Here is a 55,949-nt window from a genome sequence, read left to right as displayed (position 1 = left end):
CAATCTCGCTGAAGACCTGCAGTTCCCTCGGTCCGCATACATATTTGAAATCGACCCGTCCCTGAATCTCGATAATTTGCAATCTGATATCTCAGCAGGACTTGAGGCGGAAGATCGGTTCGAACATCTTGTCGCCTCGGTGGCCGGAGGCAGTTGCCGCTATCATGTAACCTTGCGTCTCAACCAATCGCCGTTCCTCTCGAAGTCTCTGTTCCAGGCTGCATCACTGGAGGTGACAATCTATGCGAGATGCGGCAACAGGCTCTTTTTCTATGACAGTGCTGGTCTTTGGATCGATGAACTCAATGGCGTAGGCGCAAGAGTAAATCCTAAGTCGCTGCGATCTCTGATGCCAGCAGGCCCCGACAACGTTGTCTCTTTCATCAGTGTCAAGAATACGGACCTCGGACCTCTAGCGCTGCGTTCGCGCAGCCTCGCCGCACGATCGCTCGAGCGATCAGGCGTTTTCATGGGCGAACACATGAATGTCGTCACCCGTGCCGGCGGTCGCGTCGAGAACACACGGCGATCTGTCGGCTTTGCGAGGAGCAGAGTGCGTGACGGGGAGGGTGCGGACTTCTCGGCCGATGAGTTCGCAGCATGGTGCGACGAAGTTAACAAGGAGCTTGATGCCGCAAAGGCGGGCGCGCCCGTCTTGTCTCGATTTGCGATACCGACTGACATCCCATCGAACACGGAGCCAACGAATATCCTCATTGATATGCTTGAGTTGATGGGAGAATTCAGGATCGGCAGGGAGTCTGCACATTTCGACAATGACGCACTTTGCGTAGATGTTGTTCCTGATTTTTCGGCCAAAGCGCCGGCTCCATTTCGATTCGAACTCACCGTGGATGGAAATAAGGCGAACGTTTGGATCTCTTGGAATCCTAAGAAGCAGAAGTATTGGATCACTTCACCTGTTCTGAGCAAATACAAATCCAAGGACAACGAGAAGATTTCTCTGACGAAGCGTCTCAATCAAATTCAGCCGTTCCGGCTCATCACGGCCGGGCTGGAGCATGTATATGTCCACGGGTCGTTCTATGCGCTTGATCTCAACCTTGCCAATCTGAGCGGCGCTGCGCGCCTTGTTCTGGACTTGATCACGCCGGTTGCAGAGCTAGCTGCCGTAAAATCTGAAAAGGGGATTCCGAGTGGAGGCAGCTTCGATACGTGGAAGCCAGGCTCGCTATTCCGGATGCTCGATGACACACTTGTCGAGGGCAAGGAGCGGCCATTATTCGGGCCAACATTCCCAGCCCTTGTGTGTGATGACCTCGCAACCGAAGTTGGCGACTTTATTGGAGTAGACGACAGTGCGGCCACTCCACGCGTGACTTTCGTCGTTGCCAAATGGCACAAGGGCGATGCTGGTGTGTCCGCATCGGCATTTTATGACGTTTGTGCCCAAGCTGTGAAGAATCTTGCCTATCTGAAGAGCGATGGAACTGAACTCCCTGGCGCGGCAACAAAGTTCGATAACGACTGGCGCATGAGCGCGGGGGAGGGTGTTGCCAAGGTAACTGACACAGTGCCGCGGCGACGCGCTGGCCCTGGTTCGATTGCGTTCCGACGTCTTCTGCAACGGGTACGAACTGCGCCGGGATCCGACAGAACGATCTGGCTTGTTTGCTCCGGAGGAATGCTATCAAAAAGCGCTCTGGAAGCGGAGTTTCGTCGCCCAAGGCCGCAGCCACACGTGTTGCAGTTCTACCACCTCGTCATCTCGGCCTATTCGGCCTGCCAATCAGTTGGCGTCAACATGCGAATATTCTGTCCAGCGTAGGTGATTGCCTGCTCTGAGGCTTTCGGATCCGAACCTGACCACCGATATATGAGGGATGCGTGACGGCAAATGATCGGCTACGGTGCTGATCCGGGCTTTGAAAGTTGGATTTGATGTTCCTACGACGCTTAAGACTCGAAAATATTCGCTCGATTGCCACGCTCGATATGAGCTTCGAGCAGGGCGACGGCAAGACAAGACCGTGGACCTTTCTGCTCGGCGAGAACGGGTCAGGCAAAAGCACTGTTTTGCGCTGTATCGCGCTGGTGCTCTCCGGCAGTGAGGCATTGCCCGAGATTTTGGGTGACCACGACTGGTGGATACGTGAAGGCCAGCCCAGAGCCTTCATCGAGGTTGATATCGTCACGGCTAAGAACGAGCCGAGGACAGCGCGCCTTGAATTCAACCGCGGAGCGGGAACTTTTAAATTCCTCACCGACAACAAGCAGACATTGGAAGAACTTGACGCCGCGCTTAGCCATGCGTCACGCAACTATTTTGTCGTTGGCTATGGTGTCAATCGCCGCGCGGCGCCAGAAGGCAGCAACTTCAATATTACGAGTTCGATGTACCGCACCACTCGATCGCAAGCCGTCGCTACATTGTTCTCAGCTTCCGCAGCTCTTGTCTCACTTGAACAGTGGGCGATCGATCTGGACTATCGCCGCGGTGAGCAGGGGCTAGGGGTTGTGCGTCAAGCGCTCGATTCACTGCTACCTGGTGTCACCTTCACGGGAGTGGATAAGGAGCGTCGAAAGCTACGCTTCAACACACCCGATGGCGTCTTGCCCTTAGACTTGCTGAGCGATGGCTATCAGGCGATGGCTGCATGGTGCGGGGATCTTCTCTTTCGCATCACAGAGACCTTCAAAGACTATGACAGGGCGCTAGCTGCGCGCGGACTGCTGCTCATTGACGAGTTGGATTTGCATTTACACCCGCTCTGGCAAAGACACCTGGTTGATTTCCTCAAGACAACCCTACCGAAATTTCAATTTGTGACTACTACCCATTCACCGCTAACAGTGCATCAAGCCGGAGAGGGGGAGTTGTTTGTGCTACGGCGGCAACCGGAGAATACCGGCCCGTCGGCCCTCCAAGCATTTTCAGGTGCACCAAATCGGTTGATGCTTCATCAGCTCATTCAAAGCCCGATTTTCGGGCTGGATACACTTGATTCACCCCAAGTCGCACAAGTACGGCGCGAAATTCGTGTGCTGAAGGGGCTGCCTGCGAGCGACAGCAGCAGGGAAATGAAAACCGACGTTCAACCTGCAAAGACCGCGGCGGGACGCGCCAGCCAAATCCGCGCTCGCGAGGCGCAGCTCTCAACTCTCGCAGATCGCTCTACCGTCCCAGGCTATTTGCAGCCAACGAACAAGCTCCTTGAGCGCATTGCCGCTGAACTTGAATCCTCGGGAAATGCGGAGGGATCGAGGGCCAAAGCGCTGCAACAAGTGGTCAAGAACACCCGGTCCGCGAAGAACAAATGATCCGGCTCTTGCGAAAACGGGGAGCGGCATCTTTCCCGACAGACTTTGTCGGTGCCAAGCTCAGGGAGAAGCACGTCGATCTCGTCGAGCGCTATTTTGTAGGCGTCGTCGCGGATAAACCGATGGCGTTCATCTCCGCAAAATGGAAGTCGGCCAAGACGAAGGTGCGGGCGGATACGGCTGGTAAATGTGCATATTGTGAAGCTGCGACGTCGACGGTCGCACATGGTGACGTCGAACATTTTCGCCCTAAGGGCATCTATTGGTGGCTGGCCTATGACTTCGACAATTATCTGTTTGCCTGCCAGATTTGTAATCAAATCTACAAGAGTGATTCTTTCCCTGTAACACCCGACATTCGTCTGGTCGCGCCGGCAATGCCGGCAGCGATCCCCAACGAAGCCGCCGCCTTAGCCGCGCTCGCTACGACGCTCATGGTTGATGCATCACTAGCCACGGATGACGACGTCCGTGGACGATGGGAGGGCGAAGACGCTGACTTGGTCCATCCCTACCTGGAGGATCCGGAAATCCTCTTCATCTATGAAGCCGACCCTAGCAACGAAGAGGTCTGGCTCCGGCCCGGCAACCACGCACGCTCGGCTCGGGCTTACGCGGCATCAGAAAAATTCCTTGGGCTTAACCGCGAAGAGCTTCGGCGCGATCGGTATGGATTTTATTCGACGTTAGCGGTCTTCAGGACCGTGATCGACAACGGAGCCGTCCCTCCGGGAACTCTCAAGGCCATCGACAAAGAGCTCACTCGACTGACGCTGCCAAAAGCCCCGTTTGCCGGAATGTCTCGCTATTTTCTTCGTACGTGGGGATTACTATAGTCTGGCGGCTTTACCGCTTTCGTTCGGTCACGAAACGATGATCTGCAATTCATAGGTGGCTCGCTCAACTGGCTGGCACGGTGGGCTACATTGCTGAACCGAGTAGATGGCTTTGAATCGGGGAGAGATGGTCTTGGCCATCTCTCCCCCGCGAATGCCGCCTGCGCAGAGCGGGGTCGCCCGCTCGCAAGGCGGTGAATGATTCTCACCGCCTGACCGGATCCGATCCGCCCCGCTCGACGCGCAGCCCAGCTCCGCTCGCCGGCATTCGCCCCCCTCTCTGCCGCGCGCTCACGCGCCCCCGGAAGGCATGCCGAGGGGCATGCCTTCGGCATGTTAAGGGAAAGGAACCCAAACCATGACGACCAATGCAAACAACACGAGGACCGGAACTGCCAGCGAGAGCGGCACCGAGGTTTTCATTCCGCTGAACAAGCTGAAGAAGTCGCCCCGCAATGCGCGCAAGACGCCGCATAGCGAAGCGATCATCGAAGCCTATGCGGCCAGCATCGCCGCCAAGGGCATCCTGCAAAACCTTGTGGTTGAGCCGGAGTTTGACGGTGAGGGGGCAGAAACCGGCTTCTATCTCGTCAGCATCGGCGAAGGTCGCAGGCTAGCGCAGCTGCTTCGCGTCAAGCTTAAGCAGATCAAAAAAACCGAGCTTGTCCGCTGCGTCATCGACACCGTGAATGATGCGCATGAGATCAGCCTGGACGAGAATGTCACCCGCGAGGCGATGCACCCCGCTGACCAGTTCGAGGCGTTCCGGCGTCTCAATGAAGAACGCGGCTGGGGCGCGGAAGAAATCGCCGCCCGCTTTGGTGTGACCGCGCACGTGGTGCGGCAGCGTCTGCGGCTTGGTTCTGTCAGCCCCAAGCTGATGCAGGTCTATCGCGATGGCGATCTGACCCTCGACCAGTTGATGGCCTTCGCCATCACCGAGGATCATGCAAGGCAGGAGCAGGTTTTTGACAACCTCACCTACAATCGCGATGCCTACATCATCCGCCGTGAACTGACGCGAACCCATGTCGCGGCTAGCGATCGCCGTGCCGTCTTCATCGGCGCGGAAGCCTACATGGAGGCAGGCGGCGCCATCCTGCGCGACCTGTTCACCGAGGATCGCGGCGGCTTCTATGACGATACGGCCTTGCTCGACCAGATGGTGATCGAGAAGCTGCAAGGTATCGCAGAAACCATCAAGGAGGCTGAAAGCTGGAAATGGGCGGATGTCCATATCGACTATCCGCATGCGCACGGTCTGCGCCGTACCTATCCGCAACCGGTGGCTTTGTCTGAGGAGGACGAAGCTGCCTATGCGGAGGCGTTGAACACGTTCAACCTGCTGACGGAAGAATGGAGCAGCGCCGAGGAACTGCCTGACGATGTCGATAAGCGTTTTGGCAGGCTTGAGGCTGAGATCGAGCGCATCGATGCTTTGCGACACGCTTACGCCCCGAATGTCATTGCGCACGGTGGTGTGTTCGTCGTGCTTTCTCATGAGGGGACGGCTCGCATCGAACGCGGTTTCGTCAGGGTGGAAGACGATCAGCTGGAAACGGAAGTGCAGGATGGCAGCGATGGCTACACCATCAACGGTGAAGGTGAGATCATCGAGGACGATATCGGGCCGGACCGTGATGGCGATAGCGACGACGAAGCGGAGGATGCCGGCAAGCCGCTGTCCGATCTTCTCGTCCGCGACCTGACCGCGCACCGGACGCTCGGCCTTCGCCTTGCACTCGGCGAACACCCGGACGTTGCACTGATCGCCGTCACGCACACGCTTGCAGCACAGGCTTTCTATCAGGGCGCGGAAGTCCATTGTCTCGAAATCCGGCCGACCAGCACTTACCTTGCCGGCCACGCGGATGGCATCGAGGACACGGCAGCGGCCAAGGCGCTGGCGGATCGTCATGCGGGATGGGCGGTGGACATGCCGGTCGATGTGGCCGACTTATGGGGCTTCATTGCTTCGCTCGACCATGCCAGCGTCATGGCGCTGTTTGGGCATTGCGCCTCGCTCACCGTTAACGCCGTCAAGCAACCTTGGGAGCGCAAGCCGCGCGCCCACGAAACGGCGGACAGGTTGGCAACGGCGGTCGAGCTCGACATGACGGCACATTGGAGGCCGACCGTACGCACCTATCTCGGGCGGATCACGAAAGCGCATATCCTCGCAGCAGTGTGCGAGGCGGTGAGCGATGAGGCAGCGGACAGGCTGTCGTCAATGAAGAAGCAACCGATGGCCGAAGCCGCCGAACAGTTGCTGGCTGGAACCGGCTGGCTCCCGGTACTCATGCGCACAACGGAGGCCGCCACGCTTCGGGAGGCGGATGCCGTTAGCGGTGAGGGAGCGGTCGAAGCAAACGAGCCACCAGCGGCAGACCTTGCTTCTCCGCATGAGATGGACCTGGCTGCAGACGATAGTGGCAGCGGCGCCGAAGCGGGCGATCCTCTCCATATCGCAGCCGAGTGATACCGAAAAGGCCGGAGCCGCTTTGGGCGGCTCCGGCCACCTCTTTGAACCGGCAAGAGAATTTTCCGGCCGCGCGGAAGCGCGGCCGGGGACCTCGACAGCACGACAACGTCAGTCGTAGCTAAGAGAAGCCACTTCGAACGCGATACGCTTCAGCCCGACGACGCGACGGTGGCGGACTTTCTCGGCGAAACTCTAGCACGGCATCCAGGGTTCACTGTTGGTTGATCACGCGGCAACGCTGCGGAGGATCAGATGCAGATGCATCGTCCGCGCGGTGATCTCGACCAGCCTCGCATAGATCGGAGCGGGGAGGCGCGGATCATCTGCTTGATGGGGCGGTAGTCGCTGCCCTGGCGCAGATATGAATTTCCATGCCGCATCGAATGCAAACGGGGTCAGGGCGAAGAACGGCGAGAGCCTGGACCTTCCATTGTCACCATCATATTTCCGCGGGAAAGTGATAACTGCCTTGCCGAGTGTAAGCGTCCGCACTGATCCAAGAGCCTTTTGCGCTGTGAATCCCGTTGACCGCCATTGCGGCGGTTCCTCTTCGTCTGGCAAGCCACGCCCACGGCGTCCTCGAATGGATTGGGTCTGACCGAAGACCGGCTTCGCCTCGATCGCTTCCCGCAACAGCGGCGCTGCGTTTTCTTCCCCTGTCCGCTGCGCGGCCATTCCTCGCGGTCCAGGAAAGCCTCGCGCCGCCGTCTTACACTTCGTTTCAGCCCCTTCGGGATGCGGACCGATCGTCTCCGGTCTCACGACCACCATCGAGGCCGCGATGGGCGCGGCTCGATCAACAGAAGGAACCACCGCAATGGCTACGATCGGCATCTTCACCAGCACCGCAAAGGGCTTCAAGGGCTCCGTCAAGACCCTCAACCTCAACGTCAAGACCGTGGATTTCGTCCCCGCCGAAGGCGACAACGAGAAGGGTCCGGACTACCGCATCTTCGCCGGCGCCACCGAATTCGGTGCGGCCTGGAAGAAGACATCGCGCGAGGGCCGTGATTATCACTCCGTCAAGCTCGACGATCCGAGCTTCCCCGCTCCGATCTATGCGAGCCTGGTCGAGACCGAAACCCAGGGCGAGTTTTCGCTCATCTGGTCTCGCCGCACCGCCGAGTGAAATCGGGACCGCTAAAAAGAAACCCCGGCGCGCCGCGCCGGGGTTTCGCCATGCTCAGTCCGCCACCGCCCGATCGTAACCAGTCCGATGAAGGAGGCTAGGCCTTGGCAGTAACTTTACGCGTTTTCTTGACTGGCGACTTTGCGGCCACCGTCGCGACTGTCGCTGCAGCAGCGCGAGGCATCCGTTTCGGTTTCTGCACCTTGGCTGCTTCGGGTGCCGCCGGCTTGCGCCCGAGCCCGGCTGCCTTCGCCAGCGCCGAGCGGGCGGCGGCGTAGTTCGGTGCCACCATCGGATAATCGGCAGGCAGGCTCCACTTCTGCCGGTATTCCTCAGGGCTCAGATTGTAATGCGTGGCGAGGTGCCGTTTCAGCGATTTGAACTTCTTTCCGTCTTCCAGACAGATGATGTAGTCCGGCGTCACCGACTTCCTGATCGATACGGCTGGCTCCAGTTTCACCACAGGTTCGGCCACCGGTGTGCCGACGTTATGCAGAGCGGCATGGATATCGCCAATCAGTTTCGGCAGCTCTGCCACCGGCACCGGGTTGTTCGACACATAGGCGGCGACGATATCGGCGGTGATCGATACGAGATCTGTCTTGCTCTGCTGGTCATCGGACATGGTCATGAAGTCTTCCTCTTGGTTCTCTCGGGCAACAACAAAAATGTGTGTGGCCGTCTATCTGATCAATCAGGCAAATAATCCGTTATCTTCCCGATGATCTCACTCGCGGCGGACATCAAGCCGGCAGGCACCACTACCATGATCTGATCGCCGCCGACCAACTCTGGCGATCGTTTTTAGGGAAGCGAGGAGAACTTTCCCCTCGCTTCCCCGCCATTGCCGCCTGTGCAGAGCAGGGCCGCCGGCTCGCAAAGCGGCCGACTGGCACAACCATCAACATCAAATTCATTCGCTCCGCTCGACCGTGCAGCCCGGCCCCGCGCGCCGGCAATGGCCCCCATCACTCCCGCGCGCTCACGCGCCCCCGGAAGGCATGCCGCAGGGACATGCCTTCGGCATTGACGGAAAAGGAGTGACCACAATGAACATGACCACGAACACCAATTGCGTCCACAACAACCAACACCAGCCGGTTTCGGGCGCCTTTGGCGTCGACATTTCACGCGGCGAGCGCATCGGGCGCGTTTCCTCGGAATGGTTCTCGCGCCCCGACGATGAGCGCTATCTGTCGCTGACTGAGCTCTATGATGCGGTGCGCACGCGCGCGGATCGTGCCACGGCCCGAACCGTTGAGAGCCGCGCGGTTCGCGTCGAGGCAAGCCGGGACAATGCCGAGCGGCTTTCGCTCATCGTTCCTGGACAGGAGCAGACGATCGCACCCACACATTGGAGCTTCGGTCAGCTATGCAGCCTTGTCGGCGCGCCTGCCACCTACATGCGCCAGCTTCCCGCTCCGCTTGCAGGCATTAACCTGCAGCACGGCCTGCTCAATCATCGCGCCGAGCTTGTCAAAACCTTGGAAGCGGAAGATGGGCGCATCGAGCTTCGCGCCGTCACCGGCCCCGATTACGGCCGCATCTGGGATCACGAGCTTGTTGCCGCCGTCATGAAGATCGCCGGCAACGGTACCGGAGACACCATGTGGAAAGTACCGGGCGTTCTGGATTGGGCGACCATGACGCATAACCCATTCGTGGATATCACCAGGGAAACGACTACGCTATACGCCAGTGACCGCGACGTGTTCCTGTTTCTGGTGGACGACACCCACCCCATTGAAGCCGGACGCCTGCCGAACGGAGAGCCGGATTTGTATTTCCGGGGATTTTATTGCTGGAATTCGGAAGTCGGCAGCAAGACGCTCGGCATCGCGTCCTTCTATCTCCGCGCCGTTTGTATGAACCGCAATCTTTGGGGCGTCGAGGGCTTCGAGGAAATCAGCATCCGGCATTCGAAATTCGCAGCGAAGCGGTTTGCCCATGAGGCAGCGCCTGCCTTGACCAGTTTCGCCAACTCTTCGCCGGCGCCGTTTATCGCCGGTATCAAGGCCGCTCGCGAGAAGATCGTCGCCCGCAGCGACGACGAGCGCGAAACCTTCCTGCGCAAGCGCGGGTTCTCCAAGGCTGAAACCGGCAAGGTCATTGAGGCTGTCTTGCAGCAAGAGGGCAAGCCACCCGAAAGCATTTTTGATTTCGTGCAGGGCATGACTGCACACGCCCGCAGCAAGGCGCATCAGGATAGCCGGCTTGAGCTGGAAGGCAGGGCGAAAGCGTTGCTCGAAAAGGCCGCGTGATAGTGACGACGCCGCGCGGCCGGACATCCGGCCGCGCGACTAATCGTGGAACCTTTGATCGATCAGTGAAGCACACCGGTTGCGGCCATACCAGGTTGCGGCCGCGGCTCGCCGGGCTCCGCCCGGCTCGCGAAATCACACACAGACGGTTTCCAAAAGACGAATACCTAGTATATTGGGTGGCAGTATATTAGGTGGCCGGCGACTCCTCCCGAATGATCTTGCGGGAGAGAGTAGCGAAGAATCTACGCCGGCTGAGACATGCCACTGGCTTGTCGCAGGAGGAGCTCGCGGATCGTGCCGACGTCAATCGCAACTATGTCGGTATGCTTGAGCGCGAGGAGCACGCAGCCACTATCGATATGCTCGAAAAGCTCGCCGCAGTTCTGGACGTCGACCCCATCGAATTCTTCCGCACAGACGGCTGATCAGCCACGAAGCGCCTCAAAGGGATTCGACCCTGGTCGCTGTCCGATTTCCGATGAGCAACGAAATACCAGCAGGGCATCTCGACTTGATCCCATGGCGGATCATGTGCGCCATGCTTAAGCCGCTGCTCGATCCCGATGTCGCCGACGTCGCGCCGAATGCCCCGATCCTGACCGGCTATGACGAGGAGCGGCTGCTCACGTATATCCGCCTACTCGACGCGGCGGCGGAAGATGCGGATTGGCGCGAGGTGGCCAGGATCGTCCTCCATATAGACCCTGACCAGGACTCGGAGCGGGCATTCCGGTCGTGGGAGACGCATCTTGCCCGCGCCCGCTGGATGACCACGAACGGCTACCGATATCTTCTGGCCGGCGGTGCGCCACACTGAAACCCACCGGCTCGATGGTTTGCTGATTCAGCAAAGCGGTTTGCCGACTCTCTGACTACCCAAAGGAACTGGCACTTCGGAAGCTGATTGCCAGGCTCGCGACCAAACGCGGGCTCCGATGGGGACCGTTGCCATGTCGCGAAGCGATTGGACCGATCCGGCGGCATACGAGCACATGCGCGGCTACGAAGCCGCCGAGTTCGCCGCCGAATATCTGATCCGGAACGCTGACTTCGCCGTCGAATGCGACCGGCAGGCTTCTGTTGCAGCGACACGAGGAGAACTCATCGGCTCGCCGGACTTCGCCTTCCGTTGGGGCGCGCGATTTCGCGATCGATGGTGATGAGCCTCTAGCACCTGAACACATCGTCTGGACGGAAGAGGCCTCACCAAGGGTTCTTCGCGCTACGGGGTTGCGGGGCACTGGATCCTCGCAGCCGGCCCTTCAACCTACCCAACTCAGAACGGCTCACAGCTGGACCGAAGACGAGCAAGTTCATGTTCTCTGGCCGTCCGCATCGACGACGCATCACATCGTCTCTAGTGAATCTGACGGTCTGCTCGACATCAACGCCATTATCCTGCCGCTCGACGATAACTTCGAAATACGACTCGACGCCGCGCGCCGGTTCTGGCGTGCGGCGAACGGCCGTCCGCCTGGCGCTCGCTATGGTGCCCTACCTCAACAAACCAGGCTGAGGCACATTCTCAATCTGCGCGCCCATGACGGAAGGGGCGCTCAGGCTCCCTATCGCCGACTCGCGGAGGAGCTGCTGTCCCGCGAGCCCATCGCCCCGCGCGACTGGCGCGACCATCATCTTCGCCACAAGGTGAGGGCGATCCTGCGACGGGCCGACAGCCTGGTAGCCGGCGGCTATCGCGACCTTCTCCTCTACCCCGAAAGCCGCAGCCGCAAATCCGGCCGCTGAGATTTTCCGCCGGGGGTAGCAAAAACGCGCCCGCGATCTTTGCCCTCCCTCCCATTTTCTCAATTCGGCCATCGTCCGTTTCGCGCGTCCCGGCAGGCCAGGGCGACAGCAGAACCGAATGGAGATCGAGCGATGTCGAAGGGTCCCGCGGACGCGCCCCAAAAATATCTTCGGACCAAGGAGGCCGCCCCTATCGTTGGCCTCTGCGCCCGGACACTGGAAAAACACCGGACCTACGGGACCGGCCCCAAATATCGCAAGGTCGGCGGGCGCGTGCTCTACGACATCGATGACCTGCGTGCCTGGATCGAGCTCGGCGCGCGCACCTCCACCAGCGACACAAATGCCACCTACGTTCCGCCGGCAAAGCCGCATGCGGCGCGCGCGCCAGCCTACGCCGGCAAGTCACGCTGAAACTTCCAGCTCTGTGGGATTTGGACATGCGACCACCACCGACTGACCTGGAGCCGATTGCGCTGTTTCATGCGCGTCCCGGCAAGATGGCCTTGCGCGATGCGCAGGACCTGATGGCCTGGCCATTCTTCTCGCTCGCCAAATCGCGCCGCATAACACCGATCGTTTTCCGCATGGGTGAAGTTGCCATCCATGTCGAGGCGACCGTCGAGCACGGCATGGCGACGATCTGGGATGCCGATATCCTGATCTGGGCAGCCTCGCAGATCGTCGATGCCCGTGACAACGGATTGCGGACCTCGCGCATGATGGCGGCGACGCCGCACGAAATCTTGACATTCATCGGTCGCGGCACGTCTGCCCACGAATATTTTCTGCTCAAGGCAGCGCTCGACCGGCTGCAGTCCACCACCGTCGCCACCTCGATCCGGCAACCCACGGAGCAGCGCATGCACCGCTTCTCCTGGATCAACGAATGGAAGGAACGGGCCGACCATCGCGCTCGACCGCTTGGTATCGAGCTTGTCCTACCCGACTGGTTCTATGCCGGCATCATGGTCGACGCCTTTGTGCTCACCATCGACCGTGCCTATTTCGATCTGACCGGCGGCATCGAGCGTTGGCTCTATCGCCTGGTCCGCAAGCATGGCGGCCGACAGGCGCAGGGTTGGTCGTTCGACCTGCGCCATCTGCACGTCAAATCCGGCAGCTTGTCTGCCTATAAGCGGTTCGCGTTCGAGGTTCGCGGCATCGTTCGCCGGCAATCCTTGCCGGGCTATCGGCTTGCGCTGGGTGTAACGCAGGCCGGCGAACCTCTGCTCACTTTCAAGGCTTGCCATCCCGACCCTTTCAACCGCTTCGGCAAGGTCAGGGCGGCGGAGGACAAGCTGTGAATCAACTCGTCACTTCAGGAACCCCCAGACACGGGATTTCAGGAACCCGATCCTCGTCATTTCGGGAACCCAAACCGCAATCAACCCATGGAACCGAAAGACGAATTCACGCCTCTAACTTATCTAACTTCGAATCCTTCGGATTCTTTCTAACGGAGCGTTCGGCGCCGACAAGCTGTGAACGACCGTCGGAACGAGATCGCCCGTTCACATGCGGAGAAATCGAGATCCGCTCACATGGCGGTCAGCTACGTCCTACGCACGCCGTTGCAACTGCCCACCTACTGCAGTGGAGGACGCAATGAGCGACCTCACGCATGTAGAACTGCTCTGGCTCAAGAAGCGGATCGAGAACTACATCCGCTTCGGCAAAACCGTCGAGAACAGGATCATCGACAAAAGCCGACGCGTCGTCGCTTTCGCGCCTGGCGGTATCTTTGCCTTTGTCCGATGGATGGCAAACGACTTTGGGACCGTCGCCTCACGCATCGATATTCTGCGCGCTGTCAGTGCCGGCAAGCGCTGTTCGACGATCGCCTATGTGCGGCCCGGCGCCGACATTCTGCTGACCAGCGTTGGGTGGCCAAATGTCGAGAGAGTGCTCGAGATCATCGATGCCATCGAAGCGCTCGGCATCGACGCCATAGACGTTCCGCCGGAATATTGGCGGCACGTCCACAGCCGGCTCGTCGCGCGCGAAAGCCCCAGGCCCTACACGCGGCAGCGCCACGAAGCGTGGCTGCTGCGCCGCCGGATTTTGCCGTGACCGCCCGCCACAAGATCATCGCGGCAATGTTCATAGGCGCGACGCTTGCCGTCGCCCCGGCCTTGAGCAGACTTACGCCCTGGTTGATCTGGAACGCATCGGCGAGCGTTCCGATCGGCCTCTATCGCATTGCGCCGGATAACGTGGTTGAAGTCGGCGACATCGCCGTCGTCATGCCGCCCGAACCGCTGGCCGGCTTCCTCGCCGAACGCACATATCTGCCGCACGGCGTGCCGCTCTTGAAACATGTCCTGGCGCTGGGCGGACAAACCGTTTGTCGTAGTGGCGCGGCCATCACAGCGCACGGCACGATCTACGGAACCGCGCTCGACCACGACAGCAAGGGTCGGCCATTGCCTGCCTGGCAGGGCTGTCATGTGCTTGCCGATGGCGAAGTGTTCTTCATGAACTGGCGAGTGGCCGACAGTTTTGACAGTCGGTATTTCGGCCCAGTCCCCATCACCAACATCATTGGTCGCGCGGTCCCCATCTGGACCACCGACCGCACATCTCCGGCGCAGGATGCTTCCGGCGAACCGGCTCCCGGCGAGCCATGACGGCTCGTTCTCTCACCACGAAAGGACAAGTGACATGAGTCAGATCGGCACCTTCACTCGCAACGATGACGGCTTCTTCGGCAGCATCTGTACTCTGACGATTGACGCCAAGCTCGCCATCCTGCCTGTCGAGAAATCGGATGCGGAAAATGCACCGGAACACCGTATCTATTGCGACGGCGTCGAGGTCGGCGCGGCGTGGGATCGCACCGGGGAGAAGGCTGGCGCCTATCTCTCGGTGCTCATCGACGATCCGTCCTTCACGCAGCCGATCCGCGCCAACCTGTTCCAGGTCCCCACGGAAAAGGACGTCTGGAACCTGCACTGGAGCCGACCTTCGAAACGCGAAGAGCGAGCCTGAGTCCGATGGTTCGATCGCGCGTCATCGATCTTACCCAGGCAAACCCTTTGATCGATCGGGCGGCGGTCAAACCCTTCGACCCGATCGCCGGTCAGGCGGCCGTCGCGCGCAGCGGAGGTCAAGGGCGGCCGGACGCTTGTCCATCGATTGAGGCGTTGTTTGCGCTGCCACGCATAGGACGCAGGTCCGGTCGGCGGAGCCTTGCCCTTGACGGAAGCAAGCACGGCGGCAGGCTGTCGGCGTGTCGGCACGATGGTGCGCGCGCCACCATTCACCGATGCATTGCGATGCTCTCGGCATGCGCTTTCTTCGCGCTTGGTTCTGCGGTCGGCGCAGCGGAGGCACCGTCATCATCTGTGCAGAAATCCTGCGCCGCAAGTGCGGTCGGGACGAGTGGCGAGTGGTCCGCTTACGTCTGTGAGGGCGCCAAGCTTTTCGATCTGCCCGAGCGATGGATACGCGCCGTGATGTATGTCGAAAGCGGCGGGGATGTCCGCGCCGTCTCGTCCGAAGGCGCAATGGGACTCATGCAGATCATGCCGGCGACATGGGAAGAACTGCGCATCAAACACAATCTCGGGAAGGATCCATTCGCGCCCCGTGACAACATCCTGGCCGGGGCGGCCTATCTGCGCGAGATGCTCGATCGGTTCGGTCCGAATGGTTTTCTCGCCGCCTACAATGCCGGGCCGCAACGCTATCAGGAACATCTTTCCAAGGGTCGACCGCTGCCTCGTGAGACGATCGACTACGTTGCGAAGCTTATTCCGCTGATCAAGGGACCTGTTAAGGTTCCGCCCAACTCGCGAGGATTGGGCACCAGGTCGAGCGCAGATCGTTCGCAGCTTTTTGAGCGGGGCGCTGCTGCGACAAATGGCACCGTTTCGCATGGCAGCGAACACGTCGATCGCGTCGACCAAACGATGTTCACGCAGATCCGTTCAGCCGATATGCCGCTGCAGATCGACACTGCGGTGAACGATCTGACGGCGCTCGAACCGCCGCCGGACACCGCATCCGAGGCTGCTCGTACCACACTGATGCCGGATGCAAACAACCTCTTCATCATGCGATCGCGCGGTGCATCCCGATGAGTGCCAGGTTTGTCGTGTTTCGCGCTGTGGCCTGTTCCGTCGCAGGACTGGCGGCGGAAGGGAGTGTGATCAGAGAAGTCAGGGAGGGATGGCAAGATAAAAGGCCGCGATGTGCGGCCCGGTCGGTTGGTTGCGTTGATTGGCGTTTTTCAAACATTTTGCACATCGCGCATAATCGGCGCACCTCGCGGTTTCGAATTTTCTTCAACCATTTCAACGTCAGCTACACATCGCTAGCGAGTTCTCCGTGAGCCGGGACGAGGATTTCCGCGTCCGGCCCGGCCGTATTCGTTCCGGACAAAGTCAGCGGGCGAGGCCCTTTGTCGCCCAGGCTCTTGCTGCCGCCCAGAAAGCTGGCGGACGCATCGCGCGCGATGGCAGGATCACGGCCGGGCGGGGTTCGCATTTCGGGCGTGGTCGCGTGGCAAGCGTACGGGCCAACCGCCTTATCGCGAACCACTCTCGTTTCGTGACCGTCAAGGCGCTGGTGGTTCGGCACAAGGGGCAAACAGCATCGCTTGCCCGGCACCTCAATTACCTGCGCCGCGACGGCGTCACGCGCGACGGCGAGAAGGCTCGCATGTTCGGTGCTGAAACTGATGGCGCCAACGCGAGGGAGTTCACCGAGCGGTGCAAAGACGACCGGCACCACTTCCGCTTTATCGTTTCTCCAGAAGACGCCGTCGAAGTGGTTGACTTGAAATCCTTCACCCGCGATCTGATGACCCGGATGGAAAAGGACCTTGGGACAAGTCTCGACTGGCTGGCAGTCGATCATTGGAACACCGACAACCCGCATATCCATATCATCCTGCGCGGCCGGACCGATGACGGTCAGGATCTGGTCATTTCCCGGGACTATATCAAGCAGGGAATGCGCAGCCGCGCCGAGGATCTGATCACGCAGGAACTCGGGCCCCGCAGCGATCTCGATATCCGTCGGTCATTGGCGAGACATATCGATGCCGAACGCTGGACACCGCTCGACCGGCAACTGGTGCGCGATGCCGATAGACAGGGCGTCATCGACGTTGCCGCTTTGCCGGGTCGGAAGACTGACGAGTATCTGACCCTGAAGGTTGGTCGCCTGCGCAAGTTGGAAAGCCTTGGCCTCGCGCACTCGATCGACCCTTTCCAATGGACAATATCCGATGAAGCAGAGGCCACCCTGCGTGCACTTGGCGAGCGAGATGACCTCATCAAGCGTATGCACCGAAGCCTCGCCGCCCATGGTCTCGACCGAGGCGCGGTTGACTACGCCCTTGCTGGCGAGGCGAGCGGCGTGCCGATTGTCGGAAGGCTGCTCGATCGAGGCATCGATGATGAGTTGCGTGGTTCCGCCTACGCGATTGTCGACGGCATCGATGGCCGGACCCATCACATTCGCTTCCACGATCTGGACGCCACCGGAGATTCGGCGCCGAGCTCCATCGTTGAGCTTCGGCGCTATGACGATGCGAAAGGCCGTAGCCGCGTCGCCCTTGCAGTCCGCTCCGATCTGCCAGTCGCTGAGCAAATTACTGCCGACGGGGCAACCTGGCTGGACCGAAAACTCATCGCACGCGAGTCTTCAAAGCTGGGCGAGGGTGGCTTCGGTCACGAGGTGAGGAAAGCGCTCAATGCACGCACCGAGCATCTGATCGAGCAAGGTCTCGCCCATCGAACCAATCAGCGCGTAACGCTAGCCCGCAACCTGATCGGCACTCTACGTGATCGGGAAGTTGATGCACTCGGTCAGCGGCTCGCATCCGAAACCGGGCTTCCATTCATGAGGCCTAAGGATGGCGACAACGTCTCGGGCATCTACAGCCGGCGTTTCTCACTCGCCTCGGGCCGGTTCGCGATGATCGAAGATGGGCTTGGCTTCCGGCTGGTGCCCTGGTCGCCGTCTATCGAGAAGCAGTTCGAGCAACATGTCGTGGGCATCGTACGAGGCGATGGCGGCATCGACTGGTCGTTCGCTCGAAAGCGCGGACTTGGACTTTGATGGAGTGGCGCAGGCAGAACGAGCCCGAGCCTTGGCGATGCTATTAAGTACGATTTAATCCCGCCAGCGCTCTCGAGTGGAGTGTATTACTCTCGATTGCGAATTTCGCCCCAGACGGCTACGGCCTGTCCCATTGTCGCATCGCGCTATGGCTGGAGAAGTGCACCACCGTATTGAGCCCAAATGCGTTCGCAGTCCCACTTCCTCAAGCTTGGCGTTCCTGGTTCCCCATATAGGACCATTGCACCGCGAACGTCGTATCCCAGCACGGACGCATTGGCGACGAACTGGATGGCGCGTCCTAAGCTGATGGCGCCGATCCTGACTTCAATTTTGCTGGTGAGATCAATCACTCCAAAAATCTCCGCGCCTGCGTCTCTGCCGGCCAAAACCGCCATTGACATCGCATCGTCCAAGGCAAGGAGCATTGCAGGAGTTCCCCGTAGCAGCGCTAGCTAACTTGGATGCGGGGATTTTGTTCCGCGTCCCGCAAAGAATCTGAGATCAACCACCAGTTAAAGCAGCGTAGGGGTCTGGCCGTTCATGCCAAATGATTCGCAGGAGAACGCAACGGTCGACCGCCGCCGACCATTCGCGTCTCTTCGCATGGGAGCTCGCTATACCGCGAGGCGGAGACCGCGACGGCACGACTTCCAAGTACCATGTTTTGAACAGCAGCTTCGCGCCTCATTTCGGCCGTCGAGGTCCAACTTTGCGTCTGCCTGAAAGCAGACATCCCCGACGACTATGGGCTTGGCTAGGTTGAGGTCCTCACGCTGCCGGCTTTCCTCCGGTCTCGCGGCCTTGTCATACGGCCTCGGAGAGGAGGAGGTTTGGACCGCTCCCCCACAAGGGAACGGTCCCGCCATTCTATACCGCCTGAACGGTGCCTCGACCGACGAGGCTGATGTCGTCCGGATTGATGAGGTCTGAACTCGTCCAGCCGGAAAGATCATACTCGCTCATGCAGTCCTTCACGATCGATTGCATCGAGGCCAGATCTCCGGTCGCGGTGGCGGCGTTCAGGGTTTCGATCCTCAGGTTCTCGTAGTTGCCGGCATAGTTTCGTTCATACAGTTCGTGGCGTCCGCCGAATTCGGTTCCGATGGCGTCCCAAAGCAGTTTCAGCAGTTTGACGCGATCGAGCGCTGCATAACCGTTCGAACCGCGCACGAAGCGGTCGAGATAGGGCCGGATCGCCTCGCTCTCGAAATCGGCCGAACTCGACGGCAGGTAGATCAGGCCGCTGGCGACGTGCCGTTCGATGAGTTCCTTGATCCTGGGGTAAGCCATCGGTGCCAGCACGCGGTAGGCAAGGCCGGCATTGAGGTTGGGGAGGTTGTAGCCGTCGGTACCGTCCCATGGAACCGGCGATTTGACCATGGCGTCGCCGAGCGCATGGAAGGTGTTGCGCCATGCGATGACTTCGCCGACGCCTGCCTGGACGCCGCGGAAGTCCTTTGATCCCGTCGCCTCAACAGCCATCGAAAACAATCCGGCGATGAAGTCCAATTTTACCGACAGGCGCGTCAGGCCATGCAGGGTGAAGCGCGGGACGAAGCCGGATGCCGGGAAGAACTGGTTGATCTTGTCGACGTCGCCATAGACGAAGATGTTCTCCCACGGAACCAGAACCTTGTCGAAGACCAGGATGGAGTCATTCTCGTCCAGACGGCTGGAGAGCGGATAGTCGAAGGGCGATCCGGTTGCCGCCGCGTTGAACTCGTAGGACGAGCGCGCGATCAGCTTGATGCCGGGCGAGTCCATGGGCGCGGTGAAAATCAGCGCGAAGGACTTGTCCTTGATCGGGATGCCGTAATGGGCGATGAAATTGTAGTGGGTCAGCGCCGAGCCGGTCGCCACGACTTTCGCGCCCGACACCACCACCCCCTTGTCCGTTTCCTTGTCCACATGCATGAACACGTCGCGGACTTCCTCGATCGGACGGTCCCGGTCGATCGGAGGGTTGACGATGGCGTGGTTCCAGTAGTCGAGACGTTCCTGGGTGCGGGCATACCAGTTGCGGGCGTTCCCGGCATAGTCTCCGTAGAAGGCCGAATTGGCGCCGAGCGTGCCGAGGAAAGAAGCCTTGTAGTCGGGCGAACGTCCCATCCAACCGTAGGAAACCTTCTGCAATTCGGCGATCGCATCGCGCGACCTGACCAGATCTTCGGTGGTCTTGGAGCCGAGGAAAAAGGGGTGTGTCAGCTTCCCTGAACCGGTGTCCGTCAACACGCCGATCTCGTTCTGCTTTTCGTGGAAGCGGTCATACCAGCGCGCAACCATGCGGGCCGAGTTGCGGAACGCCGGATGTCGGGTGACATTCTTGACGCGCTCGCCATAGATGTAGATTTCACGGCCGTCCTGGATGCTCTCCAGGAATTCGGAACCGGTGTAGGCATCGGTGCCTGGTGCTTGGGTATCAAGCACCGGCTTGGCAGCCAGATTATGCATATCCTGTACTCCTCCATTGGGCCGGACCAGGCATTCGCTAGCCGGAGTCGGGCTTAAAAAAGGGTTCCTCGTCCCTTTCGAGACCGGAGGCTACGCGCCGATGAAGTGCTAATGATAGGTATCATGCGATACCGGATCGAGCATCGCTGGCGTCGCCACCTAGCGTTAGATTTCGTTCGTCGACTGTGCCGAGAGGAAGGCGCCCCCGGTCGCGAACATGGGAGGAGACCATGGTTCACCGCAGAGAAATCGAGACGTCCGTTCATCGTGAGGACGTGCTCAGGCTTTCCGCCAGCGTCCTGACGATCGGGTCGTTCGACGGCGTGCATCGCGGGCATCAGGAACTGATCGAAACGGCGGTCATCACGGCCCGCAAGCTCGGTATCGCGTCGGTGGTCTACACGTTCGACCCGCCTCCCAAGGCGCTGCTGTGCGGCGTCCGGCCGCTGACGTCGATCGAGGACAAGGTGGCGAGGATCAGCCTGCTGGGACCGGACCACATCATCGTCGCTCGCTTCGATGCGGCGTATCGGGCCCGCACGGCAGGTGAGTTCGTCGGCGAGATCGGCGCACTGACGCCGCGGGTCATCTGGGTCGGGGCAGACTTCCGGTTCGGTTCCTGCAAGAGCGGCGATCCACTGCTCCTCGCTCGCTACTTCGACACCTGCATCCTTCCGGCCGTGCGTTGCGAGGCCGGAGAGATCGTGTCGAGCTCGCGTATCCGCGCCCTGAGGGCCGCGGGACGTTCTATCGAGGCCGAGATACTCGAAGGCTGGTCCGGCCGGCCATACGCGCGTGCTGTTCATGCAAGCGGAGGATCACATGTCACAGCTTGAGCAACGCACGTTCCGCGACGCATGCGGACTTTTCGCCACGGGGGTCAACGTCATCACCACCCATTGGGATGGACACGACCACGGGATGACCGCCAATGCATTCATGTCGATCTCGCTCGACCCGCCGCTAATTGCGATCTCGATCGCCGAGAAGGCGCGCATGCTTGGAAAGATACAGGCCTCGGGCCGATTTGCGGTCAGTGTTCTGGCGTCCGGCAAGGACAAGATCGCCTGGCATTTTGCAGGCAAGCCCAATCCCGAGCTTCACAGTCTGTTCGATTCACTCGACGGGCTGCCGGTGGTCCGCGGCGCGCTCGCCACCTTTTCGGCGGAGGTTCGCGACGAGATCCTTGCAGGCGATCACACGATCTTCGTCGGCCACGTCCGGGCGCTCAACTGGGACAGCAATGCCGATCCGCTGCTGTTCTTCAAAGGCAAGTTCGGCCCGCCCGAAGACACCCGCAAGGCCCCTGCAAGCATGCCGCAGATCGAAACTGAACTCATGTGGTGACCCCAAAAAGAAACCCACGCTGCCATTCAAGGAGGAAAATATGCGCAATGTGACCCAGCAAAACATCTCGGACGTTGTGATTGCAGCCTTGTCTTCGGACATCCCGGCGCGCAATCGCCAGATTCTCGAGAGCCTGATCCGGCACATCCATGCGTTTTGTATCGAAACCAAGGTGACCCATGCCGAACTGATCCAGGCCTGCCAGTTCCTCGTTCGCGCCGGCCACATCTCGGATGACGCCCGCAACGAATTCATCCTGCTTTCCGACATCCTCGGAATAGAGGTCCTCGTCGACATGCTCGACCACACCGTCACGGACGGCGAAAGCGAGTCGACCGTGCTTGGGCCATTCTATCGCGAGAATCCGCCGGTGCTGCCGAAAGGCGCCTCGATCGTCCAGAAGAGCTTCGAAGGCTGTCAGAGCGTGCGCGTCAGCGGCGCAATCAGCGACACGTCTGGGCGGCCCATTCCGGGCGTCATAATCGATGTGTGGGAAGACGCTCCGAACGGCCTCTACGAACAGCAGGATCCTGACCAGCCCGACTATAATTTGCGGGGCCGTTTCCTGACCGATGAAGAGGGCCGGTACGAATTCGTCGGTATCCGCCCGGCGCCGTATCCAATTCCCTACGATGGGGCGGCCGGCGAGTTGCTGAACTATATGGGCCACCATCCGTGGCGGCCGGGGCATATCCACTTCATGATCCAGAAGGACGGTTACCAAAGCCTGGTCTCGCAGATCTACGACGCCGACACGAAGTACCTCGACAACGATGCGGTCTTCGCCGTCAAGGAAAGCCTGATCGGCAAGTTGCACAAAGCGCCTGCCGGCTCGGACACGGACCTGGTCATGGAATTCGACTTCAAGCTCAAGCCAAAGGCTGCCGCAATCGCCGTCGCGGCCGAATAACAGTCAGCAATCGACCCGCCTGGTGCTTGCCCAGGCGGGTTCTCCCGAGGGCAGTCGGTATGTCGATCATCGTCACCGAAAACATTCCACCCCGCGCCGCTCCCATCGAGCTTGGGCGCGACACGCGGATCAGATCGATTGCCGCGACCATCATCGAGGCGCCTACAGTTCGGCGCCACAAGCTTTCGAATACCGAGATAGCGCACCAAGGGTTCGTCCTCGTACGCGTCCAGCTTGAAAACGGCGTTACCGGGATTGGTGAGGCCTCCACGCTCGGAGGACCGCGTTGGGCCGAAGAAAGCGTGGAATCTATCTGGGCCGCCATAGCGATCTACCTCGAACCTGCGCTCGTTGGTCAGAACGCCATGCTCTTCGAAGCCAATGCCGTGCGCATGGCCAAGGCGGCAACGCGCAATTTCGCGGCAAAAGCAGCGGTGGAGTCGGCGCTCTTCGACGCCGTCGGCCATACGCTCGGCCTGCCCGTCAGTGCCTTGCTTGGCGGACAGGTCAGAGATCGGATGGGTGTCATCTGGGCTCTTGCTTCGGGTGATGCCGGGCAGGAACTCGAGGAGGCGAGGGAAAAGCTCCGGCTGCGCCACCACAAGGATTTCAAGATCAAGCTCGGCTTCAACTCGCCTGAGGCCGACATCGTGCGCTTGCAACATCTTCGTGCCGGCCTGGGTGACGACGTGAAGCTGATCGTCGATGTCAATCAGGCGTGGACCGAGGCGCTTTGCATTCGGCTTTTTCCTGCGCTTGAGGAACTCAATGTCGCGTTGATCGAACAGCCCGTTCAAGCAAGCCAGCGCGAAGCGATGGCGCGCGTCGCGGCCCGCACGCACATTCCGCTTCTCATCGACGAGGCTGCGTTCACCAATTCGGAGCTTGCCAGCGTGGCGACGCAGGCCTGCGGCAGCGTCTATTCGCTGAAGCTGGTCAAGAGCGGCGGCCTCCTGGAACTCAAGCGGGCCGCCGGCATCGCCCAGGCGTTCGGAATCGAACTCTACGGCGGCTGCCTGCTGGAGAGCAGCATCGGCGCCGCGGCCCACATGGCCGTCTTCTCGACACTGCCTCGCCTCGAATGGGGAAGCGAACATTTCGGTCCGCGAATACTGGTCGAGGATCTTGTCGCTACGCCGCTGGTGTTCGAGGAGTTCGAAATACGCGTGCCAGCCGGGCCGGGGCTCGGTGTGACGCTAGACGAGGACAAGGTGCGCATGATGGCGCGTAAGATGTGAGACCGACCATGCCGCGCGTTCGAAACTTACGCCAGCGACTCGACGACATGGCGGCCGCCCTCGAGCGGAGACCTCATTTGCTGCGGCTTGGCCGCCTCTTCAACGAAACCATCCTGATCGAGGTCGACCAGGACGAATTCTACCTGACCTTCGAGAAGGGAAGGGTTGTCGAGATCAAGGAAGGTCCGAGCAAGAAGCTTCCTTGGCGGTTTGCGCTGCGAGCGAAGGGCGATGCATTGCGCGAATTCTGGCAACCTCTGCCAAAGCCGGGTTTCCATGACATTTTCGGACTGGTGAAATACGGAAACGGCAGCATCGACGGCGATATCCTGACGCTGGTCAAGAACTTGCGGTACTTCAAGGAATTCATGGCGTTGGGACGCAAGGAGGGTTTCTCATGAAATCTTCGATCGAGCCGATCGTGGGCCGCTATGTCAATCTCACGGTGGGAAATGCCCGGCAGCGCATCTACTTCGAGGAAGCCGGCCAGGGCCGTCCGGTCGTGTGTCTTCACACGGCGGGCGCCGACACGCGGCAGTGGCGGTCCGTCCTGAACGACGAGGCGTTCACCAGATCCCACCGGTTCATCGCCTTCGACATGCCCTGGCACGGAAAGTCGCTGCCGCCGGAGGGGTTCGAGACCGAGGAGTATCTGCTCTCGACCGAGACCTACATGGAGACGGTGCTGGCATTCTGCCGTTCGGCAGGGCTGGAAACGCCTTTGCTGGCCGGATGTTCGATGGGTGGGAGGATTGCGCTGCAACTGGCAGCCCTCCATCCTGAATCCTTTTCGGGTTTCATCGCGATCGAGGCGTCCGATTTCCAGCCGGCATGGTATGATATCGATTGGTTTCACCGGCCCGATGCGCATGGCGGTGAAATGGGCGCCGCCCTGGTCTCGGCTAACATCGCGCCGCAGGCGCCCGACGCAGAGCGTTGGACCACACTGTGGATGTTCATGCAGTCCGGGCCAGGCATTTTTCGGGGAGACCTCAGCTTTTACACGTCCGATGACAGCCTCGTCGGCCGGCTCGCGTCCATCGACACGCGGCGCACGCCCGTCCATATCATGTGCGGTGAGTACGATATGACCTGCACTCCTGAAGACGCGCAACGCACGGCAGGCGCGATCAAGGGTGCCACTCTTGCGATCATGAAGGATCTTGGTCATTTTCCGATGAGCGAGAACCCCGCTGCCTTCAGGGCCTATTTCAAGGAGGCACTGGAAAGGGTCACGCGGGTGCCTGCGCGGCTGATGGATGCCTGACGGACGGCGATGGACTTCAAACGGCTGAGCTATTTCCTGGCAGTGGCCGAAGAACTTCATTTCGGGCGCGCCTCGGCGCGGCTCGGAATTGCTCAGCCTCCATTAAGCCGACAGATCGCCCAGTTCGAAAGGGAGATCGGCGCGGCCCTGTTCGACCGCAGCCGCAGCCAGATTCGGCTCACCCAGGCAGGCGAATTGCTGCTGGAGCGGGCAAGGGAAATCCTCGAACGCGTCGACCAGACGGAACGTGAAGTGATGCGTATCGGGCAGGGCGTCGCGGGACGCCTGCGGATCGCGTTCGTCGGAACGGCAACCTTCGGTGTTCTGCCAAACATCATCAGGGCTTTCCGCGCCGCGCATCCGGATATCGAACTGGCGCTTTCGGCCATGAACAATGCCGAGTTGCGACGAGCCCTGATCCAGCGGGAAATCGACATTGCGGTGGCGCGCCCGTCGATCGATGACGCGGAGGTCAAATCCGAAACGCTCGTGAAGGAACCGCTCGTGCTGGCGCTTCCCGACAGCTATGCCAATCGTGAGCAACCATTCCATCTCGCAGATTTCAAGAATGCTACTTTCGTCCTCTTTCCGCGGCGCCCGCGGCCAAGTTACGCGGACTATGTGCTCGACGTATGCAAGGTTGACGGCTTTGTTCCCGCCTTGCAGGTCATGGCACAGGACTATCTTACGGCGATGAGCCTTGTTTCGGTTGGCGTTGGCATCTCGGTCGTGCCAGCATCGGTTAGCGAAAATCAGCGGCCCGGCATTATTTATCGGAAATACGAAGGCCACAATCCGGGAACCGAGCTTTCACTCAACTATCGACGAGACAACCGCTCGCCGCATTTGTTCGGTTTTCTAGAATTGGCTCGGAAAATGGCGCGAGCTCCGCACTCGGGCCCGCCGGTCTGAATACGTCGCGTTGGCAATGCGATGATCGCGGACATGACCGAAGTGAAACTGGTTTAGCTCAGGGCGTCGCCGCTTTCGCCACCCGCGGGGTCTTGCGGTGGAGTTTGAGCAGGCGCTCGACGCCCCCTCAAGCGAGGGCTTTCGGGCAGCCATTGGCGAGGCAGGAAACGGCGTCGATGAGTTGATACCAGAATGGCAGCTCAGCTGGTCTTCAACGCCAACACCGGACAGTCCGTAGTCGGCCCCACAGCGGTCATGGACGCTTCTACAATTCGCGGTCGACTGGGACGCTAGGGTTCGAACGCAAGACTTCGGACCAGTGGAGCTTGCTGTCGGAGATATTGCCTTTCGTGCCGCGGGGAAGCGCACATGCGCACCGACATGCCGCGCCGGCGCACCAGGCCGTTGTCGGATTTCCCAAGGGAAGAGGTTGGCGACAGGACCTATCGCCTGAGCACAGGTGGAGGTGGTCGGGAGACAATCCTGGCTGTCGAAAGCCGCGAGACAGCGCTGCATCCGCTGCTGGCTCTGATGCCGCCGGTTCTCATAGCTTGCGCTGCGACGACCACCGATGTTGCGCTTCCAGCTATTTTCGGTGCGATGGCCGAGGAGGTGATGAACCACCGCGTAGGCGCATCGACGATACTGGCAAGGCTTGCGGATGTAGTTGTGGCCCAGCTCATCCGCACATGGATCGAAGAACAAACGGAACTGGCTCTCTGCCATGCGCGATCCGAGGATCGGTCGCGCGCTTGCTGAGATCCATCATCAGCCCGGGACAAGACTGGTCCGTAGATGCGCTAGCCAGCCTCGCCAAGTTGTCGCGATCGGCGTTCTGCGATCGTTTCTCGGCGTTGACCGGTATGCCGCCGAGCCCGTACGTGCTCCAGTGGCGAATGCATCTGGCGAGCACTTGGCTACGGTCACGGCGCGTGACGGTATCTGGAGCTGCGTCTGAGCTTGGCTCTAAATCCGAGGCGGCGTTCAGCCGCGCCTTCAAACGACTGAACGGGATATTTCCAAGCCGCATGCGGCAGCGATGAGCTTGAAGACCGATTGGTTTCGCACTTCCTCAAAGTAGTTGGCTAGCCGATCGAGCAGCGCGATGGTTACCCTTTCCATCGGCATATGACTCTATGCCACGATCAGCTTAAGGGCTTGGACATAAGCGCTGGTAGCCGGGGACGGATCCACGTCACCGCGCAATGAATATCCCACAGCGATGTCCGGCAGGCTGCACCCCATGCGCAATGGGCTTATGCCGGGCTGGGTTAGTATGACGCGTTGCGGCAAGACCCCTATCATGTCCGTTGAAGCAAGCAGGGCTAACTGCGACAAAAGAGGAAGTCCTTCCAGGAAACGTTCCGGCGAGGGAACCTGCGCATGGCGGAATGCCGCTTCCACCTGACTTCGCATGACGGTGCCCAGGGCGGGAAGTATCCAGTCAAAGCCGACGAGATCCGCAAAACCAATGTCGTGCAGCGTGGCTAGCGGATGCTGCACTCTCGCCACGAACGAAATGGGTTCCATATAGATCGGTTCGGTTCGGATATTTCCGGAACCCCAGATATCTGGGACACGGCCCAGGACTATATCGACCTCCCCCAGGCTCAACCGGTTCAGTAGCTGTGCGCTCGTGCCCTCCGTCACCTTTATCCTAAGGCCGGGATAAAGCTCCCGAGCGATGCCGATGCTACGTGGCAACAGGAACGGGGTGGCCGCAAGAAGCGATCCCACGTGCACCTCTCCGACCTGTCCCGTCAGCTGCATCGACAATTCTTCCGTCGCATGGCGCAATTGCCGCAGCATGATCTTGGCGTGGCGAAGCACGATCTCGCCCGCTGGGGTCGGCGCTACGCCGCGGGACAGTCGGTCAAAGATCCGCTGGCCCAGCATGTTTTCCAGTTCGTGCAGCGACTTGCTGACGGCGGGCTGCGTCATGCCGATCCGACTGGCGGCTTTACCCAGGCTTCCCGCTTCCTCCACCGCGACGATCAAATCCAGTTGTCGCAATTTCAGATTGGCCATTTCCCGCGGCCGAAGATCCAACCGATTTCTCATTCGAGAAGGCATAACCAAATGGAATGTCACCGTCCAGACATTTCGTTTGTTAGGCATGAGTGGAGCTGCCAAGGTGCCGGAATAAGTCGTCGCTGACTGACGGGGAGGATGATGCCTGGAGATGTATTGAATGGGCTTCGCGTCCTTGCGGTCGAGCAATATGGAGCCGGACCGTTCGCTACTCAGCATCTTGCGGACCTGGGTGCGGAAGTGATCAAGATCGAACATCCGCACAATGGCGGGGATATGTCGCGTTCCATTGGTCCCTATTTCGATGAGCGCCTGCCCGACACCGCGCAAAGCTTGTTCTTCCAGAGCGTCAACCGGAACAAGAAGAGCCTCACCCTGGACCTGTCCCGCCCGGAAGGGCTGGAGATATTCGGCCGACTGGTGGCTACGGCGGATGCTGTCGCCAGCAACATGCGTGGCGACGTCGTCGACAAGCTGGACATCAACTATGGCGGCTTGCGTGCCTATAACCCGGCAATCGTTTGTGCCCATCTGACTGGGTACGGTCGAACGGGTCCGCGCGCCAAATGGCCTGGTTACGACTATCTGATGCAAGCGGAGGCGGGCTATTTCGACCTGACCGGTGACCCGGAATCCGCTCCGTCGCGCATGGGGCTGTCGATCATCGACTTCATGACGGGGGCCACGCTGTCGCTAGCGCTGCTTGCCGGTGTCGTAAATGCGCGCCGCACCGGGCAGGGACGCGACCTCGATGTCAGTCTATTTGGGGTAGCGTTGCACAATCTCAATTACATCGCCCACTGGAATCTCAATTGCGGTGTCGAGACATCGCGGTTGGCCCGGTCTGCGCATCCAGTCCTGACACCCTGCCAGACCTATCGCACCGGCGATGGCTGGATCTATCTCATGTGCAATAAGGAGAAATTCTGGCCGATACTGTGCGCGCATGTCGGGCGGTCCGAATTGGCCAGCGATCCGCGCTTTGCCACCTTCGCCGATCGTCTGAACAATCGCACGCTGGTCACCGAATTGCTTGACGAGGCATTGTCAGCGCGCACAACCGCCGCCTGGCTGATGCTTTTTGCCGGCAGCATCCCGGCAGCACCGATACTCAGCGTCGCCAAGGCGTTGGAAAACGATTTCGCGCGAGAGCACGGTGTGTTCGAGCCGATCGACATGGGTGACGGCGAAAAACCGTTGGTCATGATGTCCAACCCGATCCGGTCTGGCCCAGCGAGTACCGACCCGTCGCCGGGACCCGCGCTGGGCGCCGATACCGACACCCTGATGAACGAAATCGGAGTAGACACAAACCGAATTGCGCGGCTGCGCGCGGAAGGCATCCTATGATCGGCAATGCGCACGCGCCGCTCACGGTGCCCGGCGACCGACCGGAGCGCTTCGCCAAGGCAGCGGCCAGCGGTGCGGACGCAGTGGTCATAGACCTCGAGGACGCAGTTGCGCCCGACGCCAAGGGCGAGGCGCGCAGTGCGGCCCTTACCTACATCGCCTCGCTCGATGCCGCAGGCCGACAAAGGACGGGTATCCGGGTGAACGCGCCTTCAACGGAGGCCGGCATTTCCGACCTGGCGGTGCTCTGCTCGACACAGATGCGCCCAGGCTTTCTCGTGATTCCGAAAGTGGAGACGTCGGCGACCCTCCAGCTCTATGCCGCGCATTGCGAGAATGTCGGCCTGCTTGCAACGATCGAGAGCGTTGCCGGACTGAGGGCGGCGAGTGCCATCGCGTCCGCGCCGAATGTAACGGGGCTGGTGTTCGGTGGTCTCGATTTTTCAATCGAAATCGGCGCTGCCTTTGCCTGGGAACCGCTACTCTTCGCCAGGTCCACCGTGGTGGCCGCCGCAGCCGGCGCCAGCATCGCCGCCTTTGACGTGCCATTCCTGGATACGAGCGGATGTAATGGCTTGGCCGAAGAGGCAAGCCGCGTGCGCGCGCTTGGCTTTACCGGCAAGATGACGATCCACCCACGCCATGTCGCCGACGTGCTTGCCGCCTTCGCTCCTTCGGAGAAACAGGTCGCCCATTCACGTGCTCTTCTTGCCGCGGCGGCGGAGGCAAGCCGTGGAGCCTTCGCCTTCCAGGGGCGGATGGTTGATGAGCCGGTGCTGCGCAATGCGCGCCGTATTCTGCGCCGTGCAGGCCGGGAGGCCTGATGTTGTCGGCTTATGCGCGACTCGATGCCGACCGTTTCGCCGAGCGCCCGGCGCTGCCGTTTGAGGCGTTTGCGACAGGGCAGCGGTTCCGCCACCGGCCGGGCATCACGCTTAGCCAGCAGGAGAACGTCATGGAGGCGCTCGCCAGCTTCAACAACGCGATGCTGCATTACGACTTGTACTTTGCCGCACAGACCGAATTCGGACGGCCGTTGATGGTGAGCACGCTGACGCTGCAACGTGCCATTGGCATGACTACGCGAACGTTCGGAGCGCGTCGGCGGATCGTCGCGTTCCAGGACATTGCTCTAAAATCGCCTCTCAGGGACGGCGACACCATCTATGCTGAAAGCGAGGTTACCGGACTTGCAGAGTGCAATGCGGAGTTCGGGACGGTTTCGATCCTGACGACATGCCTGACCTCCGACCGTCGCATTGCGGCCGAAATCCACTGGATAGCCGAAATCTATCGCGCGGGACGCTTTCCGGGGCAGGAGGCAGGAACATTAGAGTTCCAGCCGCGCTTCGCGAGCCATTTACCCGACAAGGAAGGGACCTTCGTCGAGCAGACAGGCCTGTTTTTCGGCGATTTCAGGGAAGGCGAGACGTTCCTGCATGCCCCGCGGTACAGCTTCACCCTGACGGAGGGCATGGCGCGCGCCCGGATGGCAATGGAGCCACATCCCGCCTTCACCGATCTGGATTGGATCGGACGGCACGGCGACGGACAGCGCATGAGCGAGACATATGTCGTCGCCGCCGGCGCGACAGCCAGCACCCGGACATTCGGGCGCGTCGTTGCGAACCTGGGCTGGCGCGATATCGAACTGCCCAACCCGGTGATGGCCGGCGATACCGTCGAAGCAGTGTCGCAAGTCCTCGATTGCCGGCCGTCCCGGTCGCGACCGGGCCAAGGCGTCATAACCGTACGCACGTCGGCATCTAACCAACGGCAACAAATCGTCCTGGACTATGTGAGGAAGCTGCTGGTCTACGGCCGCGGCAGCGACACGCCGTATGCCGCGAGTGGGTACTAGCATGGGCTGCCAATGCACATGCAGCAACAGACAATCGAAAAGGGAAGCATCGATGCGTGCGCTTATTTACGCGATCCAGCTGGGAGCAATTTTCTGTGCGATGACAATGTCGTTCGCATCGGCTGAAACGCCTGCGGGCACGATCGTCATGGCCAAGCAAATCGACGACATCGTCTCGCTCGATCCGGCCGAAGCATATGAGCCCTCTGGATTGGAGGCGCTCGGGAATATTTACGACAACCTGGTCGCGTTCGACGTCAAAGACGTCTCAAAAATCTATGGTGCGCTCGCCGAAAGCTGGACCGTCAGCGTCGATGGCAAGACCTTCACCTTCAAACTGAGGCCGGGCCTCAAATTCCATTCCGGCAACCCTGTCACGGCGGCGGATGTCGCCTACTCGATCGAACGTGTCGTCGCTCTCAACAAATCGCCGGCCTTCATTCTCGCCCAATTCGGTTTCACCAAGGATAACGCCGGCAAGACAGTGAAGGTCATCGACGATCGCACTGTCGCAATCATGCTCGACAAGCCCTATGCCCCGACTTTCTTCCTGAACTGCATGACCGCCACCGTCGCGGCCGTCGTCGACAGCAAGGTGGTGAAGGAGCACGTCATCGACGGCGACTACGGCAATGCCTGGATGAAGCAGCACTCGGCGGGGTCCGGCGCCTACATCCTGCGCGCCTGGCGCGCCATCGAGCAGTATACTCTCGACGCCAATCCGAACTGGTACCGCCGCGCCCCGAAGAACAAGCGCGTGGTCGTGCGTCATGCCGCCGAGCCGGCCGCCCAGCGCCTGCTGCTCGAGAAGGGCGACGTCGACTTCGCGCGCAACCTGTCGAAGGACCAGATTGCGGCAGTTTCCTCCGAGCCCGCCATTGCCGTCGAGGCTGGCGACAAGGGCTATATCCTCTATCTCGGCCTGAACCAGAAGAATCCGAATCTCGCCAAGCCTGAAGTCGCAGAGGCGCTGAAATGGCTTGTCGACTATGACGCGATCGAGAAGAACATTGTCGCCGGCACCTTCAAGGCCCATCAAGCCTATCTGCCGACCGGCTTCCTCGGCGCGATCACTGACAAGCCTTACAGATTCGATCTCGCCAAGGGCAAAGAGCTCTTGGCCAAGGCCGGCCTTGCAAATGGCTTCACTGTAACCATGGATGTGCGTTCGACCGCGCCGTACCCCGACATTGCCCAGGCGATCCAGGCGAGTTGGGCGCAGGCAGGAATCAAACTTGAATTGATCCCCGGCGACGCCAAGCAGGTGGTGACCCGATATCGCGCCCGCAAGCACGACATCTTTCTCGGCCCATGGGGACCGGACTATCAGGATCCGAACACAAACGCGAACGCCTTCGCCTTGAATCCCGACAATGCGGATGATGCCAAGGTGAAGTCGCTCGCCTGGCGCAACGCCTGGAACATCCCTGCGATGACCAAGCAGACGCAGGATCTCAAGTTTGAGCAGGACGCGGGGAAGCGCGTCGCCGGCTACGAGGCGAGCGAGCGCGAGCATCAGAAGGTGTCACCCTTCGTGGTTATGTTCCAGCAGATCGAAGTCGCGGTGCACCGCAAAGGAGTCGAGGGGTTCGTGATCGGACCCACCTCCGACACGAACTACTATTCGAACATTGCCAAGCACTAAGAGCATATTCATGGAGCATCAAAAATGAGCTCAGTGAGGCGTAATTCGTTTCGCCTGCGGTTGCTTCATGCAGGACAGTTTGGAGTGCGTGAGATCGCCTCGGTCCTCGTCACTTTCTTCGGCCTGCTGCTTGTCACCTTCATGATCGCACGAGTCGTGCCGATCGATCCCGTGCTGGCGGTCGTCGGCGACAGCGCGCCGGCCGACGTCTACGCGAAGACGGCGGTCGAGCTCGGCCTCGACCAGCCGCTCTTGCGCCAGTTCTCGATTTACATCGGCGCAGTGCTGCACGGCGATTTCGGCAATTCGATCCTGACGTCCAATCCGGTGATGACCGATATCAAGACCGTCTTTCCAGCGACGCTGGAGCTTGCGACGTTCGGCGCCGTCATCGGAGTGTTGCTGGGAGTGCCGATGGGGGTCGCAGCGGCCGTGAATCGCGGGCGCTGGCCCGATCACATCGTGCGCATCGTCGGTCTGGTCGGTTACTCCGTGCCTGTGTACTGGCTCGGCTTGATGGGGCTCTTGCTCTTTTACGCCAAACTCGGCCTTGTCGGCGGCCCCGGCCGCGTCGGAGTCGCGTTCCAGGATATGGTGACGCCGGTCACCGGCGTCATGCTGATCGATGCCGCCATGCAGGGCGAATGGGAGACGTTCCGTGATGCGGTCTCCCATCTGATCCTCCCGGCTTCCGTGCTCGGCCTCGCCAGCCTCGCCTACATTGGCCGCATGACACGCAGCTTCATGCTCGGAGAATTGCAGCAGCAATATATCGTCACGGCGCGCATGAAGGGTATTGCCGAAAGGCGCGTGATCTGGATGCATGCGCTGCGCAATGCAGCGGCGCCCCTGACAACCGTGATCGCTCTCTCCTACGCCAACCTGCTTGAAGGCTCGGTGCTCACCGAGATGATCTTCGGCTGGCCGGGCCTTGGGCGCTACATCACCAACGCCCTCCTCAACGCCGATATGAACGCCGTGCTGGGGGGCACCATCGTCGTGGGTTCAATCTTCATCTGCGTCAATCTGATCTCCGACATTCTTGCGCGCACGCTCGATCCGAGGGCGCGATGAGCACGGCCCGCGCTTATCTCCTGTCAGATGAGCCGCACTCGCGGCTTCAGTCGCGGCTCGGGCAGGCCTACCGGCAATGGCTGGCCTTACGTGCCAATCCGCTGGCATTGCTCGGTCTCGGCATCGTCCTCACGCTGCTTCTGGTCGCAGCCTTCGCGCCTGCGATCGCAACTCACGATCCGATTGCCCAGGATCTCGCAAACCGGCTTCGGCCGATGTCGTCGTCGCATTGGCTCGGCACGGACTCTCTCGGCCGCGACATTTTCAGCCGTATCGTCTACGGCGCGCGCATCACGCTCCTCATCGTGCTGCTCGTGGTCGTGACCGTCGGCCCTGTCGGACTGCTCGTCGGCGCGACCGCCGGCTATTTTGGCGGTTGGGTGGACACGGTCCTCATGCGCATCACCGATGTGTTTCTCGCCTTTCCCCGCCTCATTCTTGCGCTTGCCTTCGTTGCCGCGCTGGGGCCAGGACTGGAGAATGCGGTGATCGCCATTGCCTGCACCGCCTGGCCACCCTATGCCCGCGTCGCGCGCGCCGAGACGCTGGTGGTGCGCAACACCGACTTTATCGCCGCGGTGAGATTGCAGGGTGCGAGCGGCCTGCGGATCGTGCTGCGCCACATCGTACCGATCTGCGTGCCCTCGCTGATTGTGCGCGCCACGCTCGACATGGGCGGCATCATCCTGGCCGCCGCGGGACTGGGCGTTCTAGGCCTTGGCGCGCAGCCGCCATTGCCGGAATGGGGCGCCATGATTTCCGCCGGCCGCGAACAGATCTTCGACCAATGGTGGGTCGCCACTTTTCCCGGGATGGCCATCTGTCTCTGCACCCTGGGCTTCAATCTTCTGGGCGACGGCCTGCGCGACGTGATGGATGCGAAATGACTGACACTCACGATCAGCCGCCGCTTCTCGAAATCGAGAATCTCCGCGTGCGTTTCCACACGCGCACGGGCGTTGTGAACGCCGTGCGCGGTCTCTCCTTTACACTTGGCCGGGAGCGCCTAGGCATCGTCGGCGAATCCGGCTCCGGCAAATCCATGACCGGTCGGGCCATCCTCAACCTGATTCAGCCACCGGGAGAGGTGGTTGCCGATCGCATGATTTTCATGGGACGAAATCTTCTCACCATGCCACAACGCGAACGTCGGGCGTTACGCGGTGAGCGCATGTCGATGGTGCTGCAGGACGCGAAATTCTCGCTCAATCCTGTCATGACGGTCGGCGACCAAATCGCCGAGGCCTATCGCGCCCACCGCAATGTGAACGCCAGGGAGGCACGCGCGCGTGCTCTCGAAATGCTCGACGCGGTGCGCATCCGCGATCCGAGGCGGGTATACGATCTTTTTCCGAACGAAGTTTCGGGCGGCATGGGCCAACGCGTGATGATCGCAATGGTGCTGATCGCCGAGCCTGACCTTCTCATTGCGGACGAACCGACCTCGGCCCTCGACGTCACGGTGCAGATGCAGGTGCTGGCAATTCTCGACGATCTCGTCACCGAGCGCGGCATGGGCCTGATTTTCATCAGCCACGACCTCTCCCTCGTCGCCTCATTCTGCGACCGTCTGATCGTGACGTATGCGGGCAGGGTGATGGAGACGCTTGCCGCGCGCGATCTCGCCAGCGCCAAGCATCCCTACACGCAGAGCCTTTTGCGCTGCATGCCGAGACTCGATCGCGCAGTCGAGACCCTCCCAACCCTCCAGCGCGACGCAGCGTGGCTCGTATGACCATACCCGCCATCCGCATCGCGCATCTCGATGTGCGCTTCGGTCTCTTGCACGCTGTCCGCGATGTGAGCCTTGAGGTCGCACAAGGCGAAAGTTACGGCCTTGTCGGCGAATCCGGATCAGGAAAATCGACTGTGCTGCGCGCTATATCCGGTCTCAATCCCGACTGGACCGGAACCATCGAGGTCCATGGCCAGACGCAGCAGCGCAGACGGGCGAACGCTTCTATCGCGCGGTGCAAATGGTCTTTCAGGACCCGTTCGGCAGCCTGCATCCCAAGCAGACGGTCGATCGCATACTGGCCGAGCCGATCGCCATTCAAGGCCTCGACAGGGCGGAGCAGCGCATTTCGCATGCGCTGAGCGACGTAGGCCTCGGGCCAGCCTTCCGCTTTCGCTATCCGCATCAGCTCTCGGGCGGTCAGAGGCAACGCGTCGCCATCGCGCGGGCGCTTATCCTCGAACCATCCATCCTGCTGCTCGATGAGCCGACTTCGGCGCTGGACGTCTCCATACAGGCCGAGGTGCTCAATCTTCTCTCGGCGCTCAGGAAGGAGCGCGGGCTGACCATGGTGCTCGTCAGCCACAATCTCGCTGTCGTCGCCCATATGTGCGACCGCATCGCCGTTATGAATGGCGGCCACATTGTCGAGGAGACGACGGCGGCTGCGTTGCGATCCGGTAAGCCGCGTGAACCCTATACGCGGCAGCTTCTGGCGGCGACGCGCGGCTACGATAGGGCGGATGTTGTGAGTCATTTGAAGTCTGCGCCGGCCCATAAGGCAGCGCTTAGCGTGGGAGAAATTTGATGACGCTACTGTTTGCGGAAGAGGGGGAGTCCTGGGCCGAAATCGAGAGGGAGCTCTCGAGTTTGAAGGCTGCGGATTTTTCATGGAAGACCGGGCGGGTTCCTGTCTATGTCTACCAGCACAGCGATGAACTGGCGCGGATCTCGCAGCAGGCTTTTCTGGAGTACTTTACCGAGAGCGCCTTGGGTCCGCGGGCATTTCCCAGCGTTAAAACGCTCGAGAGCGGCGTTCTGGAGATGGCGCTCGACCTGCTTGGCGCCGGGCCCAAGGGCGGCGGAACCTTCACCAGCGGTGGCACCGAAAGCATCTTTCTCGCGATCAAGGCGGCGCGAGATTGGGCTCGGGCGGAACGCGCCATCGATCGACCGAAGATCGTCATGGCGACGTCCGGGCATGCTACCGCTAATAAAGCTGCGGACTATCTGGGCGTCGAGGTCGTGCGCGCACCTCTTCGAGCTGACCGACGTGCCGATGTCGCAGCCTTAGAGGCTGCGATCGATGATCGGACCATCCTGCTCTACGGCTCGGCGCCGAGCTATCCGCACGGCGTTTTCGACCCCATCGAGGAGATGGCGCAACTCGCGCGGAAGCATGGGATCTGGTTTCACGTCGATGCTTGCGTCGGCGGCCTGCTCGGCACCTTCGCCCGCGAACTGGGCCATCCCATACCGCGCTTCGATCTATCGGTGGACGGCGTTACAACGCTTTCAGTCGATTTGCATAAGCATGGCTATGCAGCCAAAGGAGCCTCACTGGTTCTGTTTGCTGATCGTGAATGCCAAAAATATGAGCGCTTCGAATTCGATTGGAAGTCCAAAGGCATCTACGCAACAGAGACATTTCAGGGGACGCGACCAGCTGGACCGATTGCTTCGTCGTGGGCGGTGATGAAGGCGCTGGGACGCTCCGGATACCGCGAAGCGGCGCGCACTATCATGGCGGCCAAGAAGCGCCTCACGACGGGTATCGATCAGATCGAAGGCTTGAAAGTCGGTACGCCTCACGACCTGTCCATATTCTTCTACGAGTCAAGCGATCCAGATCTCGATATCTTCGCCGTTGCCGACGTTATGGTCGAGCGGGGCTGGTTCGTTGGTCGCCTGGTCGAGCCGAAAGCAATCCAGATGGCGCTGAATCCTTTGGTTGTGCCAGCCATTGACGACTATCTCGCGGATCTCAAAGAGTCGGTGGTGACAGCGCGCAATGAACGCAAGGTCGGCGAAGTCGATCTTCGCACTTATTAGGGCGCAGAGCGGTTGATGGCGACCTGCAGGTCGACGACAGATTGAAAGACGCCTCGCTTGAGGCGTCGCGCTTCGAGGGCCTGGATTTGGCTGTTCTCGTCGACCGACAGCTCGATGGCTCGCCGAGCTGGATGCCGGTTCAAGCGACGTGCTTTGTGGCGGCCAAAAATGGTCGGCGCATGCGGCAGGGGAGCAGCACATGATCAAATCCTTCGGCTCTGGAAATGAATCCCATCAGCACGAGCTGTCAAGCTTGGTTGCAAAAGAAGTCCAGCGTGTTCTGGCTCAGTGCGACGGGGTTGTAAGGGCACACATTTTGACCTCCTCGCCCGTGGGGATTGACAACAACGCTGCTGCCGATCTGCTTTCAGCAACTCATCAACAAGCCATTTATGACGACCTGGCTGGCCTGGCCTCCGAATTCGTTCAACGGCTCGCTACCGAGGCGACGCGACGTTTCGACGCCGGTGTCGGTGGGATGCCGCCCGAAGTTGGACAGGGGCGCGCAGCCGTCGCAGCAGGAGATCCACAATGCGGCTCCATGCGCATTGAAGACTGGGCGGGTCAGGTGGCGGGGCCAACATATCTGGAAAAACGCTTCGGAATGCCGCGCTCAACATTGCATTGGTGGCAACGGCACAATGATGTGATCGCATTGCGCAAAGGCGCCCGCAAGCACGTGTTCCCCCTGGCTCAGTTCATCGACGGCAGACCTGCGCCGGGGATTCGACAGGTGCTATCCTCGATTGCCAATCCGAGATTGGCGTGGCTTTGGCTGATATGCCCTTCACCGCTTCTCGGTGATCGCGTGCCCATGGAAATGCTGCGGCAAGATCTGACAGCAGAAGTGGTTTCGGCAGCGCGAAGCTTTGCGTCGATGAAGTCGAACTGACGAAATCACCTGAAAATCAATCAAATGCTTTGAGTGGGGGCGCACACACCCTGCTCTTAATCTTCACGTCATGAATGCATGTGAAGTTTAATGATTGATCAGTATGTGTAGAATGTTCTGAACGTACAGTATAATTCGTGACATAATAGCAACTATTGTTATACATATCGCAATTTTAAAGAACATATGCGTTGTAGAAACGTCGGCGACTGTTAGCGTCAAAACGTGAGAAAGCAGCGCGACGCGCGGCGCGGCTCTCGATCGTCTGGAGTGGGTCGGGGGTGCTGTCCTTAAGCAAGGATACCCCCGACCCCCTTTTTTAAATCTTTTCAATGGAGATCAGAAATGAACTTAAAGAGCCTTCTTCTTGGCTCAGCTGCCGGGCTGATTGCAGTTTCCGGTGCTCGCGCCGCGGATGCCGTCACCGTTGCTGAGCCGGAACCCGCCGAATACGTGAAGATTTGCGACCTGTATGGCGCCGGCTACTTCTACATCCCTGGTACGGAAACGTGCCTGCGCATCGGCGGTTATGTGCGCTACGAGATCGGCGCTGGTGACGTTGGGTCGTTCTCGGGGGCGCGCACTCACGACGTGCAGGATGGCAGCGATCAGGCCACCTGGTATAAAAATGCCCGCTTCACGCTGAAGACCTGGACCGGCCAGGAAACCGAACTCGGCACGTTGAAGACCTACACCGAGACCCGCTTCAACTTTGGCAACCTCATCGCCTATTCAGGCTCCGACAGTCCCCAGAATTATGCCTTCAGCAAGGGTCCGACGCTGAACTTCGCCTGGATCCAACTCGGCGGCCTGCGTGTCGGTAAAGACCACTCTGCTTTCGAGACGTTCACTGGCTACGCCGGCAACGTCATCAATGACACGATCGTTCCCTATGGCGGCTTCAACACCAACGTGGTGCAATACTACTTCGACGCCGGCAACGGCCTGTCGGCTGTGGTCTCGCTCGAAGAGGGTTCGGGCGTGGTCGGTACGATCGACAGTTACGTTCCGCATGTCGTCGGCGGCGTAAAATACAAGCAAGAGTGGGGCGCGATTGCCGGCGTCGTCGCTTATGACAGTAACTACGAGTCAGTGACCGGCAAGGGTCGCGTGGATTTCAACGTCACCAGCGAACTGTCGCTGTTCGGAATGTTCGGCTACGGCTCCGATGGCAAGCTCAACGATGACTCCACCAATGTCGTGGACGCTCATGGCCGGGGTTTTTACAAGAATTGGGGCGGCAACTGGGCTTTCTGGGCCGGCGGCACCTACAAGCTCAACGAGAAGACCTCGCTCAATCTTCAAGTCTCGGGTGACCAGCTGAAGAACTATGGTGTGGTTGCGAACGTCGCCTACGACATCGTCCCCGGCTTCACAGTCACGGCTGAAGTTGACTATGACCACTACGGCAGCTTCGGCGCCGTCACGGTCGATCCATCGAATGTCAACTGGACCAATGCCAACAGGAAGAACAGCGTCGGCGGCCTCCTTCGCTTCCAGCGCTCCTTCTAAGGAGGATCGAACCGCACCACAGCGGCCGCAGCCTACGGCTGTGGGCGCTGTGGTGCCATGTCCAGCCAGCGCAGCCTAGGCGATACGCCCAGCGAGCGTTATCGGGGACTCTTCCCTCAGCTATCCAGGTCGGTACTCCCCGGACCGAGGCGTGTCTCGATATGAACTGTGCACTTCGATCCCGCCCCAGAATGGGCGCGACACGCTCCCATGTCCATCCGGACGGCAGCTTCCAGGTGGATACAAATTCCAGCTTCTTGGGCAGGCGCACATAGCGCCCAGTTCTACGGAGGTCGGGGTCACCCCGTCCGACTTTCGCCACTGGCGCAAATCACCTGTCCTTTCACGCCGCTTCAGCGCGCAGTGCACGACCATCAAAACCCACCTTGCAGGCATAGATCGGGACAGGCTCAGCTCCTCTTCGACTGACTGGATCGGAGAGCCGAAATGTCCGCGACACGCATTCTTTGGGGGCAGGTGTTCGTCGTGCTCTCGATCGTGCTCGTGACCACATGGAGCGCAACGCAGTGGACAGCATGGCGGTTGGGGTTCCAGGCGCAGCTCGGCTCACCCTGGTTTGAGCTCAGTGGCGGACCGATCTATCCGCCGCCAGCCTTCTTCTGGTGGTGGTATTCCTACGATGCCTATGCGCCATCGGTGTTCCAGGAGGGAGCGGTGATCGCGGCTTCCGGGGGCTTCCTGGCGATCATCATGGCAATCGCGATGTCGGTATGGCGCGCCCGGGATACGAAGAACGCCGAGACCTACGGCTCGGCGCGCTGGGCCACACCGGACGAGATAGAAAAGGCAGGCCTGCTCGCACAGGACGGCGTGCTGCTCGGCCGGTTCAAGGACGACTATCTCAGGCATGACGGGCCGGAGCACGTCTTGTCCTTTGCACCGACCCGCAGCGGCAAGGGTGTTGGCCTTGTCGTGCCGTCGCTGCTCACCTGGCCGGGCAGCGGTATCGTCCACGACATCAAGGGTGAGAACTGGGAATTGACCGCGGGGTGGCGCTCCCGTTTCGGCAGCGTCCTTCTTTTCGATCCGACCAATTCCGCGTCCGCCGCCTACAATCCACTGCTGGAAGTCCGGCGAGGAGAGTGGGAAGTCAGAGACGTCCAAAACGTGGCCGATGTGCTGGTTGATCCGGAGGGCTCGCTCGAGCGGAGGAACCACTGGGAGAAAACCAGTCACGCGCTGCTGGTCGGCGCGATCCTCCATGTCCTCTATGCCGAGACGGACAAGACGCTTGCCGGCGTTGCCAATTTCCTCTCCGATCCGCAACGTTCTATCGAAGCGACGCTACGGACGATGATGCTAACCAGTCATCTGGGCGAGGGCGGGCCGCATCCGGTCGTGGCGTCAGCAGCGCGCGAACTGCTCAACAAGTCGGAAAATGAGCGCTCCGGCGTGCTCTCGACGGCGATGAGCTTTCTGGGCCTTTATCGTGACCCAGTCGTTGCCAGGGTGACGTCACATTGCGACTGGCGCATCGCCGATCTGGTGGAGAATGACCGGCCAACCACGCTCTATTTCGTCGTGCCGCCGTCGGACATCAGCCGCACCAAACCGCTCATCCGTCTGGTACTCAATCAGATCGGGCGTCGCTTGACGGAAGATCTGCACGCGAAGGAACGGCGACAACGATTGCTGATGATGCTGGACGAGTTTCCAGCACTAGGTCGCTTGGATTTTTTCGAGTCGGCGCTCGCGTTTATGGCGGGCTACGGGATCAAGTCATTCCTGATCGCGCAGTCGCTCAATCAGATCGAGAAGGCCTATGGACCGAACAATTCCATCCTCGACAACTGCCATGTTCGTGTGAGCTTCGCGACCAACGACGAACGAACCGCCAAGCGTGTATCGGACTCCCTCGGTACCGCCACCGAAATGCGGGCCATGAAGAACTATGCGGGGCATCGCCTGTCGCCATGGCTTGGCCATCTGATGGTGTCGCGGCAGGAGACGGCGCGAGCGCTGCTTACGCCTGGCGAGGTCATGCAGCTTCCGCCTACGGACGCCGTCGTGATGGTGTCGGGCCTCTTCCCGATCCGGGCGAAGAAGGCGCGCTATTTTTCTGATCCGCGTCTCGCCGAACGGGTCATGCCACCACCCAAGCTTGGAGGTAGCAAGGGAGCATCTCGCCCCGATGACTGGAGCGGTCTGCAGACTGCTAACGCGCTGCCAGCGGCGATGCGGTCAGAACCGGTGGTGGCTTCTCCACAAGAGGCCGATGCCGACAATGGCGGCATCCGCCGACAGCCCGAACTTCCCGAACATGAGGACATCGCGCCGGAGCGAGCGGCCCAGAACGCCAACGAGTTCGACCTCGATGAGGACGAACCCGACGACGACGCTGCCCGCCGGCGCTCGATCGATCAAGCCATGCGCCGCACCGCACGACAGGCCTCGCTTGATCCCAACGATGGCATTGAGCTCTAAGGTCTCATGAAGAAGAAGCGCCTTTCCGCCTATCTCGACCCGAACGTGATGAATGCGCTCGCCGACTATGCGGCCAAGCGCGATGTCTCGCTGTCATTGATCGCCGAAGCGGCGATCGCCTCGTTTCTGTCGCCAGACGCTGACGAGCGCAAGGAGGCGGCCATTACACGGCGCCTCGACCAGATTGACCGCAAGGTGCAGCGCGTCGAGCGCGATGTCGGCATCGCAATCGAAACGCTGGCTCTCTTTGTGCGTTTCTGGCTCACGTCGACCCCGGCTTTGCCCGAATCCGCTCAGCCCGAAGCTCGAGCGAAGGGCATTCAGCGTTATGACAATTTTGTCGATGCGCTCGGCCGCAGACTCAGCAAGGGGCCGAAGCTGAGGCAGGAAATTTCCGAAGACCTCGTGCCGGCCGATAAGGACGATTCGTCCGCGAACTAGTTGACTGGTCTGCCGAGGCAAGACGGCCGCACCGCATTGCGCAAGTCGCTGCACGTCGCCCCGCGATCACTTGTTTTGCTTGTTGCAAGGCCACCGATCCTGCCTTTTCTAATCATCCCCATACGCGGCACGAATGAATTGCCGCGAGAAATGGGGACGATCGTGGCAATCAATCATCACACCGGTAGCGAAGCGATATCGCGCGGCGCTCGCATGCTGCGCACCGCGCTCGGCCCCGCAATCGCAGCCTATCTCGAGGATCCCGAAATCGTCGAGGTGATGCTCAATCCGGACGGTCGGCTCTGGGTCGACAGGCTGAAGGAGGGGCTGTTCGCTACCGATCAGATTCTGATCCCGGCCGACGGTGAACGCATCGTACGCCTCGTCGCGCACCATGTCGGCGCCGAAGTCCACGCTGGGTCACCACGGGTGTCTGCAGAATTGCCTGAAACCGGTGAGCGTTTCGAAGGGCTGCTTCCGCCCGTGGCGACGGCACCAACTTTTGCCATTCGCAAGCCAGCCGTCGCTGTGTTCGTGCTCAACGATTATGTCTCCGCAGGCATCATGACAGAGGTCCAGGCCGATGTCCTGCGGCTTGCTGTCGAGCGGCGCAAGAATGTGCTCGTCGCCGGGGGCACCTCCACCGGCAAAACCACATTGGTCAATGCGCTGTTGGCCGAGGTCGCAAAGACCGGGGATCGTGTTGTGCTCATTGAGGACACACGCGAACTCCAATGCGCGGCGCCGAATCTGGTGGCGCTGCGGACGAAAGAGGGCGTCGCCTCGCTATCCGACCTGGTGAAATCGTCGCTGCGCCTTCGTCCCGATCGCATCCCGATCGGTGAAGTTCGCGGTGCGGAAGCGCTCGATCTCCTGAAGGCCTGGGGAACCGGGCATCCAGGTGGCATCGGTACCATTCACGCCAGCTCCGCCTTGGGGGCGCTCAGGCGCCTTGAACAACTCGTGCAGGAAGCCGTGGTCAGGGTGCCGCGCGACCTGATCGCCGAAACCATTGACCTGGTTGCCGTGCTCGCAGGCCGCGGCTCCGCCCGCCGCCTCGTCGAGATTGCGCTGGTGGAAGGTCTCGATCCCGTCAGCGGCGACTACCGCCTCCTCGAGGCCAAGATCGAGACCAGCCGCGTCACCAATCCCGAATCCTCAACGGAGCTTCAGCATGAGACCGATCCGCTTCACTTCATCGTCTATCCGTAGACTTGGCGCGGCTGCCCGGTCCACGGCGGTCACTGCTCTAATTGCTGTGATGATGACAGCATCTGCCCGCGCAGCCGGCTCATCCATGCCGTGGGAGCAGCCGCTTCAGCAGATCCTCGAATCGATCGAGGGACCGGTCGCCAAGATCGTGGCGGTGATCATCATCATCGTCACCGGCTTGTCGCTCGCCTTCGGTGACACTTCGGGCGGTTTCCGCCGGTTGATCCAGATCGTGTTCGGCCTGTCCATCGCCTTCGCGGCGAGCTCGTTCTTCCTGTCGTTCTTCTCCTTCGGCGGCGGAGCGCTGATCTGATGGAGGACGAGGTACGCGGCTTCTTCGCTCCTGTCCACCGGGCGCTCACGGAGCCGATCCTGCTCGGTGGCGCGCCGCGTGCGGTGGCCATCGCCAACGGAACACTCGCCAGCGCGATCGGTCTCGGGCTGCGTCTCTGGGCCGCCGGCATCGCGATCTGGGCGATTGGCCACCTGGCTGCCGTCTGGGCGGCAAAGCGCGATGCGCAGTTCGTCGACGTGGTCCGCAGGCACCTGCGCTATCCCGCTCATTTCGATTGCTGAAAGGCTTTCTTCTCAATGATGAACCTCGCCGAATATCGAAAACGCTCATCCAGTCTTGCCGACTATCTGCCGTGGGCGGCGCTGGTGGCGCCAGGCGTAGTCCTGAACAAGGATGGTTCGTTCCAGCGTACCGCGCGTTTCCGCGGGCCCGATCTGGACAGCGCGACGCCGGCAGAATTGGTCGGCACGACAGCCCGTCTCAACAATGCGTTGCGCCGGCTCGGCTCCGGTTGGGCGATCTTTGTCGAGGCGCAACGCAATCCCGCCACCCAGTATGCCGTCAACCTGTTTCCCGACGACGCATCCGCTTTGCTCGACCTCGAACGGCGCCAGCAGTTCGAGCAGGACACTCACGGGGAAACCCTTCCATGGAGTCGCGTGCAGGATGGAGAGCTGTTCGAGAGCAGTTATTTTCTGACCTTCGTCTGGCTGCCGCCGGCGGAAGAGGCGTCGCGCGTCGAGGCCTGGCTTTATGAAGGCCGAGAAAATATCGGCGTCGATCCCTGGGAATTGCTCAAGGGCTTTGCCGACCGGACCGAGCGCGTGCTGAACCTTGTTGAAGGTTTCGTTCCCGAAGCCGTCTGGCTCGATGATACCGCGACGCTCACTTATCTACATTCAACCATTTCGACCAAGCGCCATCGCGTCCGCGTTCCTGAAACACCAATGCATCTTGATGCGTTGCTGGTCGATCAGCCGCTCGCGGGCGGCTTGCAGCCGCGCCTTGGCGATTCACCGCTGCGCACACTTACCGTCATCGGTTTTCCCTCAGCGACCTTTCCGGGGATTCTCGATGAACTCAACCGTCTTGCTTTCCCCTATCGCTGGTCGACGCGGGCGATCCTGCTCGACAAGACCGACGCAACGAAGCTGCTGACAAAAATACGTCGTCAGTGGTTCGCCAAGCGCAAGTCCGTGGCGGCCATCCTCAAAGAAGTGATGACCAATGAGGCATCTGTTCTGTTCGACACAGACGCCGCCAACAAGGCGGCCGACGCCGACGCGGCGCTGCAGGATCTCGGCTCCGACCAGATCGGGCAGGCCTATGTCACGGCCACCGTTACAGTTTGGGATGACGATCCATCGATCGCCGAGGAAAAGCTGCGGCTGGTAGAAAAAGTCATCCAGTCGCGCGACTTCACCTGCATCGTCGAAAGCCTCAACGCTGTTGAAGCGTGGCTGGGCAGCCTTCCGGGTCATGTCTACGCCAATGTTCGTCAGCCGCCGCTGTCGACACTGAATCTGGCACACATGGTTCCGCTGTCGGCGGTCTGGGCAGGCCCGACCACCGACGAGCACCTTGGCGCGCCTCCACTGTTCTTCGCCATGACGGAGGGGTCGACGCCGTTCCGGTTCTGCCTGCACGTTGGCGACGTTGGCCATACGCTTGTGGTTGGCCCGACGGGTGCCGGTAAATCGGTGCTGCTCGCATTCATGGCGTTGCAGTTCCGCCGCTATGAAAACAACCAGATCTTCGCCTTCGACTTCGGAGGCTCGATCCGCACAGCGATCCTCGCCATGGGCGGCGACTGGCACAATCTCGGCGGAAATCCGATGGGCGGGCAGGGCGATCCGCTGGCAGTGCTCACCCTGGCGGATCTGTCGGAAGGCGATACCACGGATGCCGTTTCGCTTCAGCCGCTGGCCGGCATCCACCATACGCCCGAGCGTGCATGGGCGGCCGATTGGTTGGTCGATATTCTGTTACGCGAGGGCGTACCGATGACGCCAGAGGTCAGGGAACATCTGTGGTCGGCGTTGACCTCGCTTGCCAGTGCACCTGTCCAGGAGCGGACGATCACTGGCCTCTCGGTGTTGTTGCAATCCTCGGCACTCAAACAGGCTTTGCGGCCCTATTGCATCGGCGGTCCCTATGGCCGTCTGCTCGACGCCGAGCACGAGCGTCTCGGCCTGGAACCTGTCCAGGCCTTCGAGACCGAAGGGCTGATCGGTACGGGGGCAGCACCTGCCGTGCTTGCCTACCTCTTCCATCGCGTCGAGCAGCGGATGGACGGCCGCCCCACGCTCCTGATCATCGATGAGGGGTGGCTCGCGCTCGACGACGGCGGCTTTGCCAACCAGCTCCGCGAGTGGCTGAAGACGCTGAGGAAGAAGAACGCATCGGTCGTCTTCGCTACGCAATCGCTCTCCGACATCGATGGCAGCAGGATTGCTCCGGCGATCGTCGAGAGCTGCCCGACGCGGCTTTTTTTGCCCAATGAGCGCGCTATCGAGCCGCAGATCACCGAGATCTATCGCCGATTTGGTCTCAACGATCGCCAGATCGAGATCGTCGCGCGGGCGATGCCGAAGCGCGACTACTACTGCCAGTCGCGGCGAGGCAACCGCCTGTTCGAACTTGGCCTTGGCCCGATCGCGCTCGCTCTTTGCGCTGCTTCATCCAAGACGGATCAGGCAGCAATCGAGCGCATCATCACCGGGGCAGGTCGGTCGGGCTTTCTTGAAGCCCTGCTCAGCGACCGCGGTCTCTCCTGGGCAGCCGATCTCATTCCTCATCTCACCAATCTAACCGACCAATCCACAAAGGAGATTTTTCCATGATGTCCTCGTCTGTCCGTAGCCGTATCCGCCATGTGACGGCCGCCAGTGCTCTCGCCGCCTTCGTCGCTCTGTCATCACAGCCGGCATCGGCGCTGATCGTGTTCGATCCCAGGAACTATGCCGAGAATCTGCTTTCAGCATCGCGTGCCCTCGAGCAGATCAACAACCAGATCACCTCGCTGCAGAACGAAGCGCAGATGCTGATCAATCAGGCGAAGAATCTCACCTCTCTCCCGACCTCATTGCTGGGCCAGATCGACGGCAATTTTTCCCGGATGAAGACCCTGCTCGGCGAAGCCGACCGACTTGCCTACGCCGTCCAGGACATCGAGAGCCAATTCAACTCGCAATATCAGAACTTCGGTTCGGATCTCACCAGCGAGGAACTGGTCGATGGGGCGCGAGAGCGGTGGCAAACTTCGGTTTCGGCCTTCGAACATTCATTGAAGGCCGGTGCCGTTGCAGTCGACAACATTGAAGGGACACGCGAGCAGGCAGGCGCAGCAGTCGATGCCAGCCAGTCGGCAGTGGGCATCCTTCAAGCGACGCAGGCCGGCAACCAACTTCTCGCCGTCCAGGCAAGACAGATGTCCGACCTTACCGCGATAATGGCCGCTCAGGGGCGAGCCGCTGTACTGGAGCAAGCGCGAAAAGCAGCAGCACAGCAACAGGCGCAAGAGCAGTTCAGCCGCTTCATGGCGGCCAGCAACTATAGCCCGTCCCCGGTCCGTATGTTCCACGACTGAGATCCTTTCCAAATGAATCCCAAGATCGCCGCCCGGATGATAGCCGTCCTTGCCCTCAGCGCCGTCATGATCGCCGCGTTCGTGACGCTGCGCGGCAACGGCTCGCAGGACGTGCCCTCCCCACGCTCCGCGCATTCGGGCGGCGAGCCGGACCGGATCGGACTTGCGCGCTGCCGGGCCATCGACATCGCGGCAGCCGACGACCCTGACTGTCGCAAGGCTTGGGCAGAAAACCGGCGTCGCTTCTTCGGCACGGACACGCCTGCGATGCCGGCACCGGAGCGTTTTCGCCCACCGGCAAGCGGACCGGTGTCGCCATGAACGCAAGCGTCATCGACCGCTTCCTTGAGACCTTCACCCGCTACATCGATTCCGGCTTTGGATTGCTCGGCGGCGAGGTGGCTTTTCTCACCTCAACACTAATTGCCATCGACATCACCATTGCCGGCCTGGCCTGGGCCTGGGGTGCTGACGAGGACGTGCTGCATCGGCTGGTGAAAAAGACGCTCTATATCGGCTTCTTCGCTTTCGTCATCGGCAACTTCAATCGGCTTGCGGGGATCGTCTTCGAGAGTTTTTCGGGGCTCGGCCTTAAGGCGGGAGGATCTGCGCTTTCAGGCTCTGCACTTCTGCAGCCGGGTCGAGTGGCACAGGTCGGCATCGATGCCGGCAATCCGATCCTGGAAGCCGCCAGTCAGTTGATGGGCTACGTCTCATTCTTCGAAAATTTCGTTCAGATCGCTGTTCTGATGATCGCCTGGGCGATCGTGCTGATCGCCTTCTTCATTCTCGCCGTCCAGATCTTCGTCACGCTGATCGAATTCAAGCTGACGACGCTCGCCGGCTTCATCCTGATCCCATTCGCGCTGTTCAACAAGACCGCCTTCCTCGCCGAAAAAGTGCTCGGCAATATCGTTGCGTCCGGCGTGAAGATCCTGGTGCTCGCCGTCATCGTTGGCATCGGCTCAGGCCTGTTTGGCGAGTTCACTCAAGGCTTTGGCGGAGAGCAACCCACGATCACGGATGCGCTGTCGCTGGTCCTTGGCGCTCTCTCGCTGATGGGGTTGTCGATCTTCGGTCCGGGCATCGCCACGGGCCTGGTCTCCGGCGCGCCGCAACTCGGTGCAGGCGCAGCTGTCGGAACGAGCCTGGCAGCAGGCGGTCTTGGTGCTGCCGGCTACATGGGAATGCGCGCCGGCTTGAGCGGTGCTGCAAGCGCCGTGGCGACTGGAGGGCATATGTCCGCTGCTGCGGCTCGTGGCGGCGCGCATCTGGCCGGCAGCGCCTCGACCGCCTATGGGCTAGCCGCGTCGACATCCGGGCAGAGCGGGGCGGGCGCCGTCGCCGCCGGCCTCGCAGGGTTGGCACGGGCCGGCGGAGGTGCCGCTGTCCAGCCTTTAAGGCAGGCCATGTCACGTTCCGCATCGGCACTGAACGACAGCAAGCAATCCGGCCGCTCTGCCGCCTGGACCGCTACCGGAGGACAGTCGCCAGCCGGCAGCGTTAGAGCTGCGAACGACCCGTCAATAGCTGGCCCATTCTCAACAGCAGCTGCAAACGCCGGGTCGCCGCCCGAATGGGCTAGCCGCATGAAGCGCGGTCAGACCATGAGCCATGGCGCGAGTGTGGCCGCGCATTCCGTCCGCTCCGGTGATCATGGTGGTGGCTCGATGAATGTTTCACTCAATCAGGACGATCGGCGATGAACCCTTTCAAACGACCCTCCGTTCGTTATGCCAAAACTCCGCAACCGGACACGCCATATCAGCGCGCCGCCCAGGCATGGGACGACCGCATCGGGTCGGCCCGTGTCCAGGCCAAAAACTGGCGGCTGATGGCATTCGCTTCGCTCACGCTGGCCGGCGGTTTTGCTTTCGCATTGGTCTGGCAATCGACGCGCGGCTCCGTTGTTCCCTGGGTGGTTCAGGTCGACAAGTTCGGCGAGGCGCAGGTGGTCGCTCCGGCAGTCGCCGACTTCCGACCGACCGACCCGCAGATTGCATGGCATCTCGCGCGCTTCATCGAAGAGGTGAGAAGCATCCCTGACGATCCGGTTATCGTCCGCCAGAACTGGCTGCGAGCTTATGATTATACGACAGACCGCGGCGCCCTGTCGCTCAACGACTACGCGCGGCTGAACGACCCTTTTGCAAAGGTCGGCAAGGTCCAGATCGCCGTCGACGTCTCCAGCGTCATCCGTGCATCGCCGGTTTCGTTCCGCATCGCCTGGACCGAGCGCCGCTACGAGAACGGCAGCCTGGCCAGCACCGAGCGCTGGACAGCGATCCTGACCATCGTCGTTCAACAACCCCATGATGCCGATCGGCTGAAGGACAACCCGCTCGGTGTCTACGTCAACGCCATCAACTGGTCGAAGGAGCTTTCATGATGCGTGCGGTAAAAACATGGATACCAACGAGACCGTCCGCACGCAGCATGAGAAGGGGTGGCGCTCTTGCCGTGGCGCTTCTGTCTGCCACCGCACTGGTCAGCTGTGCCTCGAAAAAATACATCCCGCCGGAGATCAACTATGACGATGCTGCACTCGCCGTGCGGAAGGTCGATCCGCCCGGTGCGGTGAAGGTGGTGGAATTGCCGAAACCGCTTCCGCTTCCGGGCCAGATGAAGGCGGTCGACGTCGGCAAGGCAAATGCGGAGGCAGCCGATCCGAAACAGCGCATTGCGAGCGCCAACGAAGCCGCACGAATGCAGCCTGTTCGCAACGGGTTCATCAACGCGATTCAGCTCTATCCCTGGAGCGAGGGCGCGCTCTACCAGGTCTATGCCGCACCGGGCCAGGTCACGGATATCGCCTTGCAACCCGGCGAGCAACTCGTCGGCTCCGGCCCCGTCGCAGCCGGCGATACGGTACGCTGGATCATCGGCGACACTGAGAGCGGGGCAGAGGACGGGCGACGCGTCCATATCCTGGTCAAACCGACGCGGCCCGACCTCCACACCAATCTCGTCATCAACAGCGATCGCCGCACCTATCATCTCGAGCTGCGTTCGACGGAAAAGACCTATATGGCCTCGGTGTCCTGGCAATATCCGCAAGACCAGTTGATTGCGTTGAGGCGCCAGAATGCGCAAGCCGCGGCCGCGCAGCCGGTCGCAGCCGGCGTCGACATACAGAAACTCAATTTCCGCTATCGTGTCGAGGGTGATGCCGCACCGTGGAGGCCGCTACGCGCTTTCGACGACGGCTCGAAGGTGTACATCGAGTTTCCGTCCGGCATCGGCCAGGGCGAATTGCCGCCGCTGTTCGTCATCGGCTCATCGGGCGGGTCAGAGCTCGTCAACTATCGCGCCCGCCAGAACTATTACGTTGTCGACCGGCTGTTTGCCGCGGCCGAGTTGCGGCTCGGCGATAAGACAAGCGAGAGGCGCGTGCGGATTGTGCGAACGGACGGGAGGCCGCAACGTAGCGCGGGAGTGTTCCGATGAGCGGCGATCCCGACCGCAACGCGAATGTAAGAGCCCAGATGCGCCTTCGCCCCGAACCCGCTGGCGTGACACGCTTGTCGCGCAAGGTGCTGATTGGGCTCGGCGGTGTCGCCAGCGTTGCGATCCTTGGCACCCTCATCTGGGCGCTCGATTCCAGACGGCGCGGCAACGAGCAGCAGTCCGAACTGTTCACCACCGAAAACCGCGCTACCGCCGACGGATTGCAGACGCTGCCGAAAGATTACTCCGGAATTCCCAAGCTCGGTCCCGCGCTACCTGGCGATCTCGGGCGCCCCATCTTGCGGGCTCAGGAACGCGGTCAAGCGGTTCCCGTACCGCAGATCCGGACACCGCGCGACGATCCGGAAGAACAGCGTCGCCTGGCCGAGACCGAGGCCGCACGTGTCGCGAAGCTCTTCACGGACAGCCACGCCAAGGCAAACCCTTCTCCCCAAGGCGCCGGTGTGGGAAAGCCGACTGGAGACACGGTTTCCGGTTTAACGTTGCCAACAGATACGCCAGCGCCGGATCGGGCCTCCGCTCAAAATGCGCAGGATCGCAAACTGGCCTTCGTCAATGCACGACCTGATCGCCGCACAACCAGTCCTGACCGGCTCGTCGCGAAGGCCTCCCCTTATATTGTGCAGGCCGGAACTGTCATTCCTGCCGCTCTCATCACCGGAATACGTTCCGACCTACCCGGTCAGATCACCGCTCAGGTAACCGAGAATATCTATGACAGTCCTTCAGGATCTCACCTGCTCATCCCTCAGGGTGCTCGGTTGATCGGCCAGTACGACAGCCAGGTCGCCTTCGGCCAGTCACGCGTGCTGCTGGTCTGGAACCGGCTCATCATGCCTTCTGGAAGTTCGATTTTGCTGGAGCGCCAGCAGGGCGCTGATGCTGAAGGGTTTTCGGGGTTGGAGGACGAGGTCGATCATCACTGGGGGCAGCTGCTCCGCGCTGCGGCACTCTCGACCCTGCTTGGCATCGGCACCGGCCTTGGTTCCGAAAGCGGTGAAAGCGACATCGTGAAAGCCATACGAGAGGGCACGCAGGATTCGGCCAGCAATATTGGTCAGCAGATCGTTGGTCGCCAGCTTGATGTCCAGCCGACGCTGACCGTCCGGCCGGGGTTCCCGGTTCGGGTTATCGTCAATCGCGATCTGGTCCTGGAGCCGTATGGCGTTGCTGACAAGGAGCCTTCATGAACAAGCTGAAACTCTCCGCCATTCCCGACGAGCGCCCGGTGAAGATTGCGATCGAGCTTCCCGCCGCTGTGCACCGCGATCTTGTTGCCTATGCTGATGTGCTTGGCCGTGAAACCGGCCAGGCCATTGCTGACCCAGCCAAATTGGTTGCGCCAATGTTGCAAAGGTTCATGGCTACGGATCGAGCATTTGGCCGAGCTCGACGAGGCTCTAAAAGCTAGTCGCCCCAGGCGTTGCCGCGCCGGAAATCCGCACGAACATCGTTCCGGGTCAGCCGCCACGCGAGCAACCAACTCCGGATCGCAGCCTGCGAATAGGACGCAGGCACCGAAAGTCCGGCATTCGCAAGGGCTGCATTGCATATGCGCACAGGTTCGTCGGTCTTTTGCGATCTGGCCGTATCGACCCCAGCAAGCGCATCTTCCAGATCCGCCAGGGTGCGACGTACGCGGGTCAGGAACCGGTCGCCGATGGCCGTCGGCTGGACCCCTCCGGGATGGCGCTTGAACAGAGCTACGCCCAGCCGCAACTCCAGATGTTTGATACGTCTGCTGAGCGCAGAATGATGCATTGCCAGCCGCCGCGATGCGCCGAGGAAGCTGCCTTCCTCGGCGGCGATCAGTGCGCAGTGAAGCGTGGTCAGCTGAAGAGAGCGCCACGTTGCGCTTCGTTGGGGCGTAGTCGGTGGCGCGCCGGTCATCATGTCGATTTGGTGCCGGTGGTCCGGGTTTCGCGAAGCCTCTGGAGCGTGCGTTCGTCGAAGGTTGCGGTCACCGCGACAGTCTCCTCGCCGCCGATCATCCTAGGCAGTCCGAGCGGCGTTACCCTGAAGTGCAACTGAACAAGGCGCAGCAGCCAAAGCGGGTTCATCTCGATGATGATCGTATCCACACCGCCGTTCAGCCCCCACTCGACGATGCCGGACAAAAGGGCATTCGCCACCGGACTGAGCATTCGTCCGCGTTCGCGATGCTCGGGCTCAACGCAATAGCGCGTCCATTCCCAGATGTTTTCTCCGACGGGACGAGTACCTTCGCAAAGGTCTGACAAGACATTCGACAGCAGGTGTGGGCGCGTTGAGGGCAGCAATCTCTGATACCCCACAACGCGGCTCTCACTAATAAAAAGCATATGGACTGCATGTTCATCGTCGAAGCGGTCGATCTCTCGGCTGTCTTCGCGGTGCAGATCAGTCCAGCCCTTTTCCTCGACAAACACCTTGTGGCGAAGGCGGAAAGCTTGATCCAACTCGTCCCGATATTCATCAGCATTCTGTGCGGTAATGATAAGAAGCATCTCAGTTGTCCTCCGTCTTTCGAGGTCAACCAATGATGCTTCTCGTGAGACGACGGCATCACGCAATAGCGTGAGGTCTGGCAGTCGAGCCAAAGCCGGTGCCGTCTCGATCAAAGGCCAGGGTTGTGAAGGGTCAACTCGTCTGCTGGACGGAGCGGTCATTCATCCTGCATACAGCAGGTTCCATTCCGAACGCAGCATACCCATGATTGCCGTATCCCACCGTTCGTCCGCCACCTTTGCGGAGGACCGCCTTATGCCCTCCTGGACAAAACCAAGTCTGGAGTAGGTGCGAATTGCAGCCTCGTTCCAACAGTAGACGTTGAGTTCCACGCGCTCGATCAATGCCTGAGCAAAGGCTTCAGCCAGAACTGTTCGGAGCATGGGAATCGCAAGTCCTTGGCCCCGCATATGCGGAGCGATTGCCACCCTTCGAACGCGCGCTACACCATTTCGCCAGTCGAAAACGAGTTGCGCATGCCCGACGAGATCTCCTGCTTCATCCTCCGCCATCCAGCACAACCGTCCAGGATGCGACCCGTGGCCGTCTTCCAGCATGGATGCAAGCTGCGCGGGATCGAGGGGATAGGTCAGGTCCGGCCCACCCCACTGGACGAGATCCTTCTCGTTAAGGAACCAGCCAGACAGCGTTGCAAAATGTTGCGCCGCAAATGGAACGAGAGTCGGCATGGAGATGGGTCACTTTTCCTGCGGTGTAAGCCGTGAAACAACTGGTAGGTCGCCCTCGTGATGCGGGGACCCGTGAGACTAAGCGATCAGGCCGAGGCGGAAAGCTTCCGCGACAGCATGTACGGTGTTTGTTACGCTGAGCCTCTCGCGTACCGATCGCAGATGAGTATCTGCGGTGTTGCGACTGATGTTGAGGCGATCAGCAATTTCATTAACGGTGAGTCCTTCGGAGGCCCAGCGCAAAACGTCCCGCTGCCGCGGAGATAGGTGAACGGTTTTCAGGTTCCGTTTTCCATCGGCGAGCATAGTCGCGCAGCCGAAAGCGCAGGCGGCGCCGAACTGAAAGGCGAGGAGACGGTGCGGGTCTGGATCGAGCTTTTCTCCTGCAATGGAAAACCCGACCGCTCGCCCTTCCAAAGTCGCGAATGGGATCGTCAAACCTTCAGATAGCCCAAACTCGGTGGCTTCATCCATTATTCGTCGGCCGTAAGGACCCACCCTGCACAAATGATCAATCTCACTCCAGAGGAAGGGAACGGTGCCACTGTTCACAAGTCGGATGGTTGGATCACGATAAAGATAGCCTTTTGAAAAATAACGTTCCGACCATTGTTCTGGCCAGGCGTCGAGTAGCACATGTGAAATCTGCTCGCGTCTCAAGGCATGAGGCGGAGGAATCAGTCCTGCCAGCAAATTCGTAGCGCCAAACAGTCCGGCGTAGCGAAGTAATTGCCGGCAGATTTCCTGTTGGGTTGAGCTCTTCCGAATCTGATTCAGAAAGTCGAGCGTGTCGTCTAGTCGCCTACGCCAAACGGCCATTGTGGTCATGTTGTGCTGAGAGTCTGTGAATTGACAGAGATTGCCCGCGGGGATGATCTGATCGGGCTATTGAGCGCCTCCGTTGCTTCATTCGGCTCCAGTGACCGGAGCTTTTGCCGCCGAAAATCTCCTGGCTCCCTAGGCGGATCGGCAGGGGAAGTCATTCGAGATGCAGTTGCCGAATTCCCGCGGTTTCTCCACCATCCACAGGAATGACGGCACCATTGATGAATGATGAATTGCTGGAAAGCAGCCAGCCGACCACCTCGGCGACTTCGCGCGGATCCGCGATCCGTTCCACGGGTATGGTTCGAAGCAAGGCGTTGAGAATGGTCGGATTGGCCATCGTCGATGCCATCATCCTGGTATTGATCTGGCCAGGACAGATGACGTTGAAGCGCACATCCTTGCCG

Annotated in this window: 58 protein-coding genes and 2 pseudogenes (2 of these 60 cut by a window edge); 50 read left to right on the top strand and 10 right to left on the bottom strand. The window is 60.5% G+C overall.

The annotated features are described in order from the left end of the window. The 4 genes from ACWGTI_RS23520 to ACWGTI_RS23505 all read left to right on the top strand — a co-directional run. On the top strand, nt 1–1,789 hold the 3' portion of the coding sequence (locus tag ACWGTI_RS23520) for a DEAD/DEAH box helicase (RefSeq protein WP_454589323.1). 1,283 nt of this gene lie to the left of the window's left edge; the window shows 1,789 of its 3,072 coding nt (coding positions 1,284–3,072); its start codon lies beyond the left edge, outside the window; the stop codon is at nt 1,787–1,789. A 113-nt stretch (nt 1,790–1,902) separates the two neighbouring features. Beyond that, nucleotides 1,903–3,282: an AAA family ATPase gene (locus tag ACWGTI_RS23515; RefSeq protein ID WP_454589341.1), complete on the top strand. Its 1,380-nt coding sequence runs from the start codon at nt 1,903–1,905 to the stop codon at nt 3,280–3,282. Continuing rightward, a complete protein-coding gene (locus tag ACWGTI_RS23510; protein ID WP_454589322.1) occupies nt 3,279–4,118 on the top strand; it encodes a hypothetical protein in 840 nt (279 codons plus the stop codon). Before ACWGTI_RS23515 ends, ACWGTI_RS23510 begins: the two co-directional genes overlap by 4 nt. A 358-nt stretch (nt 4,119–4,476) precedes the next feature. Beyond that, complete coding sequence (locus ACWGTI_RS23505; protein ID WP_454589321.1) at nt 4,477–6,597, top strand: ParB/RepB/Spo0J family partition protein; 2,121 nt, start codon at nt 4,477–4,479, stop codon at nt 6,595–6,597. Between the two features lie 228 nt (nt 6,598–6,825). Here the strand turns inward: ACWGTI_RS23505 and ACWGTI_RS23500 are convergent, their stop codons facing one another. Further along, entirely contained in the window at nt 6,826–7,434 is a 609-nt protein-coding gene (locus tag ACWGTI_RS23500; RefSeq protein WP_454589320.1) for a hypothetical protein, read from the bottom strand. Here ACWGTI_RS23500 and ACWGTI_RS23495 point away from each other — a divergent pair. After that, nucleotides 7,418–7,729, top strand: a complete 312-nt coding sequence (locus tag ACWGTI_RS23495; RefSeq protein ID WP_454589319.1) for a DUF736 domain-containing protein — start codon at nt 7,418–7,420, stop codon at nt 7,727–7,729. The genes ACWGTI_RS23500 and ACWGTI_RS23495 overlap by 17 nt on opposite strands. Nucleotides 7,730–7,826: 97 nt before the next feature. On the opposite strand, the gene ACWGTI_RS23490 is transcribed toward ACWGTI_RS23495, so the two are convergent. Next, nucleotides 7,827–8,354 carry a MucR family transcriptional regulator gene (locus tag ACWGTI_RS23490; RefSeq protein ID WP_454589340.1) on the bottom strand — a complete coding sequence of 176 codons (528 nt, stop codon included), beginning with the start codon at nt 8,352–8,354 and terminating at the stop codon, nt 7,827–7,829. 430 nt (nt 8,355–8,784) lie between these two features. On the opposite strand from ACWGTI_RS23490, the gene ACWGTI_RS23485 reads away from it, so the two are divergent. From ACWGTI_RS23485 to ACWGTI_RS23430, 12 genes are all read left to right on the top strand, one after another. After that, the gene (locus ACWGTI_RS23485) at nt 8,785–9,990 is read left to right on the top strand and encodes a DUF932 domain-containing protein (protein ID WP_454589339.1); all 1,206 of its coding nucleotides are present in this window, start codon (nt 8,785–8,787) and stop codon (nt 9,988–9,990) included. Between the two features lie 215 nt (nt 9,991–10,205). After that, nucleotides 10,206–10,418: a helix-turn-helix domain-containing protein gene (locus ACWGTI_RS23480; protein ID WP_454589318.1), complete on the top strand. Its 213-nt coding sequence runs from the start codon at nt 10,206–10,208 to the stop codon at nt 10,416–10,418. Nucleotides 10,419–10,531: 113 nt separating this feature from the next. Further along, nucleotides 10,532–10,810 carry a DNA -binding domain-containing protein gene (locus ACWGTI_RS23475; protein WP_454589317.1) on the top strand — a complete coding sequence of 93 codons (279 nt, stop codon included), beginning with the start codon at nt 10,532–10,534 and terminating at the stop codon, nt 10,808–10,810. A 118-nt stretch (nt 10,811–10,928) separates the two neighbouring features. After that, complete coding sequence (locus ACWGTI_RS23470; protein ID WP_454589316.1) at nt 10,929–11,153, top strand: transcriptional regulator domain-containing protein; 225 nt, start codon at nt 10,929–10,931, stop codon at nt 11,151–11,153. Nucleotides 11,154–11,223: 70 nt separating this feature from the next. After that, nucleotides 11,224–11,739: a DUF2285 domain-containing protein gene (locus ACWGTI_RS23465; protein WP_454589315.1), complete on the top strand. Its 516-nt coding sequence runs from the start codon at nt 11,224–11,226 to the stop codon at nt 11,737–11,739. Between the two features lie 132 nt (nt 11,740–11,871). Further along, entirely contained in the window at nt 11,872–12,153 is a 282-nt protein-coding gene (locus ACWGTI_RS23460) for a helix-turn-helix transcriptional regulator (protein WP_140717750.1), read from the top strand. Between the two features lie 26 nt (nt 12,154–12,179). Then, the gene (locus tag ACWGTI_RS23455) at nt 12,180–13,046 is read left to right on the top strand and encodes a replication initiator protein A (RefSeq protein ID WP_454589314.1); all 867 of its coding nucleotides are present in this window, start codon (nt 12,180–12,182) and stop codon (nt 13,044–13,046) included. A gap of 301 nt (nt 13,047–13,347) precedes the next feature. Continuing rightward, complete coding sequence (locus tag ACWGTI_RS23450; protein WP_454589313.1) at nt 13,348–13,812, top strand: DUF2840 domain-containing protein; 465 nt, start codon at nt 13,348–13,350, stop codon at nt 13,810–13,812. Next, on the top strand, nt 13,809–14,369 hold the full coding sequence (locus ACWGTI_RS23445; RefSeq protein ID WP_454589312.1) for a S26 family signal peptidase: 561 nt from the start codon (nt 13,809–13,811) through the stop codon (nt 14,367–14,369). Before ACWGTI_RS23450 ends, ACWGTI_RS23445 begins: the two co-directional genes overlap by 4 nt. Before the next feature lie 34 nt (nt 14,370–14,403). Then, nucleotides 14,404–14,730, top strand: coding sequence for a DUF736 domain-containing protein (locus ACWGTI_RS23440; protein ID WP_454589311.1), 327 nt, complete (start codon nt 14,404–14,406; stop codon nt 14,728–14,730). Nucleotides 14,731–14,735: 5 nt separating this feature from the next. Further along, nucleotides 14,736–15,824 carry a lytic transglycosylase domain-containing protein gene (locus ACWGTI_RS23435; RefSeq protein WP_454589310.1) on the top strand — a complete coding sequence of 363 codons (1,089 nt, stop codon included), beginning with the start codon at nt 14,736–14,738 and terminating at the stop codon, nt 15,822–15,824. Nucleotides 15,825–16,071: 247 nt separating this feature from the next. After that, a complete protein-coding gene (locus tag ACWGTI_RS23430) occupies nt 16,072–17,811 on the top strand; it encodes a relaxase/mobilization nuclease domain-containing protein (RefSeq protein ID WP_454589309.1) in 1,740 nt (579 codons plus the stop codon). Nucleotides 17,812–17,957: 146 nt separating this feature from the next. Here ACWGTI_RS23430 and ACWGTI_RS23425 read toward each other — a convergent pair whose 3' ends face one another. Both ACWGTI_RS23425 and ACWGTI_RS23420 read right to left on the bottom strand, forming a co-directional pair. Beyond that, nucleotides 17,958–18,239, bottom strand: coding sequence for a hypothetical protein (locus ACWGTI_RS23425; protein ID WP_454589308.1), 282 nt, complete (start codon nt 18,237–18,239; stop codon nt 17,958–17,960). A gap of 442 nt (nt 18,240–18,681) precedes the next feature. Then, complete coding sequence (locus ACWGTI_RS23420) at nt 18,682–20,265, bottom strand: 4-hydroxyphenylacetate 3-hydroxylase N-terminal domain-containing protein (protein ID WP_454589307.1); 1,584 nt, start codon at nt 20,263–20,265, stop codon at nt 18,682–18,684. A 230-nt stretch (nt 20,266–20,495) separates the two neighbouring features. Here ACWGTI_RS23420 and ACWGTI_RS23415 point away from each other — a divergent pair, with 230 nt between their 5' ends. The 9 genes and pseudogenes from ACWGTI_RS23415 to ACWGTI_RS23375 all read left to right on the top strand — a co-directional run bounded on the left by ACWGTI_RS23415 (nt 20,496) and on the right by ACWGTI_RS23375 (nt 26,982). Next, complete coding sequence (locus ACWGTI_RS23415; protein WP_454589306.1) at nt 20,496–21,101, top strand: FAD synthetase; 606 nt, start codon at nt 20,496–20,498, stop codon at nt 21,099–21,101. Further along, entirely contained in the window at nt 21,088–21,612 is a 525-nt protein-coding gene (locus ACWGTI_RS23410; protein WP_454589305.1) for a flavin reductase family protein, read from the top strand. The genes ACWGTI_RS23415 and ACWGTI_RS23410 overlap by 14 nt, the downstream gene beginning before the upstream one ends. Before the next feature lie 40 nt (nt 21,613–21,652). After that, nucleotides 21,653–22,522 carry a dioxygenase family protein gene (locus ACWGTI_RS23405; RefSeq protein WP_320309725.1) on the top strand — a complete coding sequence of 290 codons (870 nt, stop codon included), beginning with the start codon at nt 21,653–21,655 and terminating at the stop codon, nt 22,520–22,522. A gap of 59 nt (nt 22,523–22,581) precedes the next feature. Next, complete coding sequence (locus ACWGTI_RS23400) at nt 22,582–23,760, top strand: muconate/chloromuconate family cycloisomerase (protein ID WP_454589304.1); 1,179 nt, start codon at nt 22,582–22,584, stop codon at nt 23,758–23,760. 77 nt (nt 23,761–23,837) lie between these two features. Then, entirely contained in the window at nt 23,838–24,161 is a 324-nt protein-coding gene (locus ACWGTI_RS23395) for a hypothetical protein (protein WP_292482149.1), read from the top strand. Continuing rightward, nucleotides 24,158–25,027 (top strand): alpha/beta fold hydrolase, encoded by an 870-nt coding sequence (locus tag ACWGTI_RS23390; RefSeq protein WP_454589303.1) that lies wholly within the window; start codon nt 24,158–24,160, stop codon nt 25,025–25,027. Before ACWGTI_RS23395 ends, ACWGTI_RS23390 begins: the two co-directional genes overlap by 4 nt. A 9-nt stretch (nt 25,028–25,036) precedes the next feature. Beyond that, nucleotides 25,037–25,939 carry a LysR substrate-binding domain-containing protein gene (locus tag ACWGTI_RS23385; RefSeq protein WP_454589302.1) on the top strand — a complete coding sequence of 301 codons (903 nt, stop codon included), beginning with the start codon at nt 25,037–25,039 and terminating at the stop codon, nt 25,937–25,939. A 366-nt stretch (nt 25,940–26,305) separates the two neighbouring features. Beyond that, a pseudogene (locus ACWGTI_RS23380) lies at nt 26,306–26,698 on the top strand (cupin domain-containing protein); the annotation flags it as partial. Beyond that, nucleotides 26,629–26,982 carry a helix-turn-helix domain-containing protein gene (locus ACWGTI_RS23375; protein WP_454589301.1) on the top strand — a complete coding sequence of 118 codons (354 nt, stop codon included), beginning with the start codon at nt 26,629–26,631 and terminating at the stop codon, nt 26,980–26,982. The pseudogene ACWGTI_RS23380 and the gene ACWGTI_RS23375, both read left to right, overlap by 70 nt. Nucleotides 26,983–27,073: 91 nt before the next feature. Here ACWGTI_RS23375 and ACWGTI_RS23370 read toward each other — a convergent pair whose 3' ends face one another. Next, nucleotides 27,074–28,228: a LysR family transcriptional regulator gene (locus tag ACWGTI_RS23370; protein WP_454589300.1), complete on the bottom strand. Its 1,155-nt coding sequence runs from the start codon at nt 28,226–28,228 to the stop codon at nt 27,074–27,076. On the opposite strand from ACWGTI_RS23370, the gene ACWGTI_RS23365 reads away from it, so the two are divergent. From ACWGTI_RS23365 to ACWGTI_RS23250, 24 genes and pseudogenes are all read left to right on the top strand, one after another. Then, on the top strand, nt 28,109–29,320 hold the full coding sequence (locus tag ACWGTI_RS23365) for a CaiB/BaiF CoA transferase family protein (RefSeq protein ID WP_454589299.1): 1,212 nt from the start codon (nt 28,109–28,111) through the stop codon (nt 29,318–29,320). The two genes, ACWGTI_RS23370 and ACWGTI_RS23365, sit on opposite strands and share 120 nt — an antisense overlap. Beyond that, nucleotides 29,317–30,144 carry an HpcH/HpaI aldolase/citrate lyase family protein gene (locus ACWGTI_RS23360; protein WP_454589298.1) on the top strand — a complete coding sequence of 276 codons (828 nt, stop codon included), beginning with the start codon at nt 29,317–29,319 and terminating at the stop codon, nt 30,142–30,144. The genes ACWGTI_RS23365 and ACWGTI_RS23360 overlap by 4 nt, the downstream gene beginning before the upstream one ends. Next, nucleotides 30,144–31,181, top strand: coding sequence for a MaoC/PaaZ C-terminal domain-containing protein (locus ACWGTI_RS23355; RefSeq protein ID WP_454589297.1), 1,038 nt, complete (start codon nt 30,144–30,146; stop codon nt 31,179–31,181). The genes ACWGTI_RS23360 and ACWGTI_RS23355 overlap by 1 nt, the downstream gene beginning before the upstream one ends. 52 nt (nt 31,182–31,233) lie before the next feature. Continuing rightward, on the top strand, nt 31,234–32,826 hold the full coding sequence (locus ACWGTI_RS23350; protein ID WP_454589296.1) for an ABC transporter substrate-binding protein: 1,593 nt from the start codon (nt 31,234–31,236) through the stop codon (nt 32,824–32,826). 24 nt (nt 32,827–32,850) lie between these two features. Continuing rightward, nucleotides 32,851–33,900, top strand: coding sequence for an ABC transporter permease (locus tag ACWGTI_RS23345; protein ID WP_454589295.1), 1,050 nt, complete (start codon nt 32,851–32,853; stop codon nt 33,898–33,900). Further along, entirely contained in the window at nt 33,897–34,787 is an 891-nt protein-coding gene (gene nikC, locus ACWGTI_RS23340) for a nickel transporter permease (protein ID WP_454589294.1), read from the top strand. The genes ACWGTI_RS23345 and nikC overlap by 4 nt, the downstream gene beginning before the upstream one ends. Next, nucleotides 34,784–35,635, top strand: a complete 852-nt coding sequence (locus ACWGTI_RS23335; RefSeq protein ID WP_454589293.1) for an ABC transporter ATP-binding protein — start codon at nt 34,784–34,786, stop codon at nt 35,633–35,635. The genes nikC and ACWGTI_RS23335 overlap by 4 nt, the downstream gene beginning before the upstream one ends. Beyond that, nucleotides 35,632–36,443, top strand: a pseudogene (locus ACWGTI_RS23330) (ABC transporter ATP-binding protein). Before ACWGTI_RS23335 ends, ACWGTI_RS23330 begins: the two are co-directional and overlap by 4 nt. Beyond that, nucleotides 36,443–37,687, top strand: coding sequence for a pyridoxal phosphate-dependent decarboxylase family protein (locus tag ACWGTI_RS23325; RefSeq protein WP_454589292.1), 1,245 nt, complete (start codon nt 36,443–36,445; stop codon nt 37,685–37,687). The pseudogene ACWGTI_RS23330 and the gene ACWGTI_RS23325 overlap by 1 nt, the downstream one beginning before the upstream one ends. A 199-nt stretch (nt 37,688–37,886) precedes the next feature. Then, the gene (locus tag ACWGTI_RS23320) at nt 37,887–38,579 is read left to right on the top strand and encodes an antitoxin Xre/MbcA/ParS-like domain-containing protein (protein ID WP_454589291.1); all 693 of its coding nucleotides are present in this window, start codon (nt 37,887–37,889) and stop codon (nt 38,577–38,579) included. 345 nt (nt 38,580–38,924) lie between these two features. Then, nucleotides 38,925–40,091 carry a porin gene (locus tag ACWGTI_RS23315; protein WP_454589290.1) on the top strand — a complete coding sequence of 389 codons (1,167 nt, stop codon included), beginning with the start codon at nt 38,925–38,927 and terminating at the stop codon, nt 40,089–40,091. Between the two features lie 447 nt (nt 40,092–40,538). Continuing rightward, nucleotides 40,539–42,536, top strand: coding sequence for a conjugal transfer protein TraG (locus tag ACWGTI_RS23310; RefSeq protein ID WP_454589289.1), 1,998 nt, complete (start codon nt 40,539–40,541; stop codon nt 42,534–42,536). 6 nt (nt 42,537–42,542) lie between these two features. Then, nucleotides 42,543–42,977, top strand: coding sequence for a CopG family transcriptional regulator (locus ACWGTI_RS23305; RefSeq protein ID WP_454589288.1), 435 nt, complete (start codon nt 42,543–42,545; stop codon nt 42,975–42,977). A 213-nt stretch (nt 42,978–43,190) separates the two neighbouring features. After that, nucleotides 43,191–44,189, top strand: coding sequence for a P-type conjugative transfer ATPase TrbB (trbB, locus tag ACWGTI_RS23300; RefSeq protein WP_454589338.1), 999 nt, complete (start codon nt 43,191–43,193; stop codon nt 44,187–44,189). 49 nt (nt 44,190–44,238) lie between these two features. After that, a complete protein-coding gene (locus tag ACWGTI_RS23295; RefSeq protein ID WP_454589287.1) occupies nt 44,239–44,502 on the top strand; it encodes a TrbC/VirB2 family protein in 264 nt (87 codons plus the stop codon). Beyond that, nucleotides 44,502–44,765 (top strand): VirB3 family type IV secretion system protein, encoded by a 264-nt coding sequence (locus ACWGTI_RS23290; RefSeq protein WP_454589286.1) that lies wholly within the window; start codon nt 44,502–44,504, stop codon nt 44,763–44,765. Before ACWGTI_RS23295 ends, ACWGTI_RS23290 begins: the two co-directional genes overlap by 1 nt. Before the next feature lie 15 nt (nt 44,766–44,780). Beyond that, nucleotides 44,781–47,327 carry a conjugal transfer protein TrbE gene (trbE, locus tag ACWGTI_RS23285; protein ID WP_454589285.1) on the top strand — a complete coding sequence of 849 codons (2,547 nt, stop codon included), beginning with the start codon at nt 44,781–44,783 and terminating at the stop codon, nt 47,325–47,327. Continuing rightward, the gene (gene trbJ / locus ACWGTI_RS23280) at nt 47,324–48,073 is read left to right on the top strand and encodes a P-type conjugative transfer protein TrbJ (protein WP_454589284.1); all 750 of its coding nucleotides are present in this window, start codon (nt 47,324–47,326) and stop codon (nt 48,071–48,073) included. Before trbE ends, trbJ begins: the two co-directional genes overlap by 4 nt. A gap of 12 nt (nt 48,074–48,085) precedes the next feature. Further along, nucleotides 48,086–48,394: a putative entry exclusion protein TrbK-alt gene (gene trbK-alt / locus ACWGTI_RS23275; protein WP_454589283.1), complete on the top strand. Its 309-nt coding sequence runs from the start codon at nt 48,086–48,088 to the stop codon at nt 48,392–48,394. Further along, a complete protein-coding gene (gene trbL / locus ACWGTI_RS23270; protein WP_454589282.1) occupies nt 48,391–49,779 on the top strand; it encodes a P-type conjugative transfer protein TrbL in 1,389 nt (462 codons plus the stop codon). Before trbK-alt ends, trbL begins: the two co-directional genes overlap by 4 nt. Next, nucleotides 49,776–50,462, top strand: coding sequence for a conjugal transfer protein TrbF (trbF, locus tag ACWGTI_RS23265; RefSeq protein ID WP_454589281.1), 687 nt, complete (start codon nt 49,776–49,778; stop codon nt 50,460–50,462). Before trbL ends, trbF begins: the two co-directional genes overlap by 4 nt. Nucleotides 50,463–50,509: 47 nt before the next feature. Next, nucleotides 50,510–51,520, top strand: a complete 1,011-nt coding sequence (gene trbG, locus ACWGTI_RS23260; protein WP_454589280.1) for a P-type conjugative transfer protein TrbG — start codon at nt 50,510–50,512, stop codon at nt 51,518–51,520. After that, the gene (locus tag ACWGTI_RS23255; protein ID WP_454589279.1) at nt 51,517–52,731 is read left to right on the top strand and encodes a TrbI/VirB10 family protein; all 1,215 of its coding nucleotides are present in this window, start codon (nt 51,517–51,519) and stop codon (nt 52,729–52,731) included. The genes trbG and ACWGTI_RS23255 overlap by 4 nt, the downstream gene beginning before the upstream one ends. After that, a complete protein-coding gene (locus tag ACWGTI_RS23250; RefSeq protein ID WP_454589278.1) occupies nt 52,728–52,952 on the top strand; it encodes a DUF2274 domain-containing protein in 225 nt (74 codons plus the stop codon). The genes ACWGTI_RS23255 and ACWGTI_RS23250 overlap by 4 nt, the downstream gene beginning before the upstream one ends. Here ACWGTI_RS23250 and ACWGTI_RS23245 read toward each other — a convergent pair. The 5 genes from ACWGTI_RS23245 to ACWGTI_RS23225 form a co-directional block, all read right to left on the bottom strand. Beyond that, complete coding sequence (locus tag ACWGTI_RS23245) at nt 52,949–53,434, bottom strand: LysR family transcriptional regulator (protein WP_454589277.1); 486 nt, start codon at nt 53,432–53,434, stop codon at nt 52,949–52,951. The genes ACWGTI_RS23250 and ACWGTI_RS23245 overlap by 4 nt on opposite strands. Further along, the gene (locus ACWGTI_RS23240; protein WP_454589276.1) at nt 53,431–54,027 is read right to left on the bottom strand and encodes an acyl-homoserine-lactone synthase; all 597 of its coding nucleotides are present in this window, start codon (nt 54,025–54,027) and stop codon (nt 53,431–53,433) included. The genes ACWGTI_RS23245 and ACWGTI_RS23240 overlap by 4 nt, the downstream gene beginning before the upstream one ends. A gap of 162 nt (nt 54,028–54,189) precedes the next feature. Continuing rightward, nucleotides 54,190–54,717, bottom strand: coding sequence for a GNAT family N-acetyltransferase (locus ACWGTI_RS23235; protein WP_454589275.1), 528 nt, complete (start codon nt 54,715–54,717; stop codon nt 54,190–54,192). Nucleotides 54,718–54,795: 78 nt separating this feature from the next. Beyond that, entirely contained in the window at nt 54,796–55,545 is a 750-nt protein-coding gene (locus ACWGTI_RS23230; protein WP_454589274.1) for a helix-turn-helix transcriptional regulator, read from the bottom strand. Nucleotides 55,546–55,696: 151 nt separating this feature from the next. After that, nucleotides 55,697–55,949, bottom strand: partial view of an SDR family NAD(P)-dependent oxidoreductase gene (locus ACWGTI_RS23225; protein WP_454589273.1) — the end only. It continues 494 nt past the right edge of the window; only the last 253 of its 747 coding nucleotides appear in the window; its start codon lies beyond the right edge, outside the window; its stop codon occupies nt 55,697–55,699.

This window comes from Mesorhizobium sp. ArgA1 (assembly GCF_053714375.1).
The sequence above is the reverse complement of the archived record's forward strand: the minus strand, read 5'-3'. Positions and strand labels throughout refer to the sequence as shown.

Coding starts and splice junctions, on each gene's coding strand:
- ACWGTI_RS23295 (WP_454589287.1), top strand. CDS start 44,239: ATGATGACAGCATCTGCCCGCGCAGCCGGCTCATCCATGCCGTGGGAG.
- ACWGTI_RS23385 (WP_454589302.1), top strand. CDS start 25,037: ATGGACTTCAAACGGCTGAGCTATTTCCTGGCAGTGGCCGAAGAACTT.
- ACWGTI_RS23450 (WP_454589313.1), top strand. CDS start 13,348: ATGAGCGACCTCACGCATGTAGAACTGCTCTGGCTCAAGAAGCGGATC.
- ACWGTI_RS23235 (WP_454589275.1), bottom strand. CDS start 54,717: ATGCCGACTCTCGTTCCATTTGCGGCGCAACATTTTGCAACGCTGTCT.
- ACWGTI_RS23320 (WP_454589291.1), top strand. CDS start 37,887: ATGATCAAATCCTTCGGCTCTGGAAATGAATCCCATCAGCACGAGCTG.
- ACWGTI_RS23410 (WP_454589305.1), top strand. CDS start 21,088: ATGTCACAGCTTGAGCAACGCACGTTCCGCGACGCATGCGGACTTTTC.
- ACWGTI_RS23345 (WP_454589295.1), top strand. CDS start 32,851: ATGAGCTCAGTGAGGCGTAATTCGTTTCGCCTGCGGTTGCTTCATGCA.
- ACWGTI_RS23490 (WP_454589340.1), bottom strand. CDS start 8,354: ATGTCCGATGACCAGCAGAGCAAGACAGATCTCGTATCGATCACCGCC.
- ACWGTI_RS23370 (WP_454589300.1), bottom strand. CDS start 28,228: ATGTTCGATCTTGATCACTTCCGCACCCAGGTCCGCAAGATGCTGAGT.
- ACWGTI_RS23255 (WP_454589279.1), top strand. CDS start 51,517: ATGAGCGGCGATCCCGACCGCAACGCGAATGTAAGAGCCCAGATGCGC.
- ACWGTI_RS23400 (WP_454589304.1), top strand. CDS start 22,582: ATGTCGATCATCGTCACCGAAAACATTCCACCCCGCGCCGCTCCCATC.
- trbE (WP_454589285.1), top strand. CDS start 44,781: ATGATGAACCTCGCCGAATATCGAAAACGCTCATCCAGTCTTGCCGAC.
- ACWGTI_RS23375 (WP_454589301.1), top strand. CDS start 26,629: ATGGATCGAAGAACAAACGGAACTGGCTCTCTGCCATGCGCGATCCGA.
- ACWGTI_RS23290 (WP_454589286.1), top strand. CDS start 44,502: ATGGAGGACGAGGTACGCGGCTTCTTCGCTCCTGTCCACCGGGCGCTC.
- ACWGTI_RS23245 (WP_454589277.1), bottom strand. CDS start 53,434: ATGATGACCGGCGCGCCACCGACTACGCCCCAACGAAGCGCAACGTGG.
- trbF (WP_454589281.1), top strand. CDS start 49,776: ATGAACCCTTTCAAACGACCCTCCGTTCGTTATGCCAAAACTCCGCAA.
- ACWGTI_RS23335 (WP_454589293.1), top strand. CDS start 34,784: ATGACTGACACTCACGATCAGCCGCCGCTTCTCGAAATCGAGAATCTC.
- ACWGTI_RS23355 (WP_454589297.1), top strand. CDS start 30,144: ATGTTGTCGGCTTATGCGCGACTCGATGCCGACCGTTTCGCCGAGCGC.
- ACWGTI_RS23325 (WP_454589292.1), top strand. CDS start 36,443: ATGACGCTACTGTTTGCGGAAGAGGGGGAGTCCTGGGCCGAAATCGAG.
- ACWGTI_RS23305 (WP_454589288.1), top strand. CDS start 42,543: ATGAAGAAGAAGCGCCTTTCCGCCTATCTCGACCCGAACGTGATGAAT.
- ACWGTI_RS23485 (WP_454589339.1), top strand. CDS start 8,785: ATGACCACGAACACCAATTGCGTCCACAACAACCAACACCAGCCGGTT.
- ACWGTI_RS23500 (WP_454589320.1), bottom strand. CDS start 7,434: ATGCCGATCGTAGCCATTGCGGTGGTTCCTTCTGTTGATCGAGCCGCG.
- ACWGTI_RS23510 (WP_454589322.1), top strand. CDS start 3,279: ATGATCCGGCTCTTGCGAAAACGGGGAGCGGCATCTTTCCCGACAGAC.
- ACWGTI_RS23460 (WP_140717750.1), top strand. CDS start 11,872: ATGTCGAAGGGTCCCGCGGACGCGCCCCAAAAATATCTTCGGACCAAG.
- ACWGTI_RS23470 (WP_454589316.1), top strand. CDS start 10,929: ATGGGGACCGTTGCCATGTCGCGAAGCGATTGGACCGATCCGGCGGCA.
- ACWGTI_RS23230 (WP_454589274.1), bottom strand. CDS start 55,545: ATGACCACAATGGCCGTTTGGCGTAGGCGACTAGACGACACGCTCGAC.
- ACWGTI_RS23420 (WP_454589307.1), bottom strand. CDS start 20,265: ATGCATAATCTGGCTGCCAAGCCGGTGCTTGATACCCAAGCACCAGGC.
- trbJ (WP_454589284.1), top strand. CDS start 47,324: ATGATGTCCTCGTCTGTCCGTAGCCGTATCCGCCATGTGACGGCCGCC.
- ACWGTI_RS23315 (WP_454589290.1), top strand. CDS start 38,925: ATGAACTTAAAGAGCCTTCTTCTTGGCTCAGCTGCCGGGCTGATTGCA.
- ACWGTI_RS23360 (WP_454589298.1), top strand. CDS start 29,317: ATGATCGGCAATGCGCACGCGCCGCTCACGGTGCCCGGCGACCGACCG.
- trbL (WP_454589282.1), top strand. CDS start 48,391: ATGAACGCAAGCGTCATCGACCGCTTCCTTGAGACCTTCACCCGCTAC.
- ACWGTI_RS23310 (WP_454589289.1), top strand. CDS start 40,539: ATGTCCGCGACACGCATTCTTTGGGGGCAGGTGTTCGTCGTGCTCTCG.
- ACWGTI_RS23365 (WP_454589299.1), top strand. CDS start 28,109: ATGATGCCTGGAGATGTATTGAATGGGCTTCGCGTCCTTGCGGTCGAG.
- ACWGTI_RS23435 (WP_454589310.1), top strand. CDS start 14,736: ATGGTTCGATCGCGCGTCATCGATCTTACCCAGGCAAACCCTTTGATC.
- ACWGTI_RS23415 (WP_454589306.1), top strand. CDS start 20,496: ATGGTTCACCGCAGAGAAATCGAGACGTCCGTTCATCGTGAGGACGTG.
- ACWGTI_RS23505 (WP_454589321.1), top strand. CDS start 4,477: ATGACGACCAATGCAAACAACACGAGGACCGGAACTGCCAGCGAGAGC.
- ACWGTI_RS23250 (WP_454589278.1), top strand. CDS start 52,728: ATGAACAAGCTGAAACTCTCCGCCATTCCCGACGAGCGCCCGGTGAAG.
- trbG (WP_454589280.1), top strand. CDS start 50,510: ATGAGAAGGGGTGGCGCTCTTGCCGTGGCGCTTCTGTCTGCCACCGCA.
- ACWGTI_RS23495 (WP_454589319.1), top strand. CDS start 7,418: ATGGCTACGATCGGCATCTTCACCAGCACCGCAAAGGGCTTCAAGGGC.
- ACWGTI_RS23240 (WP_454589276.1), bottom strand. CDS start 54,027: ATGCTTCTTATCATTACCGCACAGAATGCTGATGAATATCGGGACGAG.
- nikC (WP_454589294.1), top strand. CDS start 33,897: ATGAGCACGGCCCGCGCTTATCTCCTGTCAGATGAGCCGCACTCGCGG.
- ACWGTI_RS23480 (WP_454589318.1), top strand. CDS start 10,206: ATGATCTTGCGGGAGAGAGTAGCGAAGAATCTACGCCGGCTGAGACAT.
- ACWGTI_RS23515 (WP_454589341.1), top strand. CDS start 1,903: ATGTTCCTACGACGCTTAAGACTCGAAAATATTCGCTCGATTGCCACG.
- ACWGTI_RS23405 (WP_320309725.1), top strand. CDS start 21,653: ATGCGCAATGTGACCCAGCAAAACATCTCGGACGTTGTGATTGCAGCC.
- ACWGTI_RS23455 (WP_454589314.1), top strand. CDS start 12,180: ATGCGACCACCACCGACTGACCTGGAGCCGATTGCGCTGTTTCATGCG.
- ACWGTI_RS23390 (WP_454589303.1), top strand. CDS start 24,158: ATGAAATCTTCGATCGAGCCGATCGTGGGCCGCTATGTCAATCTCACG.
- ACWGTI_RS23475 (WP_454589317.1), top strand. CDS start 10,532: ATGCTTAAGCCGCTGCTCGATCCCGATGTCGCCGACGTCGCGCCGAAT.
- ACWGTI_RS23350 (WP_454589296.1), top strand. CDS start 31,234: ATGCGTGCGCTTATTTACGCGATCCAGCTGGGAGCAATTTTCTGTGCG.
- ACWGTI_RS23440 (WP_454589311.1), top strand. CDS start 14,404: ATGAGTCAGATCGGCACCTTCACTCGCAACGATGACGGCTTCTTCGGC.
- trbB (WP_454589338.1), top strand. CDS start 43,191: ATGCTGCGCACCGCGCTCGGCCCCGCAATCGCAGCCTATCTCGAGGAT.
- ACWGTI_RS23425 (WP_454589308.1), bottom strand. CDS start 18,239: ATGCTCCTTGCCTTGGACGATGCGATGTCAATGGCGGTTTTGGCCGGC.
- trbK-alt (WP_454589283.1), top strand. CDS start 48,086: ATGAATCCCAAGATCGCCGCCCGGATGATAGCCGTCCTTGCCCTCAGC.